We start from the raw sequence: 56,964 nt of genomic DNA, 5'->3' as shown, positions 1-56,964 counted from the left end.
CATCCTGGGCGAACGTCGCAAGCAGGCCGCCGGCACCCTCTCCGGCGGCGAACAGCAGATGCTCGCCATGGGCCGGGCCCTCATGTCCCAGCCCAAACTGCTCATGCTCGACGAGCCCTCCATGGGCCTCTCCCCGATCATGATGCAGAAGATCATGGCGACCATCGCCGAGCTCAAGGCCCAGGGCACCACCATCCTGCTCGTCGAGCAGAACGCCCAGGCCGCGCTCGCCCTCGCCGACCACGGCCACGTCATGGAGATCGGCAAGGTCGTCCTGTCCGGCACCGGCCAGGACCTGCTCCACGACGAGTCCGTCCGCAAGGCGTACCTCGGCGAGGACTGACCCTCCCCGACCCCACGGAAGCCGAAGGCCCGCCCCCACAACGCCGTGGGGGCGGGCCTTCTCCCGTACGTACGGAGCCGGTCACTGCTCCTTGTTCTTGGCCGCCTTCTTCTCCTCGGCGTCCTCGATGACCGCCTCCGCCACCTGCTGCATCGACATGCGGCGGTCCATCGACGTCTTCTGGATCCACCGGAACGCGGCGGGCTCCGACAGGCCGTACTGCGTCTGCAGGACCGACTTCGCCCGGTCCACCAACTTCCGGGTCTCCAGCCGCTGGGAGAGGTCGGCGACCTCCTTCTCCAGCGCCCGCAGCTCCGCGAACCGCGAGACGGCCATCTCGATGGCCGGCACCACGTCGCTCTTGCTGAACGGCTTCACCAGGTACGCCATGGCACCGGCGTCCCGCGCCCGCTCGACCAGCTCGCGCTGCGAGAACGCGGTGAGCATGAGGACGGGGGCGATGGACTCGCCGGCGATCTTCTCGGCGGCCGAGATGCCGTCGAGGACGGGCATCTTCACGTCGAGGATGACGAGGTCCGGGCGGTGCTCGCGGGCGAGCTCGACGGCCTTGGCGCCGTCCCCGGCCTCGCCGACGACCGTGTAGCCCTCTTCCTCGAGCATCTCTTTGAGGTCGAGGCGGATCAGGGCCTCGTCCTCGGCGATGACGACACGGGTCGTCAGCGGCGGAACGTGCGGCGCCTCGGCGTCGTCGGCGGGCTGGGGCGACTCGGGGGCGGTCACGGGGACTCCTCGTTGCGGGGCAGTGCGCTGCACGAAGAAGCCTACCTAGCTGCTGGCCCCGCCAGTGACCGGGTACACTCCGATTGGCGATCTGCCGGGTTGGTGGAATGGCATACACGGATGTCTCAAACACATCTGCCCGTGAGGGCTTGCGGGTTCGAGTCCCGCACCCGGCACACATCCCTGAAGCGGACGTTCACCTTCGCGTGAACGTCCGCTTTTCGCTACGCGCCGCGAGGCTTCGTTGCGGAGGGTGTTCGCATGGAGTTCCACGGCACAGAAGTACGACAGCAGGCGCTCGCACTGCTGCGGGGCGGCGCCAAGAACGCGGATGTGGCTCGCGAGCTCGACGTTCCGGCGGGGACCGTCAGTTACTGGAAGCACCTGGACCGCGCGAAGCGCGGCGAGTGTCCGGGGCGGCCCGATCCCCGATGTCCTCGCTGCGACGGACGAGAACTGGACGAAGCGGCATACGCGTATCTACTCGGGCTCTACCTCGGCGACGGTCACATCAGTCACTACGCGGGACACCGGGTGCCAAGTCTCATGATCACCCTCGATGACACTCGGCCGGGGATTCAGGACGAGGCCGAAGCCGCAATGCGACGGGTCCTTCCGGACAATGCCACGTGTCGCGTTCGCAAGAAGGGGTGCCACAACCTCAAGGTGTATTCCCTGCACCTCGTCTGCCTCTTCCCCCAGCACGGCCCCGGCAAGAAGCACGAGCGTCGCATCGTCCTGGAATCCTGGCAGCAGGCGGTCGTCGACGCCCACCCCTGGGCGTTCGTTCGTGGGCTCGTGCACTCCGACGGGTGCCGGATCACCAACTGGACCACCCGCGTCGTGAACGGCGAGCGCAAGCGGTACGAGTACCCCCGGTACTTCTTCACCAACGTCTCGGACGACATCCGGCGGCTCTACACCGACACCCTCGACGCGCTCGGCGTCGAGTGGACGCGCTGCGTCCGCAACGGAAGGCCGTACAACGTCTCCGTCGCCCGCAGGGCCTCCGTCGCGCTCATGGATCTTCATGTGGGGCCCAAGGGGTGAGACGGTAGGTCTCCACCGGTCCCGGTGTGACCGATTCGTCCGAACACCCCGTGGAGATCGTGCGAAGGGCGCTGGTAATTTGGGGGCGCCGCGGTCACGTGGGGTCGGGGGGATCAGGGTTTGCGACCGCCATAACGGCAACCGGATCAAGCCCTCCTGCATCCGTACTGCCTGCCTGCGCGCGCAACGGGGAGCATGGAGGGAGGCCGGTCGTGACCGAGACGGGGCGGGGAGGGCACGCGCAGGGTGGCGACGGGGCCCCCGCGGAGCCGGGTCCCTCGGGGGGCAGGCGTTTTCTCGGGGTGCGGTTGTCGCCCGACGAGACCATGCAGCTCCGCATACCCGAGGGCGGGATACCCGGCGGGGGGCGTGATGACGCCGCCGGCGCGCCCTCCGACGCGGGAGAGCCGGAGGGGTCCGGGTCGTCCGGTGGCTCTCCGGCGGTTTCCCCGGGGTCCCGTGCGTCCCGTCGGGCGGGTGCGGGGCGGCGCCGGAAGGCGTCCCGGCCGGCGTTCGTCGCCCGTGTCGTGGCCGTCGCCGTGGTGGCCGGTTCCTGGGTGCGCCGTGTGCGGCCGCGTTATCCCCGGCCGGGGCGGGTGGGCTGGAGGCGTTGGGTGCCTTCCTGGCGGCAGGCCGGGGGTGCGGTGCTCGCTTCGTTCGGTCTGGGTTTCCTGAGTCTGGGTTTCGCCTATGCGGTCACGGACATTCCGGAGAACCTGAACACGTACGCCACGCAGCAGGACAACGTCTATTTCTGGGCCGACGGGACGCCCATGGCCCGTACGGGCTGGGTGCAGCGGCAGGCGGTGGAGCTGGAGGACGTGCCGGAGGACGTGCGCTGGGCGGTGCTCGCGGCCGAGAACGAGAGTTTCTACAGCGATCCGGGCATTTCGTTCAAGGGTCTGAGTCGTGCGGTCTTCCGGACCCTCGGGCAGGGCAGTACGCAGGGTGGCTCGACGATCACGCAGCAGTACGTCAAGAACGTCTATCTGAGCCAGGAGCAGACCTACAGCCGCAAGTTCACCGAGGCCATGATGGCCCTCAAGCTCGACAACAAGATGAGCAAGGACGAGATCCTGGAGGGGTATCTCAACACCAGTTGGTTCGGTCGCGGTACCTATGGGATCCAGCGGGCGGCTCAGGCGTACTACGGCAAGGACGTGAGTGGGCTCAACGCCAGTGAGGCCGCCTTCCTCGCTTCCCTGCTGAAGGGGGCGGGGTTGTACGATCCGACGCTCAGTGCGAACAACCGGGCCCGTGCGGTGGAGCGGTGGCGGTGGACGCTCGACCGGATGGTGGAGATCGGCAAGCTGTCGCCGGAGGAGCGGGCCGGTTACCGGACTTTCCCGGAGCCGTTGGAGAGCAATCCGCTCTACAACACCGGTGAGCAGAGTGACTATCTGGTGGAGCTCGCCACTCAGTACGCCAAGAAGACGGCGCACATCTCGGACAAGGATTTCGACCGGGGTGGGTATCAGATCTACACCACGTTCGACAAGAAGCGTGTGGATCAGCTCACCAAGGCCGTCAACAGGGCTCGGGACGAGGCGCGCAAGAAGAATCCGGTGGCGGCGAAGCACGTGCATTACGGTGCTGCTTCGGTGGCCGCGGACGGGCGCATTCTGGCTATTCACGGTGGTCCTGATCACCGTAAGCAGGGTTACAACGAGTCCAATGCGACCACGGTGCGGGCGGGGTCGGCGTTCCAGCCGTTCGTGTACGCGGCCGCTTTGGAGCACGGTGTGCGCAAGAGCCGGGACGGTGCTCCCGAGCCGGTGACGGGTGAGACGTTGTACACCGGGGACGACAAGGTGCCGGTGACCACGCCGGAGGGGCCGTACTGGGACCGCAGCGGTCGGAAGGTGGCCGCGAAGAACGACGGTGGGCGGTCGTACGGGCAGATTTCGCTGCACCGGGCGCTCGCGCTGTCGGTCAACACGACGTTCATGCAGCTCGGTATGGACACCGGTCTGGACAAGGTTCGCGCGACGGCCAGGGCGGCCGGGTTGCTGCCTTCGAGTCTGGGTGCTCAGGTGCCCGCGTTGTCCGCCGGCAGTTCGACGCCCAGTGCGATCCGGATGGCCGGTGGGTACGCCACGTTCGCGGCGGAGGGTCGGCACACGGAGCCGTACGCCATTCTCAAGGTGACCCGCAATGGCCACGAGGTGGCCGCGGACGTTCCGGGTGCGCGGCGGGCGGTGGACGTGGAGACGGCCGCGGCGGTGCAGTCCGCGTTGACCGATGCCTTCCGTACGGCCCATCCGGAGGCTGCGGCGGCTGCCGGTGGCGCGGTCGCGGGGAAGGTGGGTACCACCGAGGACGACACCGCCGCCTGGTACGTGGGCACCGAGAAGAAGGTGTCCACGGCGGTCGTGGTCTATCGCATCGATCTGGCCAAGAGTCTTGAGCCGCTGCCGTTGGAGGGGTTGGGTGGTACGGCCTCCGACAGCGTTCCGTACGGCATCTGGGCGCGGGCCCTGGGTCATGCCGGCTGATCGCCGTCGCGTTCGTTGTCGTCCCCTTTCCGTCTTCGAAGGATGAAGCCGCAGATGAACAAACCGTCGGGTCGTCGCCGCAAGGCTCCCGCGCGCCGCCGTTTTCCCGTCGTCACGGGGTTGCCCGTCGGTAACGGGGTGCTCGCGGTGGCGGCGTTTCTCGTGGTCGTCTCCGTTCTCGCCGGTTATCTGGTGTTGTCGGGTGGGGATGACGCGGCTCCGGCGGGGTCCGCGGCGGATGGTGCGCAGCGGAAGCCGTTGCCGGGGGCTTCGGGGGAGGCGGCGTGGGACGGTCGGGTCGAGGTGATCGGTGACGGTTCGACGTCGTACACGGGTCCGCAGAAGGGGAAGTTGGAGGTGCGGCCGCTCAAGCCGGGCGAGAAGCCGCCGCAGTTCGTCGTCTTCTCCTGGGACGGTGCTCTGCAGGGTGACGACGGGTTGTTCGCGCATTATCGGGAGATGGCGAACAGGCACGATGCCCACATGACCTTCTTCTTGACCGGCATCTATCTGTTGCCGAAGAGCAAGAAGGAGTTGTACGACCCGCCGCAGCACGATCGGGGCAGTGCGGCGATCAGTTTTCCCACGGACGAGCACGTCTATACCACTCTGGAGCAGCTTGCCGGGGCGTGGAAGGACGGGAACGAGATCGGTACCCACTTCAACGGGCACTTCTGTGGTGCGAAGGGGGGTGGCGATTGGAGCGTGTCGGAGTGGAAGAGCGAGATCGAGCAGTTCTACGGCTTCGTGGAGAAGTGGAAGACCAATACGGGGAGGACGGATCTGGCGCCGTTGCCGTTCGACATCCGTCGTGAGGTGGTGGGTGGTCGTGCGCCGTGTCTGGAGGGTCAGGCCAATCTGTTGCAGGCGGCGAAGGGGTTGGGTTGGCGTTATGACGCCAGTTCTGCCGGTGATTTCCAGATATGGCCGAAGAAGAAGAACGGCATATGGGACTTTCCGTTGCAGATGCTCCCTTACGAGGGGGGCAAGTACCAGGGTCTGTCGATGGACTTCAACTTCCTCTACAACCAGTCCGAGGGGGAGACCGAGGGTGACCCGGCCAAGTACCCGCAGTGGCAGCAGGAGACGTTGAACACCTACATGGCGGGGTTCGACCGTGTGTACTACGGCAGTCGTGCTCCGTTGTTCATCGGCAACCACTTCGAGGAGTGGAACGGCGGCATCTACATGAAGGCCGTCGACCAGATGATCGAGAAGGTGTGCACGAAGAAGGACGTGAAGTGCGTGTCCTTCAGGGAGCTGGCCGACTGGATGGACGTTCAGAAGCCTTCCACGCTGGAGCGGTTGCGGAGTCTCGATCCGGCCCAGTCGCCGGACTGGTCCAGCGTCGTGAAGTGACCGGGGCGGTCCGGGGGCGGGTGGCCGGCGGTCGTCGGGTAGCACACGGGGTGGTGGCCGGGCGGCCCGTCCGCGCCGATGGCGCCACCTCCTTCACAAGAGCTGCACAGGGCGTGTAAAAATGCCGCTTATCTCGGCCGTTCTGCGCCGGGGACAAAGGGGAAACGCCAGTGAAGTCAAGAAAACTGAAGCACACTCGACGACGGGCGTCGATACTCACGGCGGCCGCCGCGTCGGCCGTCGCGGGTGCCGCGCTGCTGCCCAACTGGAACGCGGGTGCTTCCACGGCAGCCGAGCCCCAGGTCGACGCCAAGACCAGGGCCGCCTTCCAGAGTCTGGCCGACGCGGTCTTCACCGACCGCACCAACGCGCTGGTCGACCGGCCGCGTCACGGTGGCGGGAAGGCCCTCACCGAGGGCTTCTCGGGCAAGGTGGAGCTCTCCTCCGGCATCGACCGTACCGAGGACGCCGCCCTGAGGCAGCTCGGCGACCGGAAGAACCGGCTGGCGCGCAGCGGCGAGAAGTACAGTGCCGGCAGCACCACGGTCAGGCTGGACCGTACGAACGTCAAGGGTCGCACGGCCGTCGTCACGGTCACCGAGAACACCACGCTGACCTATGCGAAGGTCACCGGTGGCGAGCCGGGCACCACCGGTTTCGAGGCCCATCACGAGCTGACCTTCAAGGCGGACAAGAAGGGCTCCTGGCAGCTCACGAAGATCCGTGAGACCGGTGACGGCTACCTCGCGGTCAATCAGCTCGCCCGGCCGATGACGGCCACCGTGGCGGCCAAGGCCACCACCACCACTCCGTCGGCGCCCCGCGCCGCCATCACCAAGCGTCCGCCGGCCGCCCCCAAGAACCTGACGGGCGGCGAGTACGACTACCAGGCGATGGCCGCGTACGCGGAGAAGTACTGGAGCAACTACAACCCGGCCTACCCGAACTTCAACGGGTCGGGCGCGGGTGGTGACTGCACCAACTTCGTCAGCCAGTCCCTCAAGGCCGGTGGCTGGAAGCACGTGCCGGGTTACGTGTACGACTACACGCGCTGGTTCGGGACGGCCGACATCCAGTCGCACTCCTTCATCGGCGTCAACGAGTGGTCCTGGTTCGCGCAGAACTCGAAGCGGACCACCAGCCTGGCGAACGTCTACCAGTTGGACGTCGGTGACGTCCTCCAGGTGGACTTCGACAAGGACGGGTCGAAGGACCACACGATGATCGTCACGTCGCGTCGCAACGGCGTGCCGTACCTGACGTACCACTCCACCAACACCCTGCGCCGGTCGGTGACGAGCATCATCTCGGCCTACCCGAACGCCGCGTACTACGCCTACCGCACCTGACGGAGGCCGCACCCCGTGCCACCGCGCCCCGTGTCCGTCAAGGACGCGGGGCGCGGTGGCGTTTCGGCGTCCGCCGGACAGGCCCTAGGGTGCCCAGGGCTTGAGCATGTCCTTCATCGCGTCCGTGGTGGCGAGTTGCAGCAGCGGGCCGTAGGTGATGCGGCCGACGCCGAGGCGGCGGAAGCGGGCGAGGTCGTGCTTGACGGGGTGGGCGGTGGAGTTGACCGGGACGGTGACGGCGTCGATCACGGCCGTGAGGAGGTCGTCGTCGTCCTGGATGCGGACGGGGTAGACGCTGTCGGCGCCGGCCCGTTCCATGGCGCGGAGTCGTTCGACGGCCTCGTCGAGGACGGCGGAGGGGTCCTCGGCGTGGAGGAAGAGGTCGGTGCGGCCGTTGATCCAGAGCGGGACGCCGGCGTCGTCGGCGGCGGCGCGCAGTCCTGCGACGTAGTGGGCGTGTTCCCGGGTGTCGCGGACGCGTCCGCCGTCGGAGTGGACGGTGTCCTCGATGTTGAGGCCGGCGCCGCCGATCTCGACGAGTCCTGCGACGAGGTCGGCGGGCTTCTGTCCGTATCCGGCTTCGAGGTCGACGGAGACGGGGACGTCGACCGCGGCGATGATCGGCCGGACGGCGGCGAGCACTTCTTCGAAGGTCTGTCCTTCGTGGTCGTCGGCTCCGCGGGACTCGGCGAGCGGGTGGCTGCCGACCGTCAGCGCGGGGAATCCGGCGTCGGCCGCCGTCCGCGCGGACCAGACGTCCCAGACGGTCGGCAGCACGAGCGGCTGGTGGTCGGCGTGGAGCTGCTTGAGGCGCTGGGCGCGCTCGACGGTGGTGCGAAGGTCCATGCCGAGGACGCTACCCCCGGATCGCCGTGAGCAACGTGCTGACGGGGCGGGGTTACGTCAGCGGCTCTCCGATGTGGTGGACGCGGACCAGGTTGGTGGAGCCGGCGACGCCGGGCGGGGAGCCGGCGGTGATGACGACGATGTCGCCCTTGGCGCAGCGGCCGATGCGGAGGAGTTCCTCGTCGACCTGGGCGACCATGGCGTCGGTGGAGTCGACGTGGGGGCCGAGGAAGGTCTCGACGCCCCAGGTGAGGTTGAGCTGGGAGCGGGTGGCGGGGTCGGGGGTGAAGGCGAGGAGGGGGATCGGGGAGCGGTAGCGGGAGAGGCGCTTGACGGTGTCGCCGGACTGGGTGAAGGCGACGAGGAACTTGGCGCCGAGGAAGTCGCCCATTTCGGCGGCGGCGCGGGCGACGGCGCCGCCCTGGGTGCGGGGCTTGTTGCGTTCGGTCAGTGGGGGGAGGCCCTTGGCGAGGACGTCCTCTTCGGCGGCTTCGACGATGCGGCTCATGGTGCGGACGGTTTCGACGGGGAAGCGGCCGACGCTGGTCTCGCCGGAGAGCATGACGGCGTCGGTGCCGTCGATGACGGCGTTGGCGACGTCGGAGGCCTCGGCGCGGGTGGGCCGGGAGTTGTCGATCATGGAGTCGAGCATCTGGGTGGCGACGATGACCGGCTTGGCGTTGCGCTTGGCGAGTTTGACGGCGCGCTTCTGGACGATCGGGACCTGTTCGAGGGGCATTTCGACGCCGAGGTCGCCGCGGGCGACCATGATGCCGTCGAAGGCGGCGACGATCTCGTCGATGTTCTCGACGGCCTGGGGCTTCTCGACCTTGGCGATGACGGGGAGGCGTCGGCCTTCCTCGTCCATGATGCGGTGGACGTCGTCGATGTCGCGGGCGCTGCGGACGAAGGAGAGGGCGATGACGTCGGCGCCGGTGCGCAGGGCCCAGCGGAGGTCTTCGACGTCCTTGTCGGAGAGGGCGGGGACGGAGACGGAGACGCCGGGGAGGTTGAGGCCCTTGTGGTCGGAGACCATGCCGCCCTCGACGACGCGGGTGCGGACGCGGGGGCCGTCGACGGCGGTGACTTCGAGGGTGACGCGGCCGTCGTCGACGAGGATGCGTTCGCCGGTGGTGACGTCGTCGGCGAGGCCGGGGTAGGTGGTGCCGCAGGTGTGGCGGTCGCCTTCGACGGGTTCGACGGTGATGGTGAATTCGTCGCCGCGTTCAAGGAGTACGGGGCCTTCGCGGAAGCGGCCGAGGCGGATCTTCGGGCCTTGAAGGTCGGCGAGGACGCCGACGCTGCGGCCGGTCTCGTCGGAGGCTTTGCGGACGCGCTGGTAGCGCTCCTCGTGCTCGGCGTAGGTGCCGTGGCTGAGGTTGAGGCGGGCGACGTCCATTCCGGCCTCGATCAATGCCTTGATCTGGTCGTATGTTTCGGTGGCGGGCCCAAGGGTACAAACGATTTTCGCTCGGCGCATGGGACGAGCCTAGGGCTTACCGACGGGTAGCGAATCCGTCCGTCATGTCCGCTCAACAACCTTTCCGTGAAAGGTTGTTGACAAGACTTGAATCTGTGCGGCGGGGCGCTCCGATGAGCGTTTTCCGGTGCTTCCCCGGTCCGTTTCGGACTGTCCCGCGGCCCGCGCCCGTCGAACACTTTTCCACTCCGTAACCCGCCGGGCCTGTTGCGGACGGGTCTCCTGGGCCAGAATCTACGCGCGTTGTGCACCTGAGCGACGCCATCGAACCGAGGAGAAGCACATGCCGTTGAACCGCCGGACCTTCCTGGAGGGCTCCGTGGCCGTCGGGGCCGGGGCCGCCCTCACCGCCGGGGCCGTCGCCCCGGCCGAGGCCCACGGACCCGGGCACGGACACCGCCCGAAGCCGGCCGCGCGGTACTCCTTCACCGTCATGGGGACGACCGACCTGCACGGGAACGTCTTCAACTGGGACTACTTCACGGACAAGGAGTTCGACGACAAGGCGCACAACGACGTCGGCCTCGCGAAGATCTCCACGCTCGTCGAGCAGGTGCGCGAGGCGAAGGGGAGGCGCAACACGCTCCTCATCGACGCCGGTGACACCATCCAGGGCACCCAGTTGTCGTACTACTACGCCAAGGTCGACCCGATCACCGCGCGGCGCGGCCCCGTCCACCCGATGGCGCAGGCGATGAACGCCATCGGCTACGACGCCGCCGCGCTCGGCAACCACGAGTTCAACTACGGCATCCCGGTGCTGCGGAAGTTCGAGGAGCAGTGCGACTTCCCGCTGCTCGGTGCCAACGCGCTCGACGCGAAGACCCTGCGGCCGGCGTTCGCCCCGTACAGCATGCACCGGCTGCGGACCCCCTGCGGGCGGGGCGTGAAGGTGGCCGTGCTCGGTCTCACCAACCCGGGGATCGCGATCTGGGACAAGGCGAACGTCAGCGGGAAGATGGTCTTCCCGGGCCTGGAGGAGCAGGCGGCGAAGTGGGTGCCGAAGCTGCGCTCGATGGGCGCGGACGTGGTGGTCGTCTCGGCGCACTCCGGTTCCAGCGGCACGTCCTCGTACGGTGACCAGTTGCCGTACGTGGAGAACGCGGCCGGGCTCGTGGCCGAGCAGGTGCCGGGCATCGACGCGATCCTCGTGGGGCACGCGCACACCGAGATCCCCGAGTACCGGGTGAAGAACGAGGCGACCGGCAAGGACGTCGTCCTCTCCGAGCCGCTGAAGTGGGGCCAGCGCCTCACCCTCTTCGACTTCGACCTGGTGTGGGAGAAGGGCCGCTGGAGCGTCGAGAAGGTGGGCGCGCAGGTCCTGAACTCCAACACGGTGGAGGAGGACCGGACGATCGTGCGGCTGCTCTCCGACGAGCACCGGAAGGTCGTCGCGTACGTCAACCAGGTCATCGGCACCTCGGTGGCGGCGATGACCACGGCCGACGCGCCGTGGAAGGACGAGCCGATCATCGACCTGATCAACGCGGTGCAGGCGGAGACGGTGAGGGCGGCGCTCGCGGGCGGCGCGTACGCGGGTCTGCCGGTGCTCTCGCAGGCCTCCTGCTTCTCCCGTACGGCCCGGATCCCGGCCGGTCAGGTCACGATCAAGGACGCGGCGGGTCTGTACCCGTTCGAGAACACCCTGGAGGCGCGGCTGCTGACGGGCGCCCAGCTCAAGGACTACCTGGAGTTCTCGGCGCGGTACTACGTGCGGACCCCGGCGGGCGCCCCGGTCGACACGGCGAAGCTGACGAACGCGGACAACACGCCGGACTACAACTACGACGCGGTGTCGGGTCTGACGTACGAGATCGACATCGCGAAGCCGGCCGGGTCGCGGATCGTGAACCTGTCGTTCGAGGGGAAGCCGCTGGACCCGGCGGCGAGGTTCGTCCTGGCGGTGAACAACTACCGGGCGAGCGGCGGCGGCGCGTTCCCGCACGTGGCGAGCGCGCAGCAGCTCTGGGCGAACTCGGACGAGATCCGCAACACGATCATCCAGTGGGTGCGGGCGAAGGGGACGGTCGACCCGGGGCAGTTCGCGTCGGTGGACTGGAAGCTGACCCGGGACGGCGTGCCGGTGTTCTGATCCGTACGTCAGTGCTGGACGAGAGGCGTCAGCTTCCGGCCCTGGGCCGGGATGCCGGGCGCCTCTCGTGTTTCCAGGCCGAAGCTGGTGAAGGCGGTGCGGCGGGGCAGCGGGTAGGGCTCCTTGCCGGTGATCGCGTTGAGGATGGTGGCGCTGCGCCAGGCGGCGAGGCCGAGGTCGGGGGCGCCGACGCCGTGGGTGTGGCGTTCGGCGTTCTGGACGTGGACGGCGCCGGTGACGGAGGGGTCGAGGACGAGGCGGTACTGCTCGTCGACGCGGGGGCGGCCGGCGGAGTCGTGGCGCAGGTAGGGGTCGAGGCCGGTGAGGAGGCGGTCGAGGGGGCGTTCGCGGTAGCCGGTGGCGAGGACGACGGCGTCGGTGGTGAGGCGGGTGCGGGCGGACTGCTGGACGTGTTCCAGGTGCAGTTCGACGCGGGTGGTGGCGACGCGGCCGGCGGTGCGGACGCGGACGCCGGGGGTGAGGACGGCGTCGGGCCAGCCGCCGTGGAGGGTGCGGCGGTAGAGCTCGTCGTGGATGGCGGTGAGGGTGGCGTCGTCGATGCCCTTGTGGAGCTGCCACTGGCGGGGCACGAGGCCGTCGCGCACCTGCTCGGGGAGGGCGTGGAAGTAGCGGGTGTAGTCGGGCGTGAAGTGTTCGAGGCCGAGCTTGGAGTACTCCATGGGGGCGAAGGCCTCGGTGCGGGTGAGCCAGTGGATGCCCTCGGCTCCGGCGGGGCGGGCGCGCAGGAGGTCGAGGAAGATCTCGGCGCCGGACTGGCCGGAGCCGATGACGGTGACGTGTCCGGCGGCGAGGAGGGTCTCGCGGTGGGTGAGGTAGTCGGCGGAGTGGACGACGGGGACGCCGGGGGCGTCGGCGAGGGGCTTCAGGGGTTCGGGGACGTACGGTTCGGTGCCGACGCCGAGGACGACGTTGCGGGTGTAGGTGCGGCCGAGGGCCTCGGTCTCGCCGTCGGGGTCGAGCTGGGCGAAGTCGACCTCGAAGAGGCGCCGTTCGGGGTTCCAGCGGACGGAGTCGACCTGGTGGGCGAAGTGGAGGCCGGGGAGGCGTTCGCTGGCCCAGCGGCAGTAGGCGTCGTACTCGGCGCGGTGGATGTGGAACTTCTCGGCGAAGTAGAAGGGGAAGAGGCGCTCGCGGCTCTTGAGGTAGTTGAGGAAGGTCCAGGGGCTGGCGGGGTCGGCGAGGGTGACGAGGTCGGCGAGGAAGGGGACCTGGAGGGTGGCGCCGTCGATGAGGAGGCCGGGGTGCCAGTGGAAGGCGGGGCGCTGTTCGTAGAAGGCGGTGGAGAGGCCGCCGGGGACGCCGTGGGCGAGGGCGGCGAGGGAGAGGTTGAAGGGGCCGATGCCGATGCCGACGAGGTCGTGGGGGCGGTCGGGGGCCGGGGTGTCCCGGGGGTGCGGGGGCCGGTCGGTGTCCTGTTCGGGGGTGCTGCCGGTCATCGGTGAGCGCTGCCTTCCACGAGGGTGATGAGCTGGTCCAGGTCGTCGGGGGTGGCGTGGGGGTTGAGCAGGGTGGCCTTGAGCCAGAGGCGGCCGTCCGCGCGGGCCCGGCCGAGGACCGCCCGGCCGCCGGTGAGGAGGGTGCGGCGGATCGCGGCGACGGTGGTGTCGTCGGCGTCGTGGGGGCGGAAGAGGACGGTGGTGAGGACGGGCCGGGCACGCAGGTCGAGGGCGGGGGTCTTCTCGATGCGGTCGGCGAGGTCCTGGGCGAGCTCCATGCAGGTGTCGACGAGGGCGCCGAGGCCGGTGCGGCCGAGGGCGCGGAGGGTGACGGCGGCCTTGAGGACGTCGGGGCGGCGGGTGGTGCGCGGGGAGCGGCCGAGGAGGTCGGGGAGGCCGGCGTCGGTGTCGTCGTCGGCGTTGAGGTAGTCAGCGGTGTGGGCGAGGGGGGCGAGGTCGGTCGTGTCGCGGACGGCGAGGAGTCCGGCGGCGGCGGGCTGCCAGCCGAGTTTGTGGAGGTCGACGGTGACGGTGCGGGCGCGGTCGAGGCCGGCGAGGAGGGGGCGGTGGGTGCGGCTGAAGAGGAGGGGGCCGCCGTAGGCGGCGTCGACGTGGAGGTCGGCGCCGTGGGCGGCGCAGACGTCGGCGAGTGCGGGCAGGGGGTCGACGAGGCCTTCGTCGGTGGTGCCGGCGGTGGCGGCGACGAGGAGCGGGCCGGGGGTGTCGGTCAGGGCCGCGTGGAGGGCGGCGGGGTCGAGGACGCCCCGGGGGGTGGGGACGACGACGGGGGCGGGGAGGCCGAGGAGCCAGGCGGCGCGCCGGAAGGAGTGGTGGGCGTTGGCGCCGACGACGGTGCGGAGGGGGCCTTCCCCGGTGCGGCGGTCCCGGGCGTGGCGCTCCCTGGTGGGGCCTTCTCCGGTGCGGTGCTCCCTGGCGTGGCGTTCCCCGGCGTGGCGTTCCCCGGCGAGGCGTTCCCCGGCGAGGCGTTCCCCGGCGAGGCGTTCCCTGGCGAGGAGGAGGGCGAGTTGGTTGGACTCGGTGCCGCCGGTGGTGACGAGGGCGTCGGGGCGGGGGGCGCCGGGGTGGATCTCGGCGGCGAGGGCGGTGGTGACCAGGGCTTCGAGGGCGGAGGCGGCGGGGGCCTGGTCCCAGGAGTCCATGGAGGGGTTGAGCGCGGAGGCGGCCAGGTCGGCGGCGGCGGCGAGCGCGAGGGGCGGGGTGTGGAGGTGGGCGGCGCAGAGCGGGTCGGCGGGGTCGGCGGCGCCGGCGGCGAGGGCGTGGACGAGGGTGCGGAGGGCTTCGTCGGGGCCGGTCCCGGTCTCGGGGAGTACGGCTCCGAGCCGTGCGGTGCGGTGGGCCACCGCCTCCGGTCCCCCGGCCGGGAGGGGCCCGCCCCGCTCCTCGGCCCCGGTGCGCAGGGCGTCGAGGACGGCGCCCAGGAGGGGCCGCAGGGCGTCGGCGCCGGGGACGCCTCCGGCGAGGGGTGGGGGTGCGGCACGCATGGACGACAGGGTGCCGGGGGGTGCGGGGGTTTGTCCGGAGAGTGCCGGGGTGTGACCCGAACGGGGGACACGGGGTGGTGTTTCGGAGGCGGTCGGTGCGGGGACCGGGGGCCGGTCCCCGCACCGTGGCGGCTCAGCCCTCCCTGACCTTCAGGGCCCGGCGCAGGTCGTCGAGCTGGTCGACGAGCTTGCGGCGGAGGGCGGGGATCATGGGGGTGTCGGCCAGGTGGCGTTCGCCGAGGGCCAGGGAGTCGGCGTCGACCGCGTGGGCCGGGAAGGCGTGGCGGCCGGCGGCCTCGGCCATGGCGGGGCCGCGCCGGTCGCCGAGGGCGGCGGCCGCCTCGTAGAAGCGGGGCACGTACTCCCGTACGAGTTCGGCCTGTTCGGGCTGCCAGAAGCCCTGGGCGGTGGCGGTGAAGAGGTAGTTGGAGAGGTCGTCGGAGTCGAAGAGGGCGGACCAGGCCGCCTCCTTGGCCTCGGGGGTCGGCAGGGCGGCACGGCAGCGGGCGGCGCCCTCCTGGCCGGTGGCGCTGGGGTCGCGCTCCAGTTCGGCGGTGATGGCGGCCTCGTCGGTGGCGCCGAGGACGGCGAGCCGGGCGAGGATCCGCCAGCGCAGTTCGGGGTCGAGTTCGGGGCCGCCGTGGACGGTGCCTTCGTCGAGCCAGGAGGCGATCTTGTCGGGGGTGGTGGCGCTGTCGACGAAGGCGCGGACGGCGGTGAGGCGCAGTCCGGGCGCCTCGCCGTCCTCGGTGCGGCGCAGCAGGGCGCGGGCGATCTCGCAGATCGTGGCGAGGGCGGCGGGGCGCTCGCCGACGGGGACGTACCGGTCGGCGATCTGGTGGCGGGCGAAGGCCAGGACGCCCTGGACGAGGGCGAGTTCGGTCTCCTCGGAGAGGTGCGCGAGGGCGACTTCGAGGTAGTCGGCGGGGGCGAGGTCGCCGTCGCGGACCCGGTCGCGCAGCGCGTTCCAGACGACGGCGCGGGTGAGCGGGTCGGGGATGCGGGAGAGGCCGCGCAGGGCGGACTCCCCGGAGACCTCGTCGAAGCGGAGCTTGGTGTAGGTGAGGTCCTCGTCGTTGAGGACGACGAGGGCGGGGCGGGGGCCGGTGAGTTCGGCGGGGGCGTCCTGGGGGACGTCGAGTTCGCGGCGTTCGCGCAGGACGAGGTCGCCGGAGGGGTCGCGGTCGTAGAGGCCGGCGGAGATGCGGTGGGGGCGGGCGCCGTCGCGGTCGACCGTGAGGTTCCAGTGGAGGCCCTCGCCGTCGAGGCGGGGGGTGAGGGTGTCGACGCCGGTGGTGCGCAGCCACTGCTCGGCCCAGGCGTGGACGTCGCGGTCGGTGGCGGCGGCGAGGTTGTCGATGAAGTCGGCGAGGGTGGCGTTGCCGAACTTGTGCCGTGCGAAGTGGATGTTGATGCCGGCGAGGAAGTCCTTCTCGCCGAGCCAGGTGACGAGCTGGCGGAGGGCGGAGGCGCCCTTGGCGTAGGAGATGCCGTCGAAGTTGAGGAGGGCGGAGGCGGTGTCGGGGACGGCCTCGGGGTCGGGGGCGACGGGGTGGGTGGAGGGCCGCTGGTCGGCCTCGTAGCCCCAGGCCTTGCGGGTGACGCCGAAGTCGATCCAGGTGTCGGGGAAGAGGTCGGAGCAGGCCTCGTTGACGGTCTGGTAGCCCATGTACTCGGCGAAGGACTCGTTCAGCCAGATGTCGTCCCACCAGCGCAGGGTGACGAGGTCGCCGAACCACATGTGGGCCATCTCGTGGGCGATGACCATGGCGCGGGTCTGGCGCTCGGTGACGGTGACGGCGGAGCGGAAGACGAACTCGTCGCGGAAGGTGACGAGGCCGGGGTTCTCCATGGCGCCGGCGTTGAACTCGGGGACGAAGGCCTGGTCGTACGAGTCGAAGGGGTAGGGCTCGTCGAACTTCTCGTGGTAGCGGTCGTAGCAGGCCCTGGTGACGGCGAGGATCTCGTCGGCGTCGGCGTCGAGGTGGGGGGCGAGGGAACGGCGGCAGTGGATGCCGAAGGGGAGTCCGGCGTGTTCGGTGCGGACGGAGTGCCAGGGTCCTGCGGCGACGCAGACGAAGTAGGTGGAGAGGAGGGGGGTGGGGGCGGCCCTCCAGGTGCCGTCGGGCTGCCGTTCGGTGATGCCGTTGGCGAGGACGGTCCAGTCGTCGGGGGCGGTGACGGCGACCTCGAAGACGGCCTTGAGGTCGGGCTGGTCGAAGGCGGCGAAGACGCGCTGGACGTCCTCCATGAAGAGCTGGGTGTAGACGTACGACTCGCCGTCGGTGGGGTCCGTGAAGCGGTGCATGCCCTCGCCCGTGCGGGAGTAGCGCATGGTGGTGGCGACGCGCAGCTCGTGCTCGCCCTCGGTGAGGCTCAGCGGGAGCCGGTTGCCGTCGAGGGCGGCGGGGTCGAGGGGCTCTCCGTCGAGGGTGGCGGAGTGCAGGGTGACGGGCTTGAGCTCGACGAAGGTGTCCCCGGCGGCGCGGGCGGTGAACCGGACGGTGCTGGTGGACTCGAAGGTCTCGGCGCCGGTGGTGAGGTCGATGTCCACGCGGTAGTGGTGGACGTCGAGGAGCTGGGCACGGGTCTGCGCTTCGTCGCGCGTCAGTACGGACATGGGCCCTATGCTGCCCGATGCCCGGGGCCTCCGGCAGGGGTGCGGGGAGAACCTTGCCGGGGCGTGACCTGCGGGGGCTCTCCTCCGGCGCGTTCCGTCAGCGCGTTCCGTCCGCGATCGTCTCGTGGTGGCGGATGACCTCGGCGATGATGAAGTTGAGGAGCTTCTCGGCGAAGGCCGGGTCGAGTTTCGCGCTCTCGGCGAGTTCCCGGAGGCGGGTGATCTGGCGGGCCTCGCGGGCGGGGTCGGCGGGCGGCAGGTGGTGCTCGGCCTTGAGGACGCCGACCTGCTGGGTGCACTTGAAGCGCTCGGCGAGCATGTGCACGACCGCCGCGTCGATGTTGTCGATGCTGTCGCGCAGCCGGGACAGCTCGGCGCGTACGGCTTCGTCGGCGGCCTGGGTCTTTCCGGCGGCCGGGGCCGGGGTCGGCGCGTGAGTCGGCGCGGAGGCCGGTGCCGGGGTCGGCGCGTGGGTCGGCGCGGAGGCCGGTGCCGGGGTCGGGGTGGAGGCCGGGGTGGAGTCGCTCATGACCTGCGAGCTTAGACGGAGCGCGGGAGGATCGTCGGCGGGTGTTCGGGATCCGGGACGCGGTTGCTCCAGCCGCCGGGCACGGACCGGCCCTGCTGCTCGCGGAAGCGGATGGGGGCGGTGCCGACCCGGCGGGTGAAGAGCCGGGAGAAGTAGGCGGGGTCGTCGTAGCCGACGCGGCGGGCGACGGCGGAGACGGGCAGTTCGGTGGCGGCGAGGAGTTCCTTGGCGCGGCCGAGGCGGACGGTGAGCAGGTAGTCCTTGGGGCTGCACCCGGCGGCGCGGCGGACGGCGGTGCGCAGTTCGGCGGGGGTCATGCCGTGGCGGGCGGCGTGCTCGGCGACGGAGAGCGGCTGGAAGGCGTCGCGGGCGAGGGCGGTGAGGACGGGGTCGCCGTCGGCGTTGGTGTCGGCGCGGGCGCGGCGCAGGGCGACGAGGAGTTCGTGGACGGCGGCGCCGGTCTCGACCTCCAGGAGGGGGTTGCCGGGCCGTGCGGCGCGGGCGATCCGGGCGATGGCGGCGCGGGCGGGGGCGGCGTCGGAGAGGGGGACGACGGGCCGGTCGGGTTCGATGTAGCCGAGTTCGGTGTACGTGGCGGCGGCGGGTCCGGAGAAGTCGACGAAGGCCTCGTCCCAGCCGGTGCCGGGGTCGGCGCCGTAGTGGTGGGGGGTGCCGGGGGTGAGCCAGATCAGGGCGGGGGCGGTGACGGCGGTGCGCCGTCCGTCGGCGCCCCGGTACCAGCCGGCGCCGGCGGAGACGACGACGGCCACGTGGTGGTCGAGGGTGCGGGGCCCGACGGTGGGCAGGGTGCCGTGCTGGAGTCCGACGCCGAGGCAGACGAGGCCGAGGCGGTGGTGGACGGGGCTGGGCGTGAAGTAGCGCATCCAGGTGTGGTACATGCGGTGGTGCCCCTTCCCCGGGGCCCCGGACGCGCGGGCCCTAACGTCCAAACTGCGACGATCTTTGTCCATGGACGGGTTCGCCGCCAGGGGGTGAGGTGGTGCCCATGAGCACGTTCGCTGTGGGTGACGAGGACTTCCTGCTCGACGGGCGGCCGGTGCGGCTGCTGTCGGGGGCGCTGCACTACTTCCGGGTGCACGAGGGCCGCTGGGAGCACCGGCTGGGGATGCTGCGGGCGATGGGCCTCGACTGCGTGGAGACGTACGTCCCGTGGAACCTGTACGAGCCGGAGCCCGGCCGGTACGGGGACGTGGCGGCGCTCGGCCGGTTCCTGGACGCGGTGGGGCGGGCGGGGATGCGGGCGATCGTGCGCCCGGGGCCGTACGTCTGCGCCGAGTGGGAGAACGGCGGGCTGCCGCACTGGCTGACCGGGCCGCTCGGGCGGCGGGTGCGGACCCGGGACCCGGAGTTCCTGGCGCCGGTGGAGTCCTGGTTCCGGCGGCTGCTGCCGCAGGTGGTGGAGCGGCAGGTGGACCGGGGCGGGCCGGTGGTCCTGGTGCAGGTGGAGAACGAGTACGGGAGTTACGGCAGCGATCCGGTGTATCTGGAGTGGCTGGCGGGGCTGCTGCGGGAGTGCGGGGTGGTCGTGCCGCTGTTCACCTCGGACGGCCCGGAGGACCACATGCTGACGGGCGGTTCGGTGCCGGGGGTGCTGGCGACGGCGAACTTCGGCTCGGGTGCGCGGGAGGGCTTCGCGGCGCTGCGGCGGCACCAGCCGTCGGGGCCGCTGATGTGCATGGAGTTCTGGTGCGGCTGGTTCGACCACTGGGGCACGGAGCACGCGGTGCGGGACGCGGCGGACGCGGCGGCGGCGCTGCGGGAGGTCCTGGAGTGCGGGGCCTCGGTCAACGTGTACATGGCGCACGGCGGGACGAACTTCGGCGGCTGGGCGGGGGCGAACCGGGACGGGGAGCTGCACGACGGGCCGCTGCGGCCGACGGTGACCTCGTACGACTACGACGCTCCGGTGGACGAGGCGGGGCGGCCGACGGAGAAGTTCCGGCGCTTCCGCGAGGTGCTCGCGGAGTACGCGCAGGGGCCGCTGCCGGAGGTGCCGGAGCCCCCGGCCCGGCTCGCGGCCCCAGTGCGGGGCGGCTTCGACGGGTGGGCGCCGCTGGACGCGGTGCTCGACGTCCTCGGCGACGAGGAGGTGGTGGCGGCGGTGCCGCCGACCTTCGAGGAGCTGGGGGTGGACCGGGGCCTGGTCCGCTACCGGGTGGCGGTGCCGGGTCCCCGGCAGCCGTATCCGCTGGGGGTGACGGGGCTGCGGGACCGGGCGGTGGTGTACGTGGACGGGGCCCTCGCGGGGGTCCTGGACACGAGCGGCGGGGAGGACGTGGCGCTCGCGGAGCCGGTGGCGGGTCCGGCGGTGGTGGACCTGTGGGTGGAGTCCCTGGGCCGGGTCAACTACGGGCCGCGGCTCGGGGAGCCGAAGGGGATCACCGGGGGCGTACGGCACGAGCGGCAGTACCTGCACGGGGTGCGGGCGCGGGGGCTGCGGCTCGACGCGGTCGAGGCGGCGGCGGTCGACAAGGTGTGCTTCGAGGAGGTGCGCTCCGGGGAGGCCGGCTCCGGGCCGGGGCTCCTGCGGGGGACCTCCGGCGTGGCGGGCGCGGGCCGGGGCGGCGGTCCGGGGCTCTACCGGACGGCCCTCGACGTGGCGGGCGCGGGGGACGCGGTGCTGCGGCTGCCGGGCGCGACCCGGGGCTTCGTCTGGGTGAACGGCTTCTGCCTGGGCCGCTACTGGTCGGCCGGCCCGCAGGAGGCGCTGTTCGTCCCGGGTCCGGTGCTGAGGGAGGGGGCGAACGAGGTGTGGGTCCTCGAACTGGAGGGGGAGGCCGGGGCCGGGGTGGTGCTGGACCCGGTGTGATCCCCTTCCCTCCCGGGAGGGGTCCGTGCACACCGGGCCGGCCCACACCGGCCCGGTGTACGGGAGGGGCGCTCCGGGGCCGAGGCCGCCCCGGAGCGCCCGTTCACGGGGTGCCGCTACAGCGTGGCGGCGGCGGACTTGATCGCGGCGGCGAAGGTCGAGACCTCGGTGTAGACGCCGGGGTAGCCGGCGCGGGCGCAGCCCTCGCCCCAGCTCACGATGCCGACCTGGACCCAGGCCCCGGCGTTGTCCTTGCGGAACATCGGGCCGCCGGAGTCGCCCTGGCAGGTGTCGGTGCCGCCCTGGGAGTAGCCGGCGCAGATCTCCTCGCCGGGGACGAGGTCGCTGCCGTAGGCGGACTGGCAGGAGGCGTCGGAGACGAACGGGACGTTCGCCTTGAGCAGGTAGCGCTGCTGCGCCCCGCCCTCGCGGGCGGCGCCCCAGCCGGCCACCGTGAAGGTGCCGGTGTTGTAGGCGGTGGTCTCGGCGAGCTTCAGGTTGGGCAGGGAGGTGATGGGGCTGGCGAGCTTGATGAGGGCCCAGTCCTTGCCCTTGCCGTTGTAGCCGGGGGCCTGGAGGACCTTGGTCGACTTGACCTTGATGGCGCTGCCGCTCTGGAGGTCCACGACTCCGGCGGTGGCGGTGATGCCGGTGTTGTTGCCGGAGCCGCTCACACAGTGGGCGGCGGTGAGGACGACCTGCGGGCTGATCAGCGAGCCGCCGCAGCCCATGGAGAGCCTGACCATCCAGGGGAACTCGCCCTGGGCGGCGCGGGTGCCGCCGACGACGGGGGCCGGGGCGGCGGAGGCGGTGGTGGTGGGCTGGAGGCTGACGGCGGCGAGGACGACGGCGCCGGCCGCGGCAAGCTTCTGGAGCGCGCGGACCATTCTGTTCTTCTTCACGTGTCTGCCTTCTCTCGTGGGGGGTCGGCCTCGACGACTCGTGACATGCGCTCGTCAAGGCGTGGTCCGCATTATGAACAGCGCTCAACCTCCGTCACAAGGAAGCCTTTTCGGCCAGCTCCGGATGTGAGGGACCGTACAGTGGGCGGGAGGGGGGAGCCCGCATGCCGCACCGTCAAGAGGCCGACCGTGTCATCCACGGCTTCCCGCACCGGGCCGTGGTCGACGCCTCGCTCACCGCGCTCCACCGCCGCCTCTCCCCCGTGGGCATACGCCGCTTTCCGGCCAGCGTGACCGCCGACGACGTGGCCCTCGGCGACGGTGAGGACCTGCGCCCGGGCACCCGGCGGGTGGCCCGCGCCCTCGTCCGGCACCTGGGGCTGCCCGACGCGCGCGTGACGGTGGACTTCCGGCCGATGGAGCACGCCGGCAGCATCGGACTCGCCCCCGGACCGGAGTACTCCGTGGAGGTCCACGAGCGGTTCCGGACCCGCCGCAGGGACATCGGCGCGGTCCTCGCCCACGAGATCACCCACGTGCTCCTGCACCGGCTCGGCCTGCGCTTCCCCGGCACCGCCGAGAACGAGATCCTCACCGACGTGACCGCCGCCTACCTGGGCGCCGGATGGCTGCTGCTCGACGCGTACCGCGAGGACGGCGTCGAGCGCCAGCGGCTCGGCTACCTGACGCCGGAGGAGTTCGGCTACGTCCTCGCCAAGCGGGCCGAGCTGTTCGGCGAGGACCCGTCGCCGTGGTTCACCAGCCAGGTGGCGTACGAGGCGTGGGTGCGGGGCCGGGCGGAGGCCCGCCGGGAGCGGACGGCGCCGCCGCTCGCCGGGGCCGGTCCGGTCGCGCGCCGCCGGTACGCCTGGGAGCGGCGCCGGGGCCGGGCCGGCGAGGGCGCCCCGTACGCCTTCGACGGCGGGGCACCCGCGACCGGCGTCTCCTTCTCCTGCCCGGTCTGCCGCCGGCGGCTGCGGATCCCGGCCGGGCGGACGCTGCGGGCCCGGTGCGGGGTGTGCGGCACGGTCCTGGAGTGCGCGTCCTGAACCCCGTGCGCCTGCCCTTCCGGGAATCGATTTGCGCCATGTGCCGACGGCGGGTCAGGGTCGGTGCATGAGCACGCTGTTCGACGCGATCCGGGCCGGGGACGAGGACGGGGCCGTACGGGCCCTGCGGGGCGGGGCCGACCCCGAGGGACGGGAGGACGGGGAGACCGCCCTGTACCGGGCGGCCGTCGGCGGCGAGGCCGGAATCGTACGGGTGCTGCTCGCCGCCGGGGCGGATCCCGGCCGGGGCAGCGGCGAGGAGGACGGCGACCTGCCGCTGTGCGGGGCGGCCTGCGGCGGGCACACCGGGACCGTGCGGGCGCTGCTGGCGGCGGGCGCGGAGCCGGACCAGGAGGAGGCGTACGGCTTCACGGCCCTGGCCTGGGCCCTGCGGCTCGGATACGCCGACGTCGCGCGGCTCCTCCTGGAGCACGGCGCCGACCCCGACCGGCGCGGCCCCGACGGGCTCGTCCCGCTGCTCGCCGCCGCCCGGCGCGGCTCCACCACCTGCGTGCGGGCGCTCCTCGACCACGAGGCGGGCGGCCGGGAGGCCGCGCTGCGGGAGGCGCGGCGGTGGATCGGCGCCGACATCGCCGCCGAGCTGCGGCGCGGGCTCGTCGCGGGGAACGAGGGCGGGCAGACGTACGAGGCCGTGGTCCGCCGGGTCCGGGAGGACGGCGGGACCACGGTCGTCGTGGAGCTGCTGCGGGAGGACGGCGCTCCCGGGCGCGGCGACGACCGGCAGACCGGGCACGCGGCGATCGCCACGCTCCTGGAGGCCTCGCTCGGGCTGCGCACCCCCGTCGAGGAGCTGGCGGCGCGGGCGCTGCGCTGCGGCGATCCCGCGCTCGACGACTGGACGACGGCGGTGGCCGAACTGGCGGGCCGGGACGACGAGGAGACCTTCGTGGCGGCGGCTGGCTGGTGCGCCTACCGGGACCCGCTGCGGCGGGCGCTCGGCGCGCGGGTCCTGGGCGCCCTGCCGGGCTTCGCGCAGAGCGCCGTGCCGGTCCTCCGGCGGCTCGCGGCGGAGCCGTCGAACACCGCGGGCCCGGCGCGGGAGCCCGCCCTGTCGGTGGTGACGGCGCTCGGGGAGTGCGCGGACCCGGCGGCCGTGCCCGAACTGCTCGCGGCCGCCGGGCATCCCGACGCGGTGGTGCGCGGGGCCGTCGCCGGGGCCCTGGCCGGAATCGTCCCGGCCGGGCACGTCGAGGCCCTCGGGGTGCTGCTCGCGCTGAGCCGGGACGGCGACGCCCGGGTGCGGGACTGGGCGACGCTCGCGCTCGCCGAACTGCCCGACGACACCCCGCTCGTACGGGAGGGGCTTGCCGAGCGGCTCGACGACGCGGACCCGGAGACGGCGGCGGAGGCGGCGCGCGGGCTCGCGATCCGCCAGGACCCGCGCGCCGTCGACGCGCTCGCGGCGGTCCTCGCGGACGGCGAGGCGGACGGCGCGGCGCGCGAGACGGCGCTCGCCGCCCTCGAACACGTCCGGGACCCCCGGGTCAGGACCCGCCTGGAGTGGACGGCCCCGCGCAGGAGCTGAGGACGCTCCTCAGCAGCCGTGGTCGATCAGGTCGAACGAGGCGTAGTGGTCGGCGGTGTAGTAGTCCTCCACCGCGTTCCCGGTGACGATCCGGCGGGCGCCGCGGGTCGTGGAGCCCGGGGTCTTCACCGTGTACTCGTGGTAGTAGCCGGACGTGCGGGCGGGCAGGATCCCCTCCCTGTTCTGGAAGACGGATCCGTCCTGGCCGTACGGGAAGGGGCCGCCCGCGTCGATCAGGTCCAGGGTGGTGTGGGCCTGGGAGGGGAGGGCGGAGTAACAGATCTCCCCGACGGCCGCGACGACCGCGACGGCGGGGGCGGGCGCGGGGGCCGGGGCGGCGGTGGCCGGGGCGCCGAGGAGGAGGGAGGACAGGAGGGCGGTGGCGGCACCGCCGGCGAGGGTGAACCGAGGGGGGATGCGCATGCCTGTGATGATGATGCGCGTAGACACCCGCCGGGAACCCCGACGGCCTTCCGTTCCCCGGATGTTGACCGGTCGTTCCCGTACGTACGGGACCTGTGAAGACGGGGCGCGTGCGGTGAAAGGAAGCGGGGGGGGGCGGGGGGCCCCCCCCCCCCGGGCCGCGGGCGGGGGGGGCGCGGCGGGGCCGGGGGGGGGGGGGGGGGGGGGGGGGGGGGGGGGGGGGGGGGGGGGGGGCGGCGCCCCCCCCCCCCCCCCCCCCGCTTCCGGACCCCGTAGGGGGTTACGTGTTGTCGGCCGGCCGCTGCCGGGGGCCGCGGGGGCGGCCCGTGCCCGCGGTCCGGCGCCCGCCGCGACCGGATCCGGCGGAGGTGGAGGCGGACGCGGCGGTGCGGCCGGTGCCCGCGCCCCGGCCCGTACCGGAAGCGCGGCCCCCGCCCGTACCGGAGCCGCGGCCCCCGCCCGTACCGGAAGCGCGACCCCCGCCCGTGCCCGTGCCGGAGGCGGCGCCGGTGCTTCCGGCGGCCGGGCGGCGACGGCGGCGGCCGCCCCCGTTCCCGCCACCGGCGGCGGAGCCGGCCGGCTTGCGGGGCGGGGTGGGCTGCGGGGTCTCGATGACGACCGGGACGCCCGAGGGCTCCCGGGCGCCGGTGAGCTCGGCGAGCTCCTCGTCGCTGGACTTGATCTGCGCCGTGCGGGGGCTGATGCCCGCGTTGGACATCAGCCGGCCCATGTCGCGCTTCTGGTCGGGCAGGACCAGGGTGAAGACGCTGCCGGACTCGCCGGCGCGGGCGGTGCGGCCGCCGCGGTGGAGGTAGTCCTTGTGGTCCATCGGCGGGTCGACGTTCACGACCATGTCGAGGTCGTCGACGTGGATGCCGCGGGCCGCCACGTTCGTCGCGACGAGCGTGGTGACCTGGCCGTTCTTGAACTGGTCCAGGGTGCGGTTGCGCTGCGGCTGCGAGCGCCCGCCGTGCAGGCCGGAGGCCCGCACGCCGTTGGCGAGGAGCCGCTTGACCAGCCGGTCCACGGACCGCTTGGTGTCCAGGAAGAGGATCGTGCGCCCGTCGCGGGCCGCGATCCGCAGGGTGACGGCCTTCTTGTCGATCTCGTCGGCCACGTACAGGACGTGGTGCTCCATGGTGGTGACCGCGCCGGCCGACGGGTCGACGGAGTGCACGACCGGGTCGTCGAGGAACATCTTGACCAGGCGGTCGATGTTCCGGTCGAGGGTGGCCGAGAACAGCAGGCGCTGGCCGCCCGGCTCGACCTGCTTCAGGAGCTTGGTGACCTGGGGCAGGAAGCCCATGTCGGCCATCTGGTCGGCCTCGTCGAGGACCGTGACGGCGACCTGGTCGAGCCGGCAGTCGCCGCGGTCGATGAGGTCGGCGAGGCGGCCGGGCGTGGCGATGAGCACCTCGGCGCCGCGCCGCAGCGCGGACGACTGCCGGGTGATCGACATGCCGCCGACGACGGTGGTGATCCGCAGCCGCAGGGCGCCGGCGTACGGGGTGAGGGCGTCGGTGACCTGCTGGGCGAGCTCGCGCGTGGGCACCAGGACGAGGGCGAGGGGCGCGGTCGGCTCGGCGCGGCGGCCCGCGGTGCGGGCGAGCAGGGCGAGGCCGAAGGCGAGGGTCTTGCCGGAGCCGGTGCGGCCCCGGCCGAGCACGTCGCGGCCCGCGAGCGAGTTCGGCAGGGTCGCGGCCTGGATCGGGAACGGCTCCGTCACGCCCTGCTCGCCGAGGGTCCGCAGCAGGCCCTCGGGCATGTCGAGGTCGGCGAAGGAGGCCACCGGGGGCAGCGCGGGCGTCAGCGACACCGGCGGCGTGAACTCGCTCGGCGGCGGGGGCGCGGCGGGGCGGCGGCCGCCCCGGGAGGCCTTCGGCTGGGACGTGGACTTCGCCTGCGCGGTGCGGGGGCCGCGCTTGTGGGGGCGCTCGGAGCGGGTCATTCGTGCCTTTCTGGCCGGTGCGCCGCCGAGCCCTTCTGGCCGGTGCGCGGCGCAGCGGGGGCCCGCACCTGCGCGATGCGGGCCCCGGCTGCTCTGTCCGGAACACGTGGTACGGCTCCGGTCGTCTCTCTACCGGAACAATAGTGCGCCCCGGGACCTTCCCGCCCCGCCCGCCCGATGCCCGGACGGATCGGCCCAGCCCAGCCGCCCCCGACGTGGCCCACTTCACAGGCCGGGGGCGTCCCGGCGGGGCGGAGCGTCGTCGTTGCCGCGCCGGGTGGTCCACGCGGGCCGCCCCGGCACCCAACTGCGGAAGGCGATCTCCTCGCCGTCCACCCACGTGCGCACGACCTCGGCCGGTTCCGCCCGGAAGAGGTGGAAGGGCAGGGGCGCGCCGGCGACGGCGGCGTACCGCTCCAGGGCCCCGGGGTCGGTGACCTCGACCGCCCGTCCGGAGATCCGGACGTCCCCGCCGCCCATGCCGGTGCCGGGGCCGGGGTTGGCGAGCAGCGCGAACCGGGGGTCGCGGCGCAGGTCGAGCGCCTTGCGGGAGTTCGGCATCATGCCGAGCCACAGCTCGCCGTCGCGGAAGTCCGCCTCGATGCCGCTGAGACGCGGCGAGCCGTCCTTCCGGAGGGTGGCGAGGACGTGGTGGGTGTGCTGCCCGAAGCGCTCGCGCACGGTCGCGGCGAGGGCGGGTTCGGCGGCCTCGAAGGCCGCCCAGGTGGTTCCGTGGTCTCCCATGGTTCCAGGGAACACGCGAAACCCGACATCTCCTGTCGGGTTTCCTTCCGTCCCCCGCCCCCTGTCGCGCCGGGGTCAGGCGGTGGCGGCCTCGCGCTCCGCCCGGCCGCGCTCGACGCAGAATTCGTTCCCCTCGGGGTCCCCCAGGGTCGCCCAGCCGGTGCCGTCCGGGTTCCGGCGGTCGTCGAGCAGGGTCGCGCCGAGGCCGATCAGCCGCTCGACCTCCTCGTCGCGGGTGCGGTCCTGCGGCTGGAGGTCGAGGTGGACCCGGTTCTTCACGGCCTTCGGCTCGGGCACCTGGATGAAGAGGAGCGAGGCCCCGGGCGACTCGACGAGCGCCTCCTCGTCACCCGGCTTGTCGTCGTCGGAGAGCGCGGAGTCGAGGACCCGGGCCCAGAAGGAGGCGAGGGCGTAGGCGTCGGCGCAGTCGATGGTCACGTGGCGTACGAGAGAGGTCATGGCGCCATGATCCCCGCCGGGCCGGGAGGGCGGCCACTGCTTTCCGGCCCGTCACCCCCGGACGATGCCCCGGGCCCGGGCGGCGGCGAGCCACGCGGGGAACTCGGAGACGAGCCGGTCGTACAGCTCGCCGTCCGGGACCCGGTCCGGGTCCTTCCCTGCGTGGAAGAACCCGGCGTTGTCGACGGGCCGCTTCGCCGGGACGTCGAGCTCGTCCAGTCCGCGCAGGAAGTCGAACTGCCGGCTGTCGGGGTCGCCGAAGCCGATGAACTGCCAGAAGAGCGGCAGCCGGGCCGCCTTGCACACGTACCGCTCGGCCGCCGGCTTGCTGGTCGGCCCGCCGTCGGTCTGGAAGACGACGAGCGCGGGATCGGTCGACCCGCTGTCCAGGTAGTGGTCGATGACCGCGTCCATGACCAGGTGGTAGCTCGTCTTCCCCATGTGCCCGAGCCCGGCGACGATCCGGTCGATCCGCCCGGCATGGTCGTCGAGCCGGATCTCGGTCTCGGCGTCGACGTCGGTGGAGAAGAAGAACACGGGCACCCGCCCGTCGTCGTCGAGGTGCGCGGAGAGCCCGAGCACCCGGTCGGCGAGCGCCTGCACGGCGCCGCTGTTGTAGTACGGCCTCATCGACCCGGAGTAGTCGACGACCAGGTAGACGGCGGCCCGCTGCCCGTCGATCCCGTGCCGCCGCAGCGACTCCCCCGCCGACTTGTAGAGACTCACCAGCGCGGGCGCGGTCTCCTCGACCTTCCGCAGGCTCAGTGCCATGGGCGTTCCCCCTCGTACGTCGCCGTGTCCGGCGTGCGGTCGAGCGTACGGCAGGCTCCGGACGCGCCGCGGCGCCCACCCAGTCGTCCGGTCGGGGACATGTCGGGGGGCGCCGCGCTCAGTTCCGTACGTCGTTGTACGGGACGTTCAGGGGGTGATCCGGCCGGATCAGACCATCAGCGAACGGTCCGTCGGGCGGATCGGGGCCGGCAGGGAGCTGGCGCCGGTCAGGTGGCGGTCCACGCCGCGGGCGGCGGAGCGGCCCTCGGCGATGGCCCAGACGATGAGCGACTGGCCGCGGCCCGCGTCGCCGGCGACGAAGACGCCGTCGACGTTGGTGGCGAAGTCCGCGTCACGGGCGATGTTGCCGCGCTCGTCGAGCTCCAGGCCGAACTGGGCGACCAGGCCGTTCTGGACGTCCGTGCCGGTGAAGCCCATGGCGAGGGTGACCAACTGGGCGGGGATCTTCCGCTCCGTGCCCGGCTTCTGGGTCAGCTTGCCGTCGACGAACTCGACCTCGGCGAGGTGGAGGGACTGGACGTTGCCGTCCTCGTCGCCCTCGAAGTGGGTGGTGGAGACGGAGTACACCCGCTCGCCGCCCTCCTCGTGCGCCGAGGTGACCTTGTACAGCATGGGGAAGGTCGGCCAGGGCTGGCCGGCGTTCCGCTCCTCGCCCGGGCGGGGCATGATCTCCAACTGCGTGACCGAGGCCGCGCCCTGGCGGTGGGCGGTGCCGACGCAGTCGGCGCCGGTGTCGCCGCCGCCGATGACGACGACGTGCTTGCCCTCGGCGGTGATCGGCGGGGCCACGAAGTCGCCCTCGACGACCTTGTTGGCGAGCGGCAGGTACTCCATCGCCTGGTGGATGCCGTTCAGCTCGCGGCCCGGGACGGGCAGGTCGCGGGCGGTGGTGGCGCCGGCGGCGATGACGACCGCATCGAACCGCTTGCGCAGGTCGGTGGCGGTGATGTCGCGGCCGACCTCGACGCCGGTGCGGAACTTGGTGCCCTCCGCGCGCATCTGCTCGATGCGGCGGTTGATGTGCCGCTTCTCCATCTTGAACTCGGGGATGCCGTAGCGCAGCAGGCCGCCGATGCGGTCGGCGCGCTCGTACACGACCACGGTGTGGCCGGCCCGGGTGAGCTGCTGGGCGGCGGCGAGGCCGGCCGGGCCGGAGCCGATGACGGCGGCGGTCTTGCCGGAGAGGCGCTCGGGCACCTGCGGCTTGACGTCGTTGGCGTCCCAGGCCTTGTCGATGATGGAGACTTCGACGTTCTTGATGGTGACGGCCGGCTGGTTGATGCCGAGCACGCACGCGGACTCGCAGGGCGCCGGGCAGAGGCGGCCGGTGAACTCCGGGAAGTTGTTGGTGGCGTGCAGGCGCTCCTGCGCCGCCGACCAGTCCTCGCGGTAGGCGTAGTCGTTCCACTCGGGGATCAGGTTCCCGAGGGGGCAGCCGTTGTGACAGAACGGGATGCCGCAGTCCATGCAGCGGCCGGCCTGCTTGCTGATGATCGGCAGCAGGGAGCCGGGGACGTAGACCTCGTTCCAGTCGCGGACGCGCTCGGCGACGGGACGGGTCTCGGCGACCTCGCGGCCGGTGGTGAGGAAGCCCTTCGGATCAGCCATGGGTCGCCGCCTCCATCATCTTCTCGGTGGTCTCGGCCTCGGAGAGACCGGCGAGCTCAGCGGCGTCCTTGGCGGCGAGCACTGCCTTGTACGTGGTGGGGATGATCTTGCTGAACCGGGCCGCGGCGGCGTCCCAGTCGGCGAGGAGCTTCTCGGCGACGGTGGAGCCGGTCTCCTCGCGGTGACGGCGCACGACGTCGTGCAGCCACGCCTTGTCGGTGTCCGACAGGGCCTCGATCGCCCCCAGGTTCCCGGAGTTGACGTTGTCCCGGTCGAGGTCGATCACGTAGGCGACGCCGCCCGACATGCCGGCCGCGAAGTTGCGTCCGGTCTCGCCGAGGACGACGGCCGTGCCGCCGGTCATGTACTCGCAGCCGTGGTCGCCCACGCCCTCGGAGACGACGAGGGCGCCGGAGTTGCGGACGCAGAAGCGCTCGCCGGTGCGGCCGCGGAGGAACAGCTCGCCGCCGGTCGCGCCGTACGCGATGGTGTTGCCCGCGATGGTGGAGTACTCGGCCAGGTGGTCGGCGCCCCGGTCGGGGCGGACGATCACGCGGCCGCCGGAGAGGCCCTTGCCGACGTAGTCGTTGGCGTCGCCCTCCAGGCGGAGGGTGACGCCGCTGGGCAGGAAGGCGCCGAAGGACTGGCCGGCGGAGCCGGTGAAGGTGATGTCGACGGTGTCGGCCGGCAGGCCGGCGCCACCGAACCTCTTGGTGACCTGGTGGCCGAGCATGGTGCCGACCGTGCGGTTGATGTTGCGGATCGCGACCTGGGCGCGGACCGGCTGGGCCTGCTCGGCGGAGGGGGCGTTCAGGGCCTCGGCGGCGAGCTGGATCAGCTCGTTGTCGAGGGCCTTCTCCAGGCCGTGGTCCTGCTCGACCAGGGCGTGGCGGACCGCGCCCTCCGGGAGGTCCGGCACGTGGAAGAGGGGCTCCAGGTCGAGGCCCTGGGCCTTCCAGTGGGTGACGGCGCGGCTGGTGTCGAGCAGCTCGGCGTGGCCGACGGCCTCTTCGAGGGTGCGGAAGCCCAGCTCGGCGAGGAGCTCGCGGACCTCCTCGGCGATGAACTCGAAGAAGTTGACGACGTACTCGGCCTTGCCGGAGAAGCGGTCGCGCAGGACCGGGTTCTGGGTGGCGATGCCGACCGGGCAGGTGTCGAGGTGGCAGACGCGCATCATGATGCAGCCGGAGACGACGAGCGGCGCGGTGGCGAAGCCGAACTCCTCGGCGCCGAGCAGCGCGGCGATGACGACGTCGCGGCCGGTCTTGAGCTGGCCGTCGGTCTGGACGACGATCCGGTCGCGCAGGCCGTTGAGCAGCAGGGTCTGCTGGGTCTCGGCGAGGCCGAGCTCCCAGGGGCCGCCCGCGTGCTTCAGGCTCGTCAGGGGGGACGCGCCCGTGCCGCCGTCGTGGCCGGAGATGAGGACGACGTCCGCGTGGGCCTTGGAGACGCCCGCGGCGACCGTGCCGACGCCGACCTCGGAGACCAGCTTCACGTGGATGCGGGCGACCGGGTTGGCGTTCTTGAGGTCGTGGATGAGCTGCGCCAGGTCCTCGATGGAGTAGATGTCGTGGTGCGGCGGCGGGGAGATCAGGCCGACGCCGGGCGTCGAGTGACGCGTCTTGGCGACCCACGGGTAGACCTTGTGGCCGGGGAGCTGGCCGCCCTCGCCGGGCTTGGCGCCCTGGGCCATCTTGATCTGGATGTCGTCGGCGTTGACCAGGTACTCGCTGGTGACGCCGAAGCGGCCGGAGGCGACCTGCTTGATGGAGGAGCGGCGCTCCGGGTCGTACAGGCGGTCCGGGTCCTCGCCGCCCTCGCCGGTGTTGGACTTGCCGCCCAGCCGGTTCATGGCGATGGCGAGGGTCTCGTGCGCCTCCTTGGAGATGGAGCCGTACGACATGGCGCCGGTGGAGAAGCGCTTGACGATCTCGGAGGCGGGCTCGACCTCGTCGATCGGGATCGGGGTGCGGCCCTCGGCGGCGAAGCCGAAGAGACCGCGGAGGGTCATCAGCCGCTCGGACTGCTCGTTCACCCGGTCGGTGTACTTCTTGAAGATGTCGTACCGCTTGTTGCGCGTGGCGTGCTGGAGGCGGAAGACGGTCTCCGGGTCGAACAGGTGCGGCTCGCCCTCGCGGCGCCACTGGTACTCGCCGCCGATCTCCAGGGCACGGTGCGCCGAGGGGACGCCGGAGGCGGGGTACGCCTTGGCGTGGCGGGCGGCGACCTCCTTGGCGACGACGTCGAGGCCGGCGCCGCCGATCTTGGTGGCCGTGCCGTTGAAGTACGTGGCGACGAAGGTCTCGTCGAGGCCGACGGCCTCGAAGACCTGGGCGCCGCGGTAGGAGGCGACGGTGGAGATGCCCATCTTGGACATGACCTTGAGGACGCCCTTACCGAGGGCGTAGATCAGGTTCCGGATGGCCTGCTCGGGCTCCAGGCCCTCGATGAAGGTGCCGGCGCGGACCAGGTCCTCGACGGACTCCATGGCGAGGTACGGGTTGACGGCGGCGGCGCCGTAGCCGATGAGCAGGGCGACGTGGTGGACCTCGCGGACGTCGCCGGCCTCGATGAGCAGGCCCACCTTGGTCCGCTGCTTGGTGCGGATGAGGTGGTGGTGGACGGCCGCGGTGAGCAGCAGCGAGGGGATCGGGGCGTGCTCGGCGTCGGAGTGCCGGTCGGAGAGCACGATGAGGCGGGCGCCGCCCTCGATGGCGGTGTCGGCCTCGGCGCAGATCTCCTTGATGCGGGCGGCGAGGGCGTCGCCGCCGCCGGAGACCCGGTAGAGGCCGGAGAGGGTCGCGGCCTTCATGCCGGGCATGTCGCCGTCGGCGTTGATGTGGACGAGCTTGGCCAGCTCGTCGTTGTCGATCACCGGGAAGGGCAGGGTGACGCTGCGACACGACACGGAGGTCGGCTCCAGGAGGTTGCCCTGGGGGCCGAGCGAGGAGCGCAGGGAGGTCACGAGCTCTTCGCGGATGGCGTCGAGCGGCGGGTTGGTGACCTGCGCGAAGAGCTGGGTGAAGTAGTCGAAGAGGAGGCGCGGGCGGGCGGACAGGGCCGCGATCGGGGAGTCCGTGCCCATGGAGCCGAGGGGCTCGCCGGCGGTGCGGGCCATCGGGGCGAGGATGACGCGGAGCTCTTCCTCGGTGTAGCCGAAGGTCTGCTGGCGGCGGGTGACCGAGGCGTGGGTGTGGACGACGTGCTCGCGCTCGGGGAGGTCGGAGAGTTCGATCTCTCCGGTCTCCAGCCACTCCTCGTAGGGGTTCTCGGCGGCGAGGGCGGCCTTGATCTCGTCGTCCTCGACGATGCGGTGCTCGGCGGTGTCGACGAGGAACATCCTGCCGGGCTGGAGGCGGCCCTTGCGGACGACCTTGGCGGGGTCGATGTCGAGGACGCCGACCTCGGAGGAGAGGACGACGAGGCCGTCGTCGGTGACCCAGTAGCGGCCGGGGCGCAGACCGTTGCGGTCGAGGACCGCGCCGACCTGGACGCCGTCGGTGAAGGTGACGCAGGCCGGGCCGTCCCAGGGCTCCATCATCGTGGAGTGGTACTGGTAGAAGGCGCGGCGGGCCGGGTCCATGGTCTCGTGGTTCTCCCACGCCTCCGGGACCATCATGAGGACCGCGTGCGGCAGGGAGCGGCCGCCGAGGTGGAGCAGCTCCAGGACCTCGTCGAAGGAGGCCGAGTCGGAGGCGTCCGGGGTACAGATCGGGAAGATCCGGTCCAGCGGGCGGTCGCCGAAGACGTCGGAGGCGAGCTGGGCCTCGCGAGCCGTCATCCAGTTCCGGTTGCCCTTGACGGTGTTGATCTCACCGTTGTGGGCGACGAAGCGGTACGGGTGGGCCAGCGGCCAGCTCGGGAAGGTGTTGGTGGAGAACCGGGAGTGGACCAGGGCCACGGCGGTGGCGCAGCGGCGGTCCGACAGGTCCGGGAAGAAGGGTTCGAGCTGGCCGGTGGTCAGCATGCCCTTGTAGACGAGGGTGCGGGCGGAGAGCGACGGGAAGTACGTCGCGGCCTCGCGCTCGGCGCGCTTGCGCAGGACGAAGGCCTTGCGGTCGAGCGCGATGCCGGTGGCCGCGCCGTCCGCGTCCGCGACGAAGAGCTGGCGGAAGACCGGCATGGTGGACCGGGCGGAGGCGCCGAGCAGCTCGGGGGCGACGGGGACCTCGCGCCAGCCGAGGACGTTCAGGCCCTCCTCGGCGGCGATCGTCCCGATCGTCGCGACGGTGGCGTCGATGCCGTCCTCGGGGAGGAAGGCGATGCCGACGGCGTACGCGCCGGCCTCGGGGAGCTCGAATCCGGCGACCTCGCGGAGGAAGGCGTCCGGGACCTGGAGCAGGATGCCCGCGCCGTCACCGGAGTCGGCCTCGGCGCCGGTGGCGCCGCGGTGCTCGAGGTTGCGCAGTACGGTCAGCGCCTGCTCCACCAGCGCGTGGCTGGCTACACCGGTGAGGGTGGCCACGAACCCGACGCCGCAGGCGTCGTGTTCGTTACGGGGGTCGTACATCCCCTGCGGAGCGGGGCGACCGTCCATGGGCGACCAGGCGTCGGAACGCATCGGCTCTCCCGTCGTCGTCGTGGCATATGCAACTGCCGAGGGACGACGTTGGCCCTCCGCGAAATTTCGTGCAGGTTACATGATGGCTGGCTTCTCGCGAAGCGGATAGCTCGTTCCAACATGCGGACACCGCCGACACGCAGCGGTGGTACTGGTTCACCTGTGGGGCGCGGCGACAGGCACTGTCCCGCGGGGGACGGATCGAGGGGGCCCGAAGGGACTCCGGACCTCCGGCGAACCGTCGCCGGGTGGGCTTCGTTGCCCACTGGCGCTCATGCCTCTTTCCCGTTGGTCACGGGTTCGAAACCGCCGGGTAACCGGCTATGTATGTGGCGCTGCGCATAGTGTCTCATCGCGACGGCGGATCGGGCCAGGGAGATACGTCACAGGCGATGTGCGGCTTCTGTGTGCGAAAGGTGGGGCCGGGGGCCGTCCGGAAGGGCTACAGCGCGGCGCCGAAGAGCATGCCGAGCCCGTACGTGACGGCCGCGGCGGCGCCGCCGAGGGCGAGCTGGCGCAGTCCGCTGAAGAGCCAGCCGCGCGCGGTCACCCGGGCCACCAGGGCGCCGCAGGCGAAGAGCCCGAGGAGGGCGAGCAGTACGGCCGGCCAGAGGGCGGTGGCCCCGAGCAGGTACGGCAGGACGGGCAGCAGCGCGCCGAGGGCGAACGAGCCGAACGACGAGACCGCGGCGACCGCGGGCGACGGCAGGTCGTCGGGGTCGATGCCGAGCTCCTCGCGGGCGTGGATCTCCAGGGCCTGCTCGGGGTCCTTCGACAACTGCATCGCGACCTCGCGGGCGAGGGCGGGCTCGACACCCCGGGAGACGTAGAGCGCGGCGAGCTCCTCCATCTCGTCGACGGGGTGCTTGCGCAACTGGCTCCGCTCCACGTCCAGTTCGGCCTGGACGAGTTCGCGCTGCGAGGCGACGGAGGTGTACTCTCCCGCGGCCATGGAGAAGGCGCCGGCGGCAAGGCCCGCGAGGCCGGTGACGGCGACGGTCCCGGCGGAGACCGCGCCGCCGGCGACGCCGGTCATCAGGGCGAGGTTGGAGACCAGTCCGTCCATCGCGCCGAAGACCGCCGGACGCAGCCAGCCGCCGTTCACGTCGCGGTGCGTGTGGTTGTCGCGGTGGGCCTCGTGCAGTGGCGCCTGGGCCTCGACGATGGACATGGTGCTCCCCTCTTCACGGCGGACCGGGACGGGCCCGCCTCCCCTCGACTACCCTCGAAAGTACGCTCGATGTAAGGGGCGCGCCAGCAAGGCAGGCCGTACTTACCAAGGCTTGCCTGACCGGGCGCACCGGGTCCTGACCGGGCCCTGACCGGGTCCCGACCGGTTCCTGGCAGGGTGTCAGGCGGGTGACAGAGACGTTTCTTCGGCGAGTTCGCGGGCGCTGGTGGCACAGATCCAGGCAACGGGGCGCCACCGGTGCGCCTCCCGGAGGAAGGAGCCGCCGCACATGGTCACCACCACGGCATGCGACACGCGGGAGCGGGCGAGGGGGGCGCTCCTCGGCCTCGCCGTCGGCGACGCGCTCGGCGCGCCCGCCGAGAACATGCGGCCCTCCGAGATCCGCCGCCGCTGGGGCCGGATCGAGGGCTTCGTGACGGAGAGCCCGGCGGGCACGGACGACACCGAGTACGCCGTCTTCTCGGGGCTGCTGCTCGCCCGGCACGGCTCGGCCCTCACCGTCCGCCACGTCGAACGGGCCTGGCACCGCTGGATCGCCGACCTCGACGAAGGGCCCTTCCGGGGCGCGGGCTTCTCGGAGCGGGGCACGCTGGAGAACCTCCGGCGGGGACTCGCGGCGCCCATCTCCGCGCAGCACCGGCACGCCTGGAGCGACGGCCTCGCGATGCGCGCGGCGCCGTTCGGGGTGTTCGCCGCCGGACGCCCGGCGGAGGCGGCCCGGCTCGTCGCGATCGACGGCAGCGTCAGCCACGAGGGCGAGGGCATCTACGGCGGCCAGGCGGTCGCGGCGGGGGTCGCGGCGGCGATGGCGGGCGCGAGCGTGACGTCGGTGATCGCGGCGGCCCTCTCCGCCGTCCCGATGGACTCCTGGACGGCCCGCTCGCTGCGCCGCGCGGTCGTGGCGGCCCAGCGGGTCCAGCCGGACCCGCTCGCCCGCGAACGCCAGGTCCGCTCGGCGGTCGTCATCGGCGGCTACCCGTGGACGGACCTGGCCCCGGAGGCGGTGGGCCTGGCGTTCGGCGCCTTCGCGGCGGCCCGCGGGGACTTCCGCACGGCCGTCCTGACGGCCGTCAACATGGGCCGCGACGCCGACACCACGGCGGCGGTCGCGGGCGCCCTGGCGGGCGCGATGTCGGGCGCCCGCGCGATCCCGGCGGAGTGGGCCACCGCCATCACCCCGGTCACCGGAAGCTGCCTCCCCTCCATGCGCGGCTACCACGTCCTGGACATCGCGGACCTGCTGACCCCGGAGGAGGCGGCGTGACCCCGAACGCGAACCCGCCGGCCCCGCCGGGAGTGGGGGCGGGGGCGACGGTGGCGGGACCCGGCACGTCCGTGGGCACGGACACGGTCCCGGCCACCCCCGGCACCACCATGAGCACGGGCGCCACCCCGGCCGCACCCGGCACCACCATGAGCACGGCCGCCACCCCGGCCACCCCCGGCACCACCATGAGCACGGCCGCCACCCCGAGCACCCCGGCAGCCGCCTCCGCCGCGGGAGCTCCCGCCCCCTTCGCGGGTACGGCTCCGGCCCCCGGCGCCACCGATCCCGGGGGCGGCACCACCCCGCCCGCACCCACCGCCATGGGCACCGGCCCGGGTGCGGGCACCGCCGCCACCCCTGTGGACAGCACGGCGCCGGGCACGTACACCGCCACCACCCCGGACACGCGCACCACCACAGGTACAGGCACAGGCACCGCCACCACCCCGGACACGGGCACCACCACAGGCACAGGCACCGCCACCACCCCCGTGGGCAGTCGTCCCGCTGGGCGTGGGGGCCCCTCCTCCGAGGGAGGGCGGGCACAGGACCCGGTGCGGGGCACCGGCCTCCTGGACGAGGCCCGCGAGGACCGGACGGCACCCCCGGTGCGGGGCGCACACAACCGCACCTCGACGCCCACCGCCCGGCCCCAACCGCCGACCGCCCAGGTCCCCGCCCGGGTCACCGTGAGCCGCGACGCGATCGAAGGCCTCCTCCTCGGGCTCGCCGCGGGCGACGCCGCCGGATGGCCCGCCGCCCGGCACCGGGCCGCCCGGATGCCCGAGTGGACCCGCCGCCTCACCCGGGAGCTCGACACCTTCGCGGAGCAGAACGCGACGACCACCCTCCCCGTCCCCATCGCCCTCAACCAGCCCCCCGAGCCGCTCCGGCTCGGCCCCTCCGACGACGCCGAGTGGGCGGTCTTCACCGCCGAGGCGATCCTCGCCTCCACCGCCCCCGCCCTCGCCGGGCTGCCCCCGGAGCGCCGGCTCCGCGCCGCCGTCGACCTGGCCTGGAACGCCCTCGCGGGACAGGTCGCGGCCGCCGCGGAGCGCGCCCCCGAGGTCGAGTCCGCCGTGCTCCCCCTCCGCGCCCGGATCTCCGTCCGCGCCGGACTCGGCAACCTCGCCACCGGCCTGCGCCCGCCCGCGACCGGCCACGACAACCCGCACTACTTCGACGACGCCGCCTGCGTACGGGCCGCCGTCCTGGCCCTCGTCCACCCGGGCGATCCGCGCGCCGCCGCCGAACTCGCCGAGTTCGACGCCCGGTACACCCAGGACGGCGACGGCGTCCACGGCGCCCGCGCGACGGCGGCGGCCGTCGCCGCGGCCCTCGGCGGGGCGACCGTCGAGGAGTCCGTCGGGGCGGCGCTCGCCGAACTCCCGCCCGCCACCGAGATCGGCCGCAACGCCCGGCACGCCGTGGAGCTCGCCCGGACCGCCGACTCGGCCTTCGCGCTCGTCCCGCTCCTGGAGCACCAGATCGTGGACCACGTCTACAGCTACGGCGTCGCCGCCGCCGAGACCGTCCCGGTCGCCCTCGCGCTCGCCCTGGCCGCCCGGGGCGAGACGACGGCCGCGGTCCCGGCCGCCGCCTGCCTCTCCCGGGTCGCGGACTCGGCCCCGGCGCTCGCGGGCGCGCTCACCGGTGCGCTCGGCGGCGGACGTTCGATCCCGGCGAGCTGGCGCGAGGCCTGCCGGCGGCTCGCGGGCTGCGCGCTGCCCCGGCTCGCGGGGACCGACCTGGTGGAACTCGCCGGGCTGCTCGGAGCCACGGAACCGGCCGCCCCAGGTGGACAATTCCGGCATGGAACCCACACTGGACGTGCCCAACCCGGCTGTACGCACACCGAACGCGCCGAGCACGCCGACCGCACCGACCGTTCCGGGCGTTCCCACCCTGGATGACCGGATCACCGGCAGCCTCCTCGGGGCCGCCGTCGGCGACGCGCTCGGCGGCCCCGTCGAGGGCTACACCCCCGAGCAGATCCTGGAGCGCCACGGCGGCCGCGTCACCGGGATCGTCGGCCCCTGGAACGGAGACGCCTGGCGCACCGCCCGCCCCATCGCGCCGTACCACAAGGGCGACGGACACGTCACCGACGACACCCTGATGACCCACACCCTGATCCGGGTGTACGAGAAGGTCCGCGGCCACCTCGACGCGTACGCGGTCGCGGACCACCTCGTCCCCGAGCTCATGAACTCCCCCGTCTGGATCCCGGAGCTGGAGGCCGAGGCGCTGCCGCTCCAGCGGATCTTCCTCGCCGAGAAGTGGATCGTGACCCGGCTCCACTACGGCCACGTGGACCCGCGCGAGGCCGGCAGCGGCAACATCGTCAACTGCGGCGCCGCGATGTACATGGCACCGGTCGGGCTCGTCAACGCCGCCAACCCGCCGGCCGCCTACGCCGAGGCCCTCGACCTGGCGGGCGCGCACCAGTCCTCGTACGGGCGGGAGGCGGCGGGCGTGTTCGCCGCGGCGGTGGCGGCGGCCTGCGTGCCGGGCGCGACGCCGGTCTCGGTGGTGGACGCGGCCCTGGCCCTGGCGAAGGACGGCACGGAGGCGGCGATCGAGGCGGTGGCCGAGGCGGCCGCCCGCCACACGGACTTCGAGACCGCCCTCGCCCCGCTGCGCGGGGCGGTGGCCCCCTTCGACACGGTCGGCCCCGACTACCGCGCGCCCTCCCTCGGCGCCCGGCGGCCCTCGCGGCTCCACGCGATCGAGGAGCTGCCGATCGCCCTGGGGATGCTGCTCGTCGGCGGGGGCGACTTCCGGCGCACGGTCCTGGGCGCGGTCAACTACGGCCGGGACTGCGACTCGATCGCCACGATGGCGGGCGCGATCGTGGGCGCGCTGCACGGCGAGGCGGCCGTGCCCGCCGACTGGGCGAAGCGGGTGGCGGAGGCCAGCCGCCTCGACCTGCACGCCCCGGCGCGGGCCCTGGCCGGGGTCGCCCGCGAGGTCTTCGCGCGGGACGCGGAGGCGCGCCGGGCGCACGAGTCGGCGTTCGCGGCGCTGACGAGCGCGGACCGGTGAACCTCCGTGTGACCTGGGTGCAGCCGGAGGACCTGGTGGGCCACGAGCTGCGGCAGGCGGCGGAGGACGGCCGCGACGCCCGCGCCCCGGCGGCCCGCTGGGCGGCGGCGGGCGGCCCGCCCGCCCCGGACGCGGCCGGCGCCTCCGCGACCCCCCGCCCGGACCTGCGCCCCCTGGCGGAGGAACTCCTGGACGCCCTGGCCGCCCTCCCGAGCCCCCTCGCGGAACACGAACCGACCGCCCTCCCGGACATCCTGGCCCTGACCGCCGCGCCCTCCGGACCTCCTCACGGCGACGCCGGAACCGAGGACGGCGGGCGGCCCCGGACCCCGCTGCCGGGCTCCCCCTACGGAGGCGGCGCGGCCCCGGCCCCGCCGCACCCAATGCCGGACGCCTCCCCACGCCCGCACGAAGCACCGGGCACGGCCCCCGGATCCGGCGGACTCCCCGGATCCGGCGGGCTCTCCGGATCCGGCAGATTCCCCGAGCACGGAGACGCCCCCGCCTCACCGCACGCGGGGAACCGGTCCGGCGGGCTCCCCGGCCCCGGAGACGCCCCTACCTCACCAGGCCCGGGGGACCGGCCCGCCGACGACCCCGCCCTCCTCCCCCGTCTGCACGCCGCCTGGCTCGGCCGGGCCGTCGGGTGCCTGCTCGGCAAACCCGTCGAGAAGCTCCCCCTCCCCGCGATCCGCGCCCTGGCCCGCGCCACCGGCAACTGGCCCCTCACCACCTGGTTCACCGCCCGGGGCGTGCCTCCCGAGCTGCTCGCCGCCCACCCCTGGAACCGGCGCTCCGCCCCCACCTCCCTCGCCGAGAACATCGACGGCATGCCCGAGGACGACGACCTCAACTACCCCCTCCTGAACCTCCTCCTGCTCCAGCGGTACGGCCGCGGCTTCACCACCGCCGACGTCGCCCGCCTCTGGCTCGACGAACTCCCCGCCGGCCGCACCTTCACGGCCGAGCGCGTCGCCTACCGCAACCTCCTCGACGGGATCGAACCCCCGCTGACCGCCGTCCGCCGCAACCCCTTCCGCGAGTGGATCGGCGCCCAGATCCGCGCCGACGTCCACGGCTGGACCCACCCGGGCGACCCGGTCGCCGCCGCCGCGCAGGCGCACCGGGACGCGGTGCTCACCCACACCGCCAACGGCGTGTACGGCGCCATGTTCGTCGCCGCCACCGTCGCCGCCGCCGCGTCCGGCACCGCCGACGTCCACCGGTCGCTCGCCGCCGGTCTCGCCGTAGTCCCGCCGCGCTCCCGCCTCGCCGGAGCCGTACGCCTCGGCATCGACGCCGCCCGCGCCCACACCGACTTCGACGCCGTCGTGGACCGACTGCACGCCGAACTCGGCGGGTACCACTGGGTGCACGCCGTCCCCAACGCCGCCCTGCTCGCCGCCGCCCTCACCCACGCCGACGGCGACTTCTCCCGCTCGGTCTGCGCGGCGGTCTCGGGCGGCTGGGACACCGACTCCAACGGCGCCACCGCCGGTTCGGTCGCCGGGCTGCTCGCCGGCCGGCCCGACCGACTGCCGGAGCGCTGGACCTCCCCCCTGAAGAACCGCCTCGCGACCTCGGTCCCGTCCTTCGACGGCATCGGTTTCGACACCCTGGCCGCACTGACACACCTGGAGGCAGTACGCCCATGACCAGCATCGTCGTGCTCGGCAGCACGAACATGGACCTCGTCGCCTACGTGCCGAGGGCCCCGGCCCTCGGCGAGACCGTCACCGGCCGCTCCTTCCGCACGGTCCCCGGCGGCAAGGGCGCCAACCAGGCCGTCGCCGCCGCCCGCGCCGGCGCCGAGGTCGCGATGATCGGCGCGGTCGGCACGGACGGCTTCGGCGCGCGGCTCCGGGCCACCCTGGAGCACTGCGCGGTGGACACCGACCTGCTGCGCACCGTCGAGGGGGCCTCGGGCACCGCCCACATCGTCGTGGACGACGAGGGCGGCAACGCGATCGTCGTCGTCCCCGGCGCCAACGGCACCGTCACCTCCCTCACCCACGGCGACGAGGCCCTCATCGGCACCGCCGACTCCCTGCTCCTCCAGCTCGAACTCCCCCTCCCCGTCGTCGTCGAGGGCGCCACGGCCGCCCGCCGGCATGGCGTCCGCACCGTCCTCACCCCCTCCCCCGCACAGCCCCTCCCTCCCGAACTCCTCGCCGTCACCGACCTGTTGGTGCCGAACGAGCACGAGGCCGCCGCGCTCACCGGCCGCACGGACCCGCGTGCCGCCGCCGAGGCCCTGCTGCGGGACGTCCCCGAGGTGGTGATCACCCTGGGCGCGGCCGGCAGCCTGTACGCGGCGCGCGGCGCCGACCCGGTCACCGTGCCCGCCCGCCGGGTCAGGGCCGTGGACACCACCGGCGCGGGCGACACCTTCGTGGGCGCCCTCGCGGTCGCCCTCGGCGAGGGCCGCCCCGCCCCGGAGGCGCTCGCCTGGGCGCAGACCGCCGCCGCGCTCTCCGTCCGGCGCGAGGGCGCGTCGACCTCGATGCCGTACCGCGTCGACATCGAAGCGGCCTTCCGCTCCCCCGACTCCCTGGAGGCCGATCCCGTATGACGACTCTCCCCACCCCGAAGGCCGCGCCGGAAGACACGCAGGAAGACGCGCCGGACACCCCGCCCGCCACCGCGCCGGACGCCGACGGCTCCGCCCCCGCCGCTCCGCCCCTCCGGGGGTTGCGGGTCCTGGACCTCGCGACCCTCTTCGCCGGGCCGCTCGCCGCCATGATGCTGGGCGACTTCGGCGCCGACGTCGTCAAGGTCGAGCACCCCCGCAAGCCCGACCCGTCCCGCGGCCACGGCCCCGCCAAGGACGGGATCGGCCTGTGGTGGAAGGTCCTGGGCCGCAACAAGCGGACGATCACCCTCGACCTGTCCACGCCGGGCGGCCGCGACACCCTCCTCGCGCTCGCCGCCGACGCCGACGTGATCGTGGAGAACTTCCGCCCCGGCACCCTGGAGCGCTGGGGCCTGGGCTGGGAGGAGCTCTCCGCCGCCAACCCGCGTCTGGTCCTCGCCCGCGTCACCGGCTTCGGCCAGTTCGGCCCGTACTCCCACCGCCCCGGCTTCGGCACCCTCGCCGAGGCGATGAGCGGCTTCGCCGCCATCACCGGCGAGCCCGACGGCCCCCCGACCCTGCCCCCCTTCGGCCTGGCCGACTCGATCGCCGCCCTGGCCACCGCGTACGCCGTGATGACCGCGCTCACCGCCAGGACGACGACCGGCCGCGGCCAGGTCGTCGACATGGCCATCATCGAACCGATGCTCTCCGTCATCGGCCCCCACCCCCTCTGGTACGACCAGCTCGGATACGTCCAGCCCCGCACCGGCAACCGCTCCCGCAACAACGCCCCGCGCAACACCTACCGGACCGCCGACGGCTCCTGGGTCGCCGTCTCCACCTCCGCGCAGTCGATCGCGGAGCGGGTCCTGAACCTCGTCGGCCGCCCGGAGCTGATCGACGAGCCGTGGTTCGCCGACGGCACGGGCCGGGCCGCGCACGCAGACGTCCTGGACGAGGCGGTCGGCTCGTGGATCGCCCGCCACACCCGCGACGAGGCCATGGCGGCCTTCGAGAAGGCGGAGGCGGCCATCGCCCCCGTCTACGACGTCCGGGACGTCCTCGACGACCCGCAGTACCAGGCGCTCGGCACCGTCACCGAGGTGCCGGACCCCGAGCTGGGGACGATCAGGATGCAGAACGTCCTCTTCCGGCTCTCCGAGACCCCCGGCGCCATCCGCTGGTCCGGCCGCCCGCACGGCGCCGACACCGCCGCCGTCCTCTCCGAGCTGGGCCTCAGCCCCGCCGAGATCGGCGCCCTCCGCGCGCAGGGGGCGGTATGAGCGGCCCCCACGGCGTCCGGAACCTCGGCCGGGTCAGCGGCCCCCGCGAGCGGACCGGCGCGCCCGTCGCGAGCGGCACCGCCGGACCGCACACCCCGCTCACCTGGCTGTACGCGCCCGGCGACCGGCCCGAGGTCGTCCGCAAGGCCCTGGCCTCCGGCGCCGACGTCGTGATCGTCGATCTGGAGGACGCGGTCGCCCCGCACCGCAAGGCGTACGCCCTGGAGGCGACGGCCGATCTGCTCGCGGACGTCCACCCCGTCCCGGTCCACGTCCGCGTCCACACCCCGCTCGACATCCCCGTCCTGACCCCCCTCCCCGGCCTCTGCGGTCTCCGTGTACCCAAGGTGACACACGCCACTGACATCCACCGGATCGCCGGCCTCGCCCCGGGCCTCCCCCTGTACCCGCTCCTGGAGAGCGCCCTCGCCGTGGAGAACGCGTACGCCATCGCCTCCGCCCACCCCGCCGTGCGCGGGATCGGACTCGGCGAGGCAGACCTCCGCTCCGACCTGGGGGTACGGGAGGACGGCGGGCTCGACTGGTCGCGCGGGCGGCTGGTGGTCGCGGCCCGCGCGGCCGCCCTGCCGCCCCCGGCCCAGTCGGTCCACCCGCACGTCCGCGACCTGGAGGGGCTGGCCGCCGACTGCGCCCGGGGCCGGGCGATGGGCTTCCTGGGCCGGGCGGCCATCCACCCCCGCCAGCTCCCGGTCATCGAGCGCGCCTACCTCCCCACCCCGGAGGAGGTCGACGAGGCCCGGGAGATCGTCGCCGCGACCGGGCGGGGCGCGCTGGCCCTCCCGGACGGCCGGTTCGTCGACGCGGCGGTGGTGGAGGGCGCGCGCCGGACCCTCGCCCTCGCCGCACGGGCCGGATGACCCGTACCGGGTGGTCCGTACCGGATGACTCGTACCCCCGCACGCGGAAGGGCCGCCGGAACCTTTCGGCTCCGGCGGCCCTTCCGACCGCTGCGAGGGGGCGCGGGGTCAGCTCTTCCCGGCTCCGTGCTCCATGTCCTTGCCGAGGTCGACGGCGTCGTCGGAGGAGGCGTCCGGCTTCACGCCCTCGCCGGCGTCGGCGTCGCCGTCGGGCTCCCCGGCCTTCTCGGCCTTCTCGGCCTTCTCCGCCTTCTCCGCAGACCCGGCGGACCCTTCCGGCTTCTTCTCCGCCTTCGGCTCCACGATCTCCTCGCGTCCCGGCCGGACCCGCGACGAGACCACCATGTAGACCACCGCGAGGAGGAAGACGACGATGGCCGTCCACACGTTCAGGCGCAGGCCGAGCACGTGGTGCGCCTCGTCGACGCGCATGTACTCGATCCAGCCGCGGCCCGCGCAGTACGCGGCGACGTAGAGCGCGAAGGCGCGCCCGTGGCCGAGCTTGAAGCGGCGGTCGGCCCAGACGACCAGGAGGGCGACGCCGACGCACCAGAGCGACTCGTACAGGAAGGTCGGGTGGTAGGTCCCGGCCTCGCGGTTCGCGCTCTCGGTGATCTTCAGGGCCCAGGGCAGGTCGGTCGGCCGGCCGTACAGCTCCTGGTTGAACCAGTTGCCCCAGCGGCCGATGGCCTGGGCGAGGGCGATGCCGGGCGCGATGGCGTCGGCGTACGCGGGGAGCGGGATGCCCCGGCGGCGGCAGCCGATCCAGGCGCCCACCGCGCCGAGCGCGATGGCGCCCCAGATGCCGAGGCCGCCCTCCCAGATCTTGAAGGCGTCGACCCAGTTCTCACCCTCGCTGAAGTAGAGCTGGTAGTCGGTGATCACGTGGTAGAGGCGTCCGCCGACGAGGCCGAAGGGCACCGCCCAGACGGCGATGTCGGCCACGGTTCCGGCGGTGCCGCCCCGGGCGATCCAGCGCTTGTTGCCGTACCAGACGGCGACGAAGACACCGATGATGATGCAGAAGGCATAGCCGCGCAGCGGGATCGGTCCGAGGTGGATCACGCCGGTCGACGGGCTGGGAATGTAGGCAAGGTCCATGGCAGGTCCGACGCTACCCTGCCGGGCGGGCACGACGGCAGCCCGCCCGGCAACGTCTGGGTAACTAACCCCGGTGGACGGGGGCCCGCCGGGGGCGGTTCAGCCGGCCGACGGGGAGGCCGTGCCGGGCTTCTTGCCCTTGCCGGCCTCGGCAACCCACTTCTTCAGGTTCTCCGGGGAGAGCTGCTCGTTCCCCTTGGTCGGGAAGATCGACTCTCCGTCGAGGAGGACGGTCGGGGTGCCGCGGAAGCCGCCCTTCTGGAAGGCCTCGTTGGACTTCACGACCCAACTGTCGTGCGTGCCGTCCTCCACGCAGCTCCGGAAGGCCGGCGTGTCGAGGCCGGGCACCTTCGCCGCCAGCTCGATCAGCCGCGCGTTCTTGCCGAAGGCGTCGTCGGTCTCCTGCGGCTGGTTGACGTAGAGCGTGTCGTGGTACGCGGTGAACTTCCCGGCGTCCTGGGCGCACGCGGCGGCGTTGGCCGCGCGCAGCGAGCCGCTGCCGCCCATGTTCCCGTCGATGAGGGTGGCGAGGTGGTACTCGGTCCTGAGCTGCCCGGAGGCCTCGAGCTCGTGGATGGAGTCCCGCATGACGTTCTCGAACTGGGCGCACGCCGGGCAGCGGAAGTCCTCCCAGATCTGGAGGGTGGCGGGGGCGTCCGGCCGGCCGGTGGGGATGGCGGGCTTGTCGCCGTCGACGGAGGTCGACGGCGCGACCACCGGGCCGGCCTTGTCGGACCCGCCGTCCTTGTCGGCGTTCGCGGCGATCACGCCGACGACCGCGGCCAGGGCGAGGACGCCGACCACCGCCGACGACACGATCAGGACGCGCCGCCGGCGCTCACGGGACTTGTCGCGCTCGCGCTGCTGCTGAAGGCGCTCGCGCGCGCTCCGGTTACCGTCACCACGGTTGTTCTGGCTCACGCCCCGGTCAACGAACCGGGGAGGCGCGGGCGCGCCTCCCCGGTCCCAGATCCACCCGGACGGGTTACGGATCCCGGCGGACGCCCTCGGCGAGTTCGGCCGCCAGTTCCCTTACGGCGGCGAGTCCGGCGGCCTCGTCGCCCCCGGCGTCGAGGATCCGCTTCACGAAGGCGGAGCCGACGATGACGCCGTCGGCGAAGGCGGCGACCTCCTTGGCCTGGACGGCGTCGGAGACCCCGAGCCCGACGCAGACCGGGAGGGTGCGGCCGGGCTCGACGGCGGCGCGGGTGCGGCGGACCAGGTCGGCCGCCTGCTCGCCGACCGACTCGCGGGTGCCGGTGACGCCCATGAGGGAGGCGGCGTAGACGAAGCCGGACCCGGCGGCCGTGATGGTGGCGAGGCGCTCGTCCCTGCTGCTGGGCGCGACGACGAAGACGGTCGCGAGACCGTGCTTGTCGGCGTGCTCGCGCCAGAGCGCGGACTCCTGGACCGGCAGGTCGGGCAGGATGCAGCCCGCGCCGCCGGCCGCGGCGAGCTCCTCGGTGAAGCGCTCGACGCCGTAGCGGTCGATCGGGTTCCAGTACGTCATGACGAGGACCGGCTTCCCGGTGGCCTCGTGGGCTTCGCGGACCGTGCGCATGACGTCGGCGATCCGGACGCCGCCGCGCAGGGCGATGTCGTCGGCGGTCTGGATGACCGGGCCGTCGAGGACGGGGTCGCTGTGCGGGAGGCCGACCTCGACGACGTCGGCGCCGCCGTCGAAGACGGCCTTGATCGCGGAGATGCCGCCGTCGACGGTCGGGAAGCCGGCCGGGAGGTAGGCGATGAGCGCGGCCCGGTCCTCGGCCTTCGCCGCGGCGAGGGTGTCGCTCAGCAGGTCGATGTTGCCGCTCACTTGGCGTCCCCCTCGATCTCGGCGGTGTCGTCGGCGCCGGCGTCCGCGGCGACCTCGGCGTCGGTGTCGTACAGGCCGAAGTAGCGGGCGGCGGTGTCCATGTCCTTGTCGCCGCGCCCGGAGAGGTTGACCACGAGGAGGCCCTCGGGGCCCAGCTCCCGGCCGACCTCGATGGCCCCGGCGAGGGCGTGCGCCGACTCGATGGCCGGGATGATGCCCTCGGTGCGGGAGAGCAGGCGCAGGGCCTGCATGGCGGCGTCGTCGGTGACGGCCCGGTACTCGCCGCGGCCGCTGTCCTTGAGGTGGGCGTGCTCGGGGCCGATGCCGGGGTAGTCGAGGCCGGCCGAGATCGAGTACGGCTCGGTGATCTGGCCCTCGTCGTCCTGGAGGACGTAGCTGCGCGAGCCGTGCAGGATGCCGGGCTCGCCGGCGGTGAGGGTGGCCGCGTGCTCGCCGGTCTCGACGCCGTGGCCGGCCGGCTCGCAGCCGATCAGGCGCACCCCGGCGTCCGGGACGAAGGCGTGGAAGAGGCCGATGGCGTTGGAGCCGCCGCCGACGCAGGCGATCGCCGCGTCGGGGAGGCGTCCGGCGCGCTCCAGGATCTGGCGGCGGGCCTCGACGCCGATGACGCGGTGGAAGTCGCGGACCATGGCGGGGAAGGGGTGCGGTCCCGCGACGGTGCCGAAGAGGTAGTGCGTGCGGTCGACGTTGGCGACCCAGTCGCGGAACGCCTCGTTGATGGCGTCCTTGAGGGTGCGGCTGCCGGACTTCACGGCGACGACCTCGGCGCCGAGCATCCGCATCCGGGCGACGTTCAGCGCCTGGCGCCGGGTGTCGACCTCGCCCATGTAGATGGTGCAGTCGAGGCCGAAGAGGGCGCAGGCGGTGGCGGTGGCGACGCCGTGCTGCCCGGCGCCGGTCTCCGCGATGACCCGGGTCTTGCCCATGCGCCTGGTCAGGAGGGCCTGGCCGAGCACGTTGTTGATCTTGTGCGAGCCGGTGTGGTTGAGGTCCTCGCGCTTGAGGAAGATCCGGGCGCCGCCGGCGTGCCCGGCGAACCGGGGCACCTCGGTGAGGGCGCTCGGGCGGCCCGTGTAGTGCACCATCAGGTCGTTGAGCTCGCGGGCGAACTCGGGGTCAGACTTGGCCTTGTCGTACTCGACGGCGACCTCGTCCACGGCGGCGACGAGGGCCTCCGGGATGAACTTGCCGCCGTAGGCGCCGAAGTAGCCCTCGGCGGTGGGGACCTGACCGTCCGGGTCGGGAATGAAGAACTCGCTGGACATGCGGTTGCTCCTCGCGGGGCGGGTGCCCCGGGATACGTGTGGGTGATGGTCACGGTATGCGCGCGCCGCTCACGTACGGCGTTGCCGCCGCCGGTGCGGGTGCGGTTGCCACCGCCGGTGGCGGTTGCCGTTGCCGGGCACCGGTTACGGGGCCGCCGCGCCCGTCGCGGGCCATCGGTACGCCCCCCCGTTGCGGGCAGTCGTTCCGCTGGGGCGTGGGGGTCCCCCTCTGGGAGAGGGCGGGCACACGGAGGGGCGGTGACGAAGGCGCCCGCCCTGGCGGGGCGAGGGCCGCGTGGCGCGGACCCACCCCATACGGGCGGGGTGCAGGAGAGCCGGAGGCGCTAGGCGTGGGCGTCGCGCGCGAGGCGCGGGCGCCATCGCATGCCGTTGACCTGGCCGGGCTCGTCACCGATCACGTACCGCACCCGGCGGCCGAGGACCCGCCGGGCGGGCGCGCGGCAGCCGCGCGGGCGGCAGCCCCGGGCCAGGGGGGCGTGTGCGGGGACGGGGGCCGCGGCGGTGCGGAGCCGGCCGCGGCGCCCGGGTGCCGACGGCACGGCGACGTTCCCCCGGGCGGCGTGGCCCGGGGGTGTCGGCGCGTCGTGGCGGGGGCTCACGGTCCGGTCAGCTCCGGCCGTGGCGGAGGGCCGGGTGGGCGCCGGCGGCGACCAGGTCGGCGACGGCGGCCTTCGGGTCGCGGCCGGTCACCAGGGACTCGCCCACGAGGACCGCGTCGGCGCCGGCGTTGGCGTACGCGATGAGGTCGTGCGGCCCGCGGACGCCGGACTCGGCGACCTTGACGACGTGCGCCGGGATCTCGGGGGCGACGCGCTCGAAGGTGGAGCGGTCGACCTTGAGGGTCTTGAGGTTGCGGGCGTTGACGCCGATGATCCGGGCGCCCGCGTCGACGGCGCGCTCGACCTCCTCCTCGTCGTGCACCTCGACCAGCGGGGTGAGCCCGATGGACTCGGCCCGCTCGACGAGGGAGACGAGGGCCTCCTGCTCCAGGGCGGCGACGATGAGGAGCGCGAGGTCCGCTCCGTACGCCCGCGCCTCCCAGAGCTGGTACGCGGTGACGATGAAGTCCTTGCGCAGGACCGGGATGTCGACCTTGGCGCGGACGGCCTCCAGGTCCGCGAGGGAGCCGCCGAAGCGGCGCTCCTCGGTGAGGACGGAGATGACGGCCGCGCCGCCCGCCTCGTAGTCCGCGGCGAGTCCGGCCGGGTCGGCGATCGCGGCGAGCGCGCCCTTGGACGGGCTGGAGCGCTTGACCTCGCAGATCACCTTGACGCCGTCGCCGCGCAGTGCGGCGACGCCGTCCTTGGCCTGCGGCGCCTTGGCGGCGCGCTCCTTGAGCTCGTCGAGGGTGACCCGCGCCTGCCGCTCTGCGAGGTCGGCGCGCACGCCTTCGATGATCTCGTCGAGCACACTCACGCGAGGGGCCCCCTTCCGGGACGGTGATGATGAACCAGGTTCAGCCACATCGATCCTATCCGCAGGACGGCCCGGGAATCGCATCGGCCGGAGCGGCGTCCCATCTGCTGGGACGTCCCGCCGGGGTTCCGGCGGGTCCTCACGGGGCCAGCGCGGAGCCGAGGGGAAGGTTCCTGACCAGGGTGAAAAGGGCGAGGACGGCCCCGATCCCCCACCACCAGTTCGGGGGGACCGAGAGCCGCGCCGGTACGCCCCGGTAGGCGCGAACCAGCCACAGGACGGCCACGACGGCGAACACGCCGTAGCCGACGACGGCGAGGGCGTTGGAGCCGAGGGCGGCCGGGAGGTCGCCGTGGGCGAAGGCGTGGGCGCTGCGGAGTCCGCCGCAGCCGGGGCAGTACACGCCGGTGAAGCGGAGCAGGGGGCAGACCGGGTAGTGCCCGGGTTCGTTGGGGTCGACGGCCCCGACGTACGCGAACGCCGCGACGACCCCGGCGACCGCCCCCACGGGCGCGAGCAGGCGCCGGGCGCGCGACCGGGGCGGGGAGGGGGGTGCGGGGGGCCCGGGCCAGGGGGTACCGGGCGGGGGTTCCCACGACGGGTCCGGGCGGGTGCCCGTGACGGACGGGGCCGGATCCGGGGCGGACAGGTTCCCGGCCGACGGGGCCGGGACATTCGTGTCCGTCCGTTCCGCCGACCGGGTGCGGTGGGCGGTGTCGGTCGCGGGTTCGGGCGTCGGGTACGGGTCCACGCGGTGATTCTCGCCCCTCGCGCGCGAGGGCGCAGCCCGATCCCTCGCGCGCGAGCCCGGCCGGCCCCCTCCCCTCACGAAGCCGGCCCGGGCCCCTCCACGCGCGAGGGCGCGGTCCGGCGTCGCCGGGCCGCGCCCTCGGGTGCGTGGGGTCGCGTCAGGAACGGGCCCGCGCGGTGGTGGTCGCGGCCTCGCGGGCGGCGACGACGTCGGCCGACTGCTTCGGCATGCCGAGGCCCGCCACCTTCATCGCTCCGCCGACGACGCCGCCGAGGAGGACGACGGCGATGCCCGCCCAGAAACCGGGCACGTTGGCGGCCACCATGAAGACCCCGGCGATGCAGAAGCCGATGAAGGAGATGATGACACCGGTCCAGGCGGCCGGGGTGTGTCCGTGGGCGCTGCCCGCCATGAGTTGCTCCTCGTTGCTGTTGCTCGGTGGTGAGGTCACGCGTGCGCGGACGCTCGGCGCTCATTGTCCCGCACGCGGGCGCGCGAGGATGAATCGGGGGTACCGGGACGATCACGCGTCGCGGTCGGCGCCCCGGCCCGGTCAGCTCCGGGTGGGGTCCTCGCCGCGGTCCAGGGCCTTCCACAGGTCCTCGGGCCGGTCGGGGTCGGTGGCGGCGGGGGCCTTGCGTCCGGTACGCGGGGCGCCGGCGCGCTCGTAGCGGCCGCCCATGGCCGGCCAGTTCTTGCCGAAGCGGAGCGCGAAGAGGCCGGCGAGCAGGATGAGGGCGGCGCCCGCGGCGGTCACGTACGGCCAGGCGGTGTGGGTGAGGCCGGCGACGGCGGCGGCCGTGTCGCCGCTGATGCGGGCGGCCTCGGCGTCCAGGGCGGTCCGGTCGGAGGCGCCGAGGACCGCGGCGAGCGCGGCGCCCGCGCCGCTCAGCGCGAGGAGCGCGGCGACGAGGGCGCGGCCGGTGCGGCGGACCGCGAAGACGGCGAAGAGGGCGGCGAGGCCGACGATCGCGAGGGCGGTGGGCACGCCGGTGACGGTGCCGCCGTCGGCCTCGACGGGAACGCTGCCGCCGCCGACGGCCGCGGTGCCCTCCGCCCAGATCTGCCCGGCGGAGAGCAGGACGACGGTGGCGCCGAGGGCGCCGAGGAGGAGGGCCGCGGCCAGGCTGCGACGGCCACCGGAGGGGGCGGCCGCTCGGGCGGCCCGGGGCTGGGGTACGGGTACGGCACTCACGCACCCCACTATCCCCTACGGGCTCAGGAGGCGTTCATCCGGTTGGCGGTGTGGACGGCCCGGAGCACGGCCGCGGCCTTGTTGCGGCACTCGTCGTCCTCGGCGACCGGGTCGGAGTCGGCGACGACACCCGCCCCGGCCTGCACGTACGCGGTGCCGTCGCGGAGCAGGGCGGTGCGGATGGCGATGGCGGTGTCCGCGTCGCCGGCGAAATCGAGATAACCGACACATCCGCCGTACAGGCCGCGCCGGGAGGGTTCGAGCTCCTCGATGATCTGCATGGCGCGCGGCTTGGGGGCGCCGGAGAGGGTGCCGGCGGGGAAGCAGGCGGTGAGGACGTCGAAGGCGGTGCGGCCCTCGGCGACCCGGCCGGTCACGGTGGAGACGATGTGCATGACGTGGGAGTAGCGCTCGATCGACATGAAGTCGACGACCTCCACGGAGCCGGGCGCGCAGACCCGGCCGAGGTCGTTGCGGCCGAGGTCGACGAGCATGAGGTGCTCGGCGCGCTCCTTGGGGTCGGCGAGCAGCTCCTCGGCGAGGTCGTGGTCCTCCTGCGGGGTGGCGCCCCGGTGCCGGGTGCCGGCGATGGGGTGCAGGAGCGCCTGTCCGTCCTCGACCTTGACGAGGGCCTCGGGGCTGGATCCGACGACGTCGAAGCCGTTCTCGAAGCGGAAGAGGTACATGTACGGGGAGGGGTTGGTGGCCCGCAGGACCCGGTAGACGTCGAGCGCGGAGGCGGTGCAGGGAGTCTCGAACCGCTGCGAGGGCACGACCTGGAAGGCCTCGCCGGCCCGGATGCGCTCCTTCACGTCCTCGACGGCCTCCTGGTAGGCCGGACCGCCCCAGAGGGCCGAGTACGCGGGGAGCTCGGAGGCGGGCAGGGCGGTGGGGGCGGTGGCGACCGGGCGGGCCAGGTCGGCCTCCATGGCGTCGAGGCGGGCGACGGCGTGCGCGTACGCCTCGTCGACGCCGGTCTCCAGGTCGTTGTGGTTGATCGCGTTGGCGATCAGGAGGACCGAGCCGTCCCAGTGGTCGAGGACCGCGAGGTCGCTGGTGAGGAGCATGGTGAGCTCGGGGAGCTCCAGGTCGTCGCGGCCGTGCTCGCCGATCTTCTCCAGGCGGCGGACGATGTCGTAGCCGAGGTAGCCGACCATGCCGCCGGTGAAGGGGGGCATGCCCGAGGCGAGGTCGCGGGGGGTGTGGAGGATCTCGACGGTGGCGCGCAGGGCCTGAAGGGGGTCGCCGTCGACGGGGACGCCGACGGGCGGGGTGCCGAGCCAGTGGGCCTCGCCGTCCTTCACCGTCAGCGTGGCGTCGCTGCGGACCCCGATGAAGGAGTAGCGGGACCAGCTACGGCCGTTCTCCGCGGATTCGAGGAGGAAGGTGCCGGGGCGTTCGGCGGCGAGCTTGCGGTAGAGCCCGACCGGGGTGTCGCCGTCCGCGAGGAGCCTGCGGCTGACGGGGATGACGCGGCGGTCGGCCGCCAGCTTGCGGAAGGTCTCGAGATCCATGGCACCGGACCTTACTGGGATACGGGGAGCACGTCGGCGTCGAAGCAGGTGCGGGCGCCGGTGTGGCAGGCGGCCCCGACCTGGTCGACCTTGACGAGGAGGGTGTCGGCGTCGCAGTCGAGGGCGACGGACTTGACGTGCTGGACGTGGCCGGAGGTGTCGCCCTTGACCCAGTACTCGCCGCGGCTGCGGGACCAGTAGGTGCAGCGGCCGGTGGTGAGGGTGCGGTGCAGGGCCTCGTCGTCCATCCAGCCGAGCATCAGCACCTCGCCGGTGTCGTACTGCTGGGCGATGGCGGGGACGAGTCCGTCCGGGCTGCGCTTGAGGCGGGCGGAGAGGGCCGGGTCGAGATTGCTGCTCATGGCGCCATTGTGCCGCGCCCTGGGGCGGTGTCCGGCGGACGTCCACTGGGCGGACCGTCGGCGTCCGCCGTACGCTGGCGGACATGTCGACCCATGCCAAACGTGAACGGCTTCTGCTGGCTGATCTGTTGGAGGCGGCCGGTCCGGACGCGCCGACGCTCTGCGAAGGGTGGCGGACCCGGGACCTCGCGGCCCATCTGGTGGTGCGGGAGCGGCGCCCGGACGCGGCGGCCGGCTCGCTCGTACCGGCGCTGAAGGACCGGCAGGACCGGGTGCAGGCGGAGTTCGCCGACCGGCCGTACGACGAGCTGATCCGGCTGATCCGCACGGGCCCGCCGAAGTTCTCGCCCTTCACGATCAAGCAGGTGGACGAGGGGGCGAACGTCGTCGAGTTCTACGTGCACGCGGAGGACGTGCGGCGGGCCCAGCCCCACTGGTCGGCCCGTGAGCTGGACCCGGTCTTCGCGGACGCCCTCTGGTCCCGCCTGGAGCGCACGGCCCGGCTGCTCGGCCGCAAGGTCCCGGTGGGCCTGGTGCTGCGCCGCCCGGACGGGCAGACGGTGGTCGCCCGCAAGGGCACCCCGGTGGTGACGGCCTCCGGGGAGCCGGGCGAGCTGACGATGTACCTGTACGGGCGGCAGGACGCGGCGAAGGTGGCGCTGGACGGCGAACCGCAGGCGATCGAGCGGCTGCGGGAGACGAAGCGGCTGGGGATCTAGGGCCTGTCCGGCGGCCCGGTGCCGCTTCCGCGCTTCCGGGGGCGGCGGCCCGGCGCTACCTCGGCAGTTCGGCGCGGCGCAGGGCCGGGACCGTGAGGGCGAAGGCGCCGGAGAGGGCGCAGACGGCGGCGCCGGCGACGAAGACCGGGCCGGTGCCCCACAGGCCGGCCGCCGCGCCGGTGAGCGGCATGCCGAGCGGGGCGAGGCCGAGGCTGCCCAGGCTGGAGACGGCGCTCACCCGGCCGAGGTGGGCGGGGTCGCACTCGGTCTGGACGAGGGCGTGGCACAGCGCTCCGGAGACCCCGGCGAGCAGTCCGACGGCGACGGCCACGGCCACGGCGGCGGGCAGCCGGGGCACGAAGGCGAGGACGGCGACGGCCGCGGCTCCGAGGAGCATGGTCCAGCCGAGGGTGGCGCCCGCCCGGGGCAGCCGGCCGCGGACGGCGAGGAGCAGGGAGGCCGCCCCGGCGCCGGCGCCGAAGCCCGCGAGGAGCCAGCCGATGCCGGGGGCGCCCCAGCCGCGCTGTTCCGCGAGGAGGGCGAGACCGATGTTGAGGGGCCCGACGAAGCCGAGGTCGGCGAGGAGGATGGTGATCATCAGCGGGCCGAGGACCCGGTGCCCGCGGAGGTGGCGCAGGCCGTCGGCGAGGTCGCGCAGGACGGGGCTCCCGGGCTTCTCCCCGGTGGGCAGCGGGCGGAGCCGCAGGGCGCGGAGCAGGGGCAGCGAGAGGGCGAAGAGCGCTCCGGCGGCTCCGAAGGCGCTCGCGGGGCCGCCGGTGGCGACGGCGAGGCCGCCGAGCGGGGCGCCGAGGACGGAGCCCATGCGGTGGGCGAGGCCGCGCAGGCCCTGGACGCGGGCGAGCTGGTCGTGGGCGGCGATCCGGGGCGGGAGGGCGCCGACGGCGGGCAGGAAGACGGCGTCGACGGCGCCGAAGACGAGCGCGACGGCGGTGAGCAGCCAGAGGCCGGGCGAGGCGGCGAGGAGTACGGCGGCGAGGCCGAGGGTCACCAGGCAGCGGACGGTGTCGGAGACGAGGACGACCCGGCGCGGGCCGAGCCGGTCCGCGATCACCCCGCCGAAGAGCAGGAGCAGGGCGCGGGGCACGGCGGAGACGGCCATGACGAGACCGGCCCGGGCGGGGCTGCCGTTGCTGACGGCGGCCCAGGAGAGGGCGAGGTAGTAGACGCTGTCGCCGACGGTGGAGGCGGTGTAGGCGCCGAGCCAGCGGAGGACCTGGGGGTCGCGGTGGGCGGGCCGCGGCGGGGCGGCGGCGAGGACGGCGGCGCTCATGCGCGGTAGGGGAAGCCGTTGATGTGGACGGCGACGTTCTCGCGCCCCGCGGTGTCGCCGGCCTCTTCGGCGGCGCGGGCCCGCTGGTCGTACTTCTTGACGACGGCGTCCAGTTCGGCGGCGAGCGCGGCGAGTTCGGGGGCGGTGAGGCGGGGCAGCCACTCGGAGCTGGTGGAGGCGGCGCGCCACTCGGCGGACCAGGTGTGCCGCTCGTCGAGGAAGCGGGCCCGCATCTCGCCGCGCTGCGCCTCGACCGTACGGCTGAAGGCGGCGTTCGCGGCGACGAGTTCGGGGGCGTGGCGCATGTCCTCGTCGTGGATGCCGAAGCCGTACGAGCTGGGCTGCCACCAGCGTTCGCGGCCGTCCGTGGACCGGGACCCGGCCTCCTCGATGAGGCCGTGCTCGGCGAGCTTGCGCAGGTGGTAGCTGACGAGGGAGACGGCCTCGTCGACCTGGTCGGCGAGCTGGGAGGCGGTGGCGGTGCGGGCCGTGAAGAGGGCGCGGTAGAGGCGCATCCGCAGCGGGTG

46 protein-coding genes, 1 tRNA gene and 1 pseudogene (2 of these 48 running past the window's edge) are annotated in these 56,964 nt (G+C 73.4%); 18 read left to right on the top strand and 30 right to left on the bottom strand.

Going from position 1 to position 56,964, the window contains the following annotated elements; translation table 11 throughout:
- A protein-coding gene (locus ACFYNX_RS09640; protein WP_125668508.1) for an ABC transporter ATP-binding protein crosses the window boundary here: on the top strand, nt 1-343 show its final stretch. It extends 374 nt beyond the left edge of the window; the window shows 343 of its 717 coding nt (coding positions 375-717); its start codon lies off the left edge, out of view; its stop codon occupies nt 341-343.
- An 81-nt stretch (nt 344-424) separates the two neighbouring features.
- On the opposite strand, the gene ACFYNX_RS09635 is transcribed toward ACFYNX_RS09640, so the two are convergent.
- Nucleotides 425-1,084 (bottom strand): response regulator, encoded by a 660-nt coding sequence (locus ACFYNX_RS09635; protein ID WP_356543442.1) that lies wholly within the window; start codon nt 1,082-1,084, stop codon nt 425-427.
- A gap of 93 nt (nt 1,085-1,177) precedes the next feature.
- On the opposite strand from ACFYNX_RS09635, the gene ACFYNX_RS09630 reads away from it, so the two are divergent.
- The 5 genes from ACFYNX_RS09630 to ACFYNX_RS09610 all read left to right on the top strand — a co-directional run bounded on the left by ACFYNX_RS09630 (nt 1,178) and on the right by ACFYNX_RS09610 (nt 7,337).
- Nucleotides 1,178-1,260 (top strand) — tRNA-Leu (locus ACFYNX_RS09630).
- Between the two features lie 85 nt (nt 1,261-1,345).
- Nucleotides 1,346-2,134 carry a helix-turn-helix domain-containing protein gene (locus tag ACFYNX_RS09625; RefSeq protein ID WP_388659411.1) on the top strand — a complete coding sequence of 263 codons (789 nt, stop codon included), beginning with the start codon at nt 1,346-1,348 and terminating at the stop codon, nt 2,132-2,134.
- 326 nt (nt 2,135-2,460) lie between these two features.
- Nucleotides 2,461-4,629, top strand: a complete 2,169-nt coding sequence (locus ACFYNX_RS09620; RefSeq protein WP_388659793.1) for a transglycosylase domain-containing protein — start codon at nt 2,461-2,463, stop codon at nt 4,627-4,629.
- A gap of 54 nt (nt 4,630-4,683) precedes the next feature.
- Nucleotides 4,684-5,988 carry a hypothetical protein gene (locus ACFYNX_RS09615; protein ID WP_365540901.1) on the top strand — a complete coding sequence of 435 codons (1,305 nt, stop codon included), beginning with the start codon at nt 4,684-4,686 and terminating at the stop codon, nt 5,986-5,988.
- 170 nt (nt 5,989-6,158) lie between these two features.
- A complete protein-coding gene (locus tag ACFYNX_RS09610; RefSeq protein WP_388659408.1) occupies nt 6,159-7,337 on the top strand; it encodes an amidase domain-containing protein in 1,179 nt (392 codons plus the stop codon).
- A gap of 84 nt (nt 7,338-7,421) precedes the next feature.
- Here the strand turns inward: ACFYNX_RS09610 and ACFYNX_RS09605 are convergent, their stop codons facing one another.
- The gene (locus ACFYNX_RS09605; RefSeq protein ID WP_388659405.1) at nt 7,422-8,183 is read right to left on the bottom strand and encodes an isocitrate lyase/phosphoenolpyruvate mutase family protein; all 762 of its coding nucleotides are present in this window, start codon (nt 8,181-8,183) and stop codon (nt 7,422-7,424) included.
- Nucleotides 8,184-8,235: 52 nt separating this feature from the next.
- On the bottom strand, nt 8,236-9,663 hold the full coding sequence (gene pyk, locus ACFYNX_RS09600) for a pyruvate kinase (protein WP_388659403.1): 1,428 nt from the start codon (nt 9,661-9,663) through the stop codon (nt 8,236-8,238).
- 283 nt (nt 9,664-9,946) lie between these two features.
- On the opposite strand from pyk, the gene ACFYNX_RS09595 reads away from it, so the two are divergent.
- A complete protein-coding gene (locus ACFYNX_RS09595; protein ID WP_388659401.1) occupies nt 9,947-11,755 on the top strand; it encodes a bifunctional metallophosphatase/5'-nucleotidase in 1,809 nt (602 codons plus the stop codon).
- An 8-nt stretch (nt 11,756-11,763) separates the two neighbouring features.
- On the opposite strand, the gene ACFYNX_RS09590 is transcribed toward ACFYNX_RS09595, so the two are convergent.
- The 5 genes from ACFYNX_RS09590 to ACFYNX_RS09570 form a co-directional block, all read right to left on the bottom strand.
- Nucleotides 11,764-13,212, bottom strand: coding sequence for a SidA/IucD/PvdA family monooxygenase (locus ACFYNX_RS09590; RefSeq protein WP_365540910.1), 1,449 nt, complete (start codon nt 13,210-13,212; stop codon nt 11,764-11,766).
- Entirely contained in the window at nt 13,209-14,714 is a 1,506-nt protein-coding gene (locus tag ACFYNX_RS09585; RefSeq protein WP_388659398.1) for a pyridoxal phosphate-dependent decarboxylase family protein, read from the bottom strand. The genes ACFYNX_RS09590 and ACFYNX_RS09585 overlap by 4 nt, the downstream gene beginning before the upstream one ends.
- Before the next feature lie 133 nt (nt 14,715-14,847).
- On the bottom strand, nt 14,848-17,334 hold the full coding sequence (gene pepN, locus ACFYNX_RS09580; protein WP_388659396.1) for an aminopeptidase N: 2,487 nt from the start codon (nt 17,332-17,334) through the stop codon (nt 14,848-14,850).
- A 97-nt stretch (nt 17,335-17,431) separates the two neighbouring features.
- Nucleotides 17,432-17,863, bottom strand: coding sequence for a chorismate mutase (locus tag ACFYNX_RS09575; protein WP_388659393.1), 432 nt, complete (start codon nt 17,861-17,863; stop codon nt 17,432-17,434).
- Between the two features lie 11 nt (nt 17,864-17,874).
- Nucleotides 17,875-18,762: an AraC family transcriptional regulator gene (locus ACFYNX_RS09570; RefSeq protein WP_365540917.1), complete on the bottom strand. Its 888-nt coding sequence runs from the start codon at nt 18,760-18,762 to the stop codon at nt 17,875-17,877.
- A gap of 107 nt (nt 18,763-18,869) precedes the next feature.
- Between ACFYNX_RS09570 and ACFYNX_RS09565 the strand changes: the two genes are divergently transcribed.
- A complete protein-coding gene (locus tag ACFYNX_RS09565) occupies nt 18,870-20,693 on the top strand; it encodes a beta-galactosidase family protein (RefSeq protein ID WP_388659390.1) in 1,824 nt (607 codons plus the stop codon).
- Nucleotides 20,694-20,809: 116 nt separating this feature from the next.
- Here the strand turns inward: ACFYNX_RS09565 and ACFYNX_RS09560 are convergent, their stop codons facing one another.
- Nucleotides 20,810-21,580, bottom strand: coding sequence for a S1 family peptidase (locus tag ACFYNX_RS09560; RefSeq protein WP_388659790.1), 771 nt, complete (start codon nt 21,578-21,580; stop codon nt 20,810-20,812).
- 179 nt (nt 21,581-21,759) lie between these two features.
- On the opposite strand from ACFYNX_RS09560, the gene ACFYNX_RS09555 reads away from it, so the two are divergent.
- Complete coding sequence (locus ACFYNX_RS09555) at nt 21,760-22,644, top strand: hypothetical protein (RefSeq protein WP_388659388.1); 885 nt, start codon at nt 21,760-21,762, stop codon at nt 22,642-22,644.
- Between the two features lie 67 nt (nt 22,645-22,711).
- Complete coding sequence (locus ACFYNX_RS09550; RefSeq protein ID WP_388659385.1) at nt 22,712-24,190, top strand: ankyrin repeat domain-containing protein; 1,479 nt, start codon at nt 22,712-22,714, stop codon at nt 24,188-24,190.
- Between the two features lie 9 nt (nt 24,191-24,199).
- Here the strand turns inward: ACFYNX_RS09550 and ACFYNX_RS09545 are convergent, their stop codons facing one another.
- The 8 genes and pseudogenes from ACFYNX_RS09545 to ACFYNX_RS09510 all read right to left on the bottom strand — a co-directional run bounded on the left by ACFYNX_RS09545 (nt 24,200) and on the right by ACFYNX_RS09510 (nt 35,896).
- Entirely contained in the window at nt 24,200-24,613 is a 414-nt protein-coding gene (locus ACFYNX_RS09545) for a ribonuclease domain-containing protein (RefSeq protein ID WP_388659382.1), read from the bottom strand.
- Nucleotides 24,614-24,893: 280 nt separating this feature from the next.
- On the bottom strand, nt 24,894-26,561 hold the full coding sequence (locus tag ACFYNX_RS09540; protein ID WP_388659379.1) for a DEAD/DEAH box helicase: 1,668 nt from the start codon (nt 26,559-26,561) through the stop codon (nt 24,894-24,896).
- A 225-nt stretch (nt 26,562-26,786) separates the two neighbouring features.
- Nucleotides 26,787-27,305: a pyridoxamine 5'-phosphate oxidase family protein gene (locus ACFYNX_RS09535; protein ID WP_365540926.1), complete on the bottom strand. Its 519-nt coding sequence runs from the start codon at nt 27,303-27,305 to the stop codon at nt 26,787-26,789.
- 81 nt (nt 27,306-27,386) lie between these two features.
- Nucleotides 27,387-27,764, bottom strand: a pseudogene (locus tag ACFYNX_RS09530) (VOC family protein); the annotation flags it as partial.
- A 51-nt stretch (nt 27,765-27,815) separates the two neighbouring features.
- The gene (locus tag ACFYNX_RS09525; RefSeq protein WP_388659376.1) at nt 27,816-28,535 is read right to left on the bottom strand and encodes a vWA domain-containing protein; all 720 of its coding nucleotides are present in this window, start codon (nt 28,533-28,535) and stop codon (nt 27,816-27,818) included.
- Nucleotides 28,536-28,703: 168 nt separating this feature from the next.
- Nucleotides 28,704-30,164 carry a glutamate synthase subunit beta gene (locus tag ACFYNX_RS09520; RefSeq protein WP_125666088.1) on the bottom strand — a complete coding sequence of 487 codons (1,461 nt, stop codon included), beginning with the start codon at nt 30,162-30,164 and terminating at the stop codon, nt 28,704-28,706.
- The gene (gene gltB, locus ACFYNX_RS09515) at nt 30,157-34,725 is read right to left on the bottom strand and encodes a glutamate synthase large subunit (RefSeq protein WP_388659373.1); all 4,569 of its coding nucleotides are present in this window, start codon (nt 34,723-34,725) and stop codon (nt 30,157-30,159) included. The genes ACFYNX_RS09520 and gltB overlap by 8 nt, the downstream gene beginning before the upstream one ends.
- 442 nt (nt 34,726-35,167) lie before the next feature.
- Nucleotides 35,168-35,896 (bottom strand): VIT1/CCC1 transporter family protein, encoded by a 729-nt coding sequence (locus ACFYNX_RS09510; RefSeq protein WP_388659370.1) that lies wholly within the window; start codon nt 35,894-35,896, stop codon nt 35,168-35,170.
- Between the two features lie 289 nt (nt 35,897-36,185).
- Between ACFYNX_RS09510 and ACFYNX_RS09505 the strand changes: the two genes are divergently transcribed.
- The 7 genes from ACFYNX_RS09505 (at nt 36,186) to ACFYNX_RS09475 (ending at nt 44,965) form a co-directional block, all read left to right on the top strand.
- Entirely contained in the window at nt 36,186-37,181 is a 996-nt protein-coding gene (locus ACFYNX_RS09505; RefSeq protein WP_125666094.1) for an ADP-ribosylglycohydrolase family protein, read from the top strand.
- A 692-nt stretch (nt 37,182-37,873) separates the two neighbouring features.
- Complete coding sequence (locus tag ACFYNX_RS09500; protein ID WP_388659787.1) at nt 37,874-39,097, top strand: ADP-ribosylglycohydrolase family protein; 1,224 nt, start codon at nt 37,874-37,876, stop codon at nt 39,095-39,097.
- On the top strand, nt 38,997-40,229 hold the full coding sequence (locus ACFYNX_RS09495; RefSeq protein ID WP_388659367.1) for an ADP-ribosylglycohydrolase family protein: 1,233 nt from the start codon (nt 38,997-38,999) through the stop codon (nt 40,227-40,229). Before ACFYNX_RS09500 ends, ACFYNX_RS09495 begins: the two co-directional genes overlap by 101 nt.
- Nucleotides 40,226-41,884 carry an ADP-ribosylglycohydrolase family protein gene (locus ACFYNX_RS09490; protein ID WP_388659364.1) on the top strand — a complete coding sequence of 553 codons (1,659 nt, stop codon included), beginning with the start codon at nt 40,226-40,228 and terminating at the stop codon, nt 41,882-41,884. Before ACFYNX_RS09495 ends, ACFYNX_RS09490 begins: the two co-directional genes overlap by 4 nt.
- On the top strand, nt 41,881-42,801 hold the full coding sequence (gene rbsK, locus ACFYNX_RS09485; RefSeq protein WP_388659362.1) for a ribokinase: 921 nt from the start codon (nt 41,881-41,883) through the stop codon (nt 42,799-42,801). The genes ACFYNX_RS09490 and rbsK overlap by 4 nt, the downstream gene beginning before the upstream one ends.
- The gene (locus tag ACFYNX_RS09480; RefSeq protein WP_388659359.1) at nt 42,798-44,087 is read left to right on the top strand and encodes a CaiB/BaiF CoA transferase family protein; all 1,290 of its coding nucleotides are present in this window, start codon (nt 42,798-42,800) and stop codon (nt 44,085-44,087) included. Before rbsK ends, ACFYNX_RS09480 begins: the two co-directional genes overlap by 4 nt.
- Nucleotides 44,084-44,965: an HpcH/HpaI aldolase/citrate lyase family protein gene (locus ACFYNX_RS09475; protein WP_388659356.1), complete on the top strand. Its 882-nt coding sequence runs from the start codon at nt 44,084-44,086 to the stop codon at nt 44,963-44,965. Before ACFYNX_RS09480 ends, ACFYNX_RS09475 begins: the two co-directional genes overlap by 4 nt.
- A gap of 108 nt (nt 44,966-45,073) precedes the next feature.
- Here the strand turns inward: ACFYNX_RS09475 and lgt are convergent, their stop codons facing one another.
- From lgt to hisI, 11 genes are all read right to left on the bottom strand, one after another.
- Nucleotides 45,074-46,066, bottom strand: a complete 993-nt coding sequence (lgt, locus tag ACFYNX_RS09470) for a prolipoprotein diacylglyceryl transferase (protein WP_388659353.1) — start codon at nt 46,064-46,066, stop codon at nt 45,074-45,076.
- A 99-nt stretch (nt 46,067-46,165) separates the two neighbouring features.
- A complete protein-coding gene (locus ACFYNX_RS09465; RefSeq protein WP_388659350.1) occupies nt 46,166-46,987 on the bottom strand; it encodes a DsbA family protein in 822 nt (273 codons plus the stop codon).
- A gap of 64 nt (nt 46,988-47,051) precedes the next feature.
- A complete protein-coding gene (gene trpA / locus ACFYNX_RS09460; RefSeq protein ID WP_388659347.1) occupies nt 47,052-47,882 on the bottom strand; it encodes a tryptophan synthase subunit alpha in 831 nt (276 codons plus the stop codon).
- On the bottom strand, nt 47,879-49,168 hold the full coding sequence (gene trpB, locus ACFYNX_RS09455) for a tryptophan synthase subunit beta (RefSeq protein ID WP_388659344.1): 1,290 nt from the start codon (nt 49,166-49,168) through the stop codon (nt 47,879-47,881). Before trpB ends, trpA begins: the two co-directional genes overlap by 4 nt.
- A 344-nt stretch (nt 49,169-49,512) precedes the next feature.
- Complete coding sequence (trpM, locus tag ACFYNX_RS09450) at nt 49,513-49,728, bottom strand: tryptophan biosynthesis modulator TrpM (RefSeq protein WP_365541121.1); 216 nt, start codon at nt 49,726-49,728, stop codon at nt 49,513-49,515.
- Nucleotides 49,729-49,795: 67 nt separating this feature from the next.
- A complete protein-coding gene (gene trpC / locus ACFYNX_RS09445) occupies nt 49,796-50,605 on the bottom strand; it encodes an indole-3-glycerol phosphate synthase TrpC (protein WP_365540950.1) in 810 nt (269 codons plus the stop codon).
- Between the two features lie 139 nt (nt 50,606-50,744).
- Nucleotides 50,745-51,356 carry a DUF2752 domain-containing protein gene (locus ACFYNX_RS09440; protein WP_388659341.1) on the bottom strand — a complete coding sequence of 204 codons (612 nt, stop codon included), beginning with the start codon at nt 51,354-51,356 and terminating at the stop codon, nt 50,745-50,747.
- Between the two features lie 157 nt (nt 51,357-51,513).
- Nucleotides 51,514-51,768 (bottom strand): HGxxPAAW family protein, encoded by a 255-nt coding sequence (locus tag ACFYNX_RS09435; RefSeq protein WP_125668447.1) that lies wholly within the window; start codon nt 51,766-51,768, stop codon nt 51,514-51,516.
- Nucleotides 51,769-51,909: 141 nt separating this feature from the next.
- On the bottom strand, nt 51,910-52,560 hold the full coding sequence (locus tag ACFYNX_RS09430; protein ID WP_388659338.1) for a TIGR02234 family membrane protein: 651 nt from the start codon (nt 52,558-52,560) through the stop codon (nt 51,910-51,912).
- Nucleotides 52,561-52,574: 14 nt separating this feature from the next.
- Complete coding sequence (locus ACFYNX_RS09425; protein WP_365540954.1) at nt 52,575-54,065, bottom strand: anthranilate synthase component I; 1,491 nt, start codon at nt 54,063-54,065, stop codon at nt 52,575-52,577.
- 11 nt (nt 54,066-54,076) lie between these two features.
- Nucleotides 54,077-54,427: a phosphoribosyl-AMP cyclohydrolase gene (gene hisI / locus ACFYNX_RS09420; RefSeq protein ID WP_356543510.1), complete on the bottom strand. Its 351-nt coding sequence runs from the start codon at nt 54,425-54,427 to the stop codon at nt 54,077-54,079.
- An 83-nt stretch (nt 54,428-54,510) separates the two neighbouring features.
- Here hisI and ACFYNX_RS09415 point away from each other — a divergent pair, with 83 nt between their 5' ends.
- Nucleotides 54,511-55,146: a TIGR03085 family metal-binding protein gene (locus ACFYNX_RS09415; protein ID WP_365540956.1), complete on the top strand. Its 636-nt coding sequence runs from the start codon at nt 54,511-54,513 to the stop codon at nt 55,144-55,146.
- Between the two features lie 55 nt (nt 55,147-55,201).
- Here the strand turns inward: ACFYNX_RS09415 and ACFYNX_RS09410 are convergent, their stop codons facing one another.
- Nucleotides 55,202-56,437 (bottom strand): MFS transporter, encoded by a 1,236-nt coding sequence (locus ACFYNX_RS09410; RefSeq protein ID WP_388659334.1) that lies wholly within the window; start codon nt 56,435-56,437, stop codon nt 55,202-55,204.
- Nucleotides 56,434-56,964 carry the 3' portion of a winged helix-turn-helix domain-containing protein gene (locus ACFYNX_RS09405; RefSeq protein ID WP_388659331.1) on the bottom strand. Its footprint extends 57 nt past the window's final position, so only the last 531 of its 588 coding nucleotides appear in the window; its start codon lies beyond the right edge, outside the window; the stop codon is at nt 56,434-56,436. Before ACFYNX_RS09405 ends, ACFYNX_RS09410 begins: the two co-directional genes overlap by 4 nt.

Origin of the sequence: Streptomyces sp. NPDC007872 (genome assembly GCF_042868165.1) — a bacterium.
Classification (GTDB): Bacteria; Actinomycetota; Actinomycetes; order Streptomycetales; family Streptomycetaceae; genus Streptomyces.
This window is presented reverse-complemented; position numbering and strand designations above follow the sequence as displayed.

Coding starts and splice junctions, on each gene's coding strand:
- ACFYNX_RS09625 (WP_388659411.1), top strand. CDS start 1,346: ATGGAGTTCCACGGCACAGAAGTACGACAGCAGGCGCTCGCACTGCTG.
- ACFYNX_RS09620 (WP_388659793.1), top strand. CDS start 2,461: ATGCAGCTCCGCATACCCGAGGGCGGGATACCCGGCGGGGGGCGTGAT.
- ACFYNX_RS09615 (WP_365540901.1), top strand. CDS start 4,684: ATGAACAAACCGTCGGGTCGTCGCCGCAAGGCTCCCGCGCGCCGCCGT.
- ACFYNX_RS09605 (WP_388659405.1), bottom strand. CDS start 8,183: ATGGACCTTCGCACCACCGTCGAGCGCGCCCAGCGCCTCAAGCAGCTC.
- pyk (WP_388659403.1), bottom strand. CDS start 9,663: ATGCGCCGAGCGAAAATCGTTTGTACCCTTGGGCCCGCCACCGAAACA.
- ACFYNX_RS09595 (WP_388659401.1), top strand. CDS start 9,947: ATGCCGTTGAACCGCCGGACCTTCCTGGAGGGCTCCGTGGCCGTCGGG.
- ACFYNX_RS09590 (WP_365540910.1), bottom strand. CDS start 13,212: ATGACCGGCAGCACCCCCGAACAGGACACCGACCGGCCCCCGCACCCC.
- ACFYNX_RS09585 (WP_388659398.1), bottom strand. CDS start 14,714: ATGCGTGCCGCACCCCCACCCCTCGCCGGAGGCGTCCCCGGCGCCGAC.
- pepN (WP_388659396.1), bottom strand. CDS start 17,334: ATGTCCGTACTGACGCGCGACGAAGCGCAGACCCGTGCCCAGCTCCTC.
- ACFYNX_RS09575 (WP_388659393.1), bottom strand. CDS start 17,863: ATGAGCGACTCCACCCCGGCCTCCACCCCGACCCCGGCACCGGCCTCC.
- ACFYNX_RS09570 (WP_365540917.1), bottom strand. CDS start 18,762: ATGTACCACACCTGGATGCGCTACTTCACGCCCAGCCCCGTCCACCAC.
- ACFYNX_RS09565 (WP_388659390.1), top strand. CDS start 18,870: ATGAGCACGTTCGCTGTGGGTGACGAGGACTTCCTGCTCGACGGGCGG.
- ACFYNX_RS09560 (WP_388659790.1), bottom strand. CDS start 21,580: ATGGTCCGCGCGCTCCAGAAGCTTGCCGCGGCCGGCGCCGTCGTCCTC.
- ACFYNX_RS09555 (WP_388659388.1), top strand. CDS start 21,760: ATGCCGCACCGTCAAGAGGCCGACCGTGTCATCCACGGCTTCCCGCAC.
- ACFYNX_RS09550 (WP_388659385.1), top strand. CDS start 22,712: ATGAGCACGCTGTTCGACGCGATCCGGGCCGGGGACGAGGACGGGGCC.
- ACFYNX_RS09545 (WP_388659382.1), bottom strand. CDS start 24,613: ATGCGCATCCCCCCTCGGTTCACCCTCGCCGGCGGTGCCGCCACCGCC.
- ACFYNX_RS09540 (WP_388659379.1), bottom strand. CDS start 26,561: ATGACCCGCTCCGAGCGCCCCCACAAGCGCGGCCCCCGCACCGCGCAG.
- ACFYNX_RS09535 (WP_365540926.1), bottom strand. CDS start 27,305: ATGGGAGACCACGGAACCACCTGGGCGGCCTTCGAGGCCGCCGAACCC.
- ACFYNX_RS09525 (WP_388659376.1), bottom strand. CDS start 28,535: ATGGCACTGAGCCTGCGGAAGGTCGAGGAGACCGCGCCCGCGCTGGTG.
- ACFYNX_RS09520 (WP_125666088.1), bottom strand. CDS start 30,164: ATGGCTGATCCGAAGGGCTTCCTCACCACCGGCCGCGAGGTCGCCGAG.
- gltB (WP_388659373.1), bottom strand. CDS start 34,725: ATGCGTTCCGACGCCTGGTCGCCCATGGACGGTCGCCCCGCTCCGCAG.
- ACFYNX_RS09510 (WP_388659370.1), bottom strand. CDS start 35,896: ATGTCCATCGTCGAGGCCCAGGCGCCACTGCACGAGGCCCACCGCGAC.
- ACFYNX_RS09505 (WP_125666094.1), top strand. CDS start 36,186: ATGGTCACCACCACGGCATGCGACACGCGGGAGCGGGCGAGGGGGGCG.
- ACFYNX_RS09495 (WP_388659367.1), top strand. CDS start 38,997: ATGGAACCCACACTGGACGTGCCCAACCCGGCTGTACGCACACCGAAC.
- rbsK (WP_388659362.1), top strand. CDS start 41,881: ATGACCAGCATCGTCGTGCTCGGCAGCACGAACATGGACCTCGTCGCC.
- ACFYNX_RS09480 (WP_388659359.1), top strand. CDS start 42,798: ATGACGACTCTCCCCACCCCGAAGGCCGCGCCGGAAGACACGCAGGAA.
- ACFYNX_RS09475 (WP_388659356.1), top strand. CDS start 44,084: ATGAGCGGCCCCCACGGCGTCCGGAACCTCGGCCGGGTCAGCGGCCCC.
- lgt (WP_388659353.1), bottom strand. CDS start 46,066: ATGGACCTTGCCTACATTCCCAGCCCGTCGACCGGCGTGATCCACCTC.
- trpB (WP_388659344.1), bottom strand. CDS start 49,168: ATGTCCAGCGAGTTCTTCATTCCCGACCCGGACGGTCAGGTCCCCACC.
- ACFYNX_RS09435 (WP_125668447.1), bottom strand. CDS start 51,768: ATGGCGGGCAGCGCCCACGGACACACCCCGGCCGCCTGGACCGGTGTC.
- ACFYNX_RS09425 (WP_365540954.1), bottom strand. CDS start 54,065: ATGGATCTCGAGACCTTCCGCAAGCTGGCGGCCGACCGCCGCGTCATC.
- hisI (WP_356543510.1), bottom strand. CDS start 54,427: ATGAGCAGCAATCTCGACCCGGCCCTCTCCGCCCGCCTCAAGCGCAGC.
- ACFYNX_RS09415 (WP_365540956.1), top strand. CDS start 54,511: ATGTCGACCCATGCCAAACGTGAACGGCTTCTGCTGGCTGATCTGTTG.
- ACFYNX_RS09410 (WP_388659334.1), bottom strand. CDS start 56,437: ATGAGCGCCGCCGTCCTCGCCGCCGCCCCGCCGCGGCCCGCCCACCGC.